60 protein-coding genes, 1 tRNA gene and 1 pseudogene (1 of these 62 cut by a window edge) are annotated in these 57062 nt (G+C 49.9%); 28 read left to right on the top strand and 34 right to left on the bottom strand.

Going from position 1 to position 57062, the window contains the following annotated elements; all coding sequences use genetic code 11:
* Positions 1–21 carry the start of a mannitol dehydrogenase family protein gene (locus EOS98_RS03955; protein WP_023242890.1) on the bottom strand. It extends 1452 nt beyond the left edge of the window, so only the first 21 of its 1473 coding nucleotides appear in the window; its start codon is at positions 19–21; its stop codon lies beyond the left edge, outside the window.
* Between the two features lie 810 nt (positions 22–831).
* Between EOS98_RS03955 and EOS98_RS25075 the strand changes: the two genes are divergently transcribed.
* Positions 832–939: a hypothetical protein gene (locus EOS98_RS25075; protein WP_410960436.1), complete on the top strand. Its 108-nt coding sequence runs from the start codon at positions 832–834 to the stop codon at positions 937–939.
* 314 nt (positions 940–1253) lie between these two features.
* On the opposite strand, the gene EOS98_RS03945 is transcribed toward EOS98_RS25075, so the two are convergent.
* From EOS98_RS03945 to EOS98_RS03920, 6 genes are all read right to left on the bottom strand, one after another.
* Positions 1254–2054, bottom strand: coding sequence for a FadR/GntR family transcriptional regulator (locus EOS98_RS03945; protein ID WP_001576357.1), 801 nt, complete (start codon positions 2052–2054; stop codon positions 1254–1256).
* Between the two features lie 153 nt (positions 2055–2207).
* Entirely contained in the window at positions 2208–2939 is a 732-nt protein-coding gene (locus tag EOS98_RS03940; RefSeq protein ID WP_000032796.1) for a hypothetical protein, read from the bottom strand.
* Positions 2940–3083: 144 nt separating this feature from the next.
* Positions 3084–5060 (bottom strand): biosynthetic arginine decarboxylase, encoded by a 1977-nt coding sequence (speA, locus tag EOS98_RS03935; protein ID WP_001278580.1) that lies wholly within the window; start codon positions 5058–5060, stop codon positions 3084–3086.
* 8 nt (positions 5061–5068) lie between these two features.
* The gene (gene yqgB, locus EOS98_RS03930; protein WP_000729109.1) at positions 5069–5200 is read right to left on the bottom strand and encodes an acid stress response protein YqgB; all 132 of its coding nucleotides are present in this window, start codon (positions 5198–5200) and stop codon (positions 5069–5071) included.
* A gap of 85 nt (positions 5201–5285) precedes the next feature.
* Positions 5286–5435: a hypothetical protein gene (locus EOS98_RS25035; RefSeq protein WP_001751809.1), complete on the bottom strand. Its 150-nt coding sequence runs from the start codon at positions 5433–5435 to the stop codon at positions 5286–5288.
* A gap of 59 nt (positions 5436–5494) precedes the next feature.
* The gene (locus EOS98_RS03920; protein WP_126523840.1) at positions 5495–5794 is read right to left on the bottom strand and encodes a hypothetical protein; all 300 of its coding nucleotides are present in this window, start codon (positions 5792–5794) and stop codon (positions 5495–5497) included.
* A gap of 55 nt (positions 5795–5849) precedes the next feature.
* Here EOS98_RS03920 and metK point away from each other — a divergent pair, with 55 nt between their 5' ends.
* From metK to ruvX, 8 genes are all read left to right on the top strand, one after another.
* Positions 5850–7004: a methionine adenosyltransferase gene (gene metK / locus EOS98_RS03915; protein WP_001062140.1), complete on the top strand. Its 1155-nt coding sequence runs from the start codon at positions 5850–5852 to the stop codon at positions 7002–7004.
* Positions 7005–7496: 492 nt separating this feature from the next.
* Positions 7497–8891 (top strand): galactose/proton symporter, encoded by a 1395-nt coding sequence (galP, locus tag EOS98_RS03910; protein ID WP_001113171.1) that lies wholly within the window; start codon positions 7497–7499, stop codon positions 8889–8891.
* 78 nt (positions 8892–8969) lie between these two features.
* Positions 8970–9467, top strand: a complete 498-nt coding sequence (locus EOS98_RS03905; RefSeq protein WP_000856775.1) for a SprT family zinc-dependent metalloprotease — start codon at positions 8970–8972, stop codon at positions 9465–9467.
* A 95-nt stretch (positions 9468–9562) separates the two neighbouring features.
* Positions 9563–10270, top strand: coding sequence for a deoxyribonuclease I (gene endA / locus EOS98_RS03900; RefSeq protein WP_000286123.1), 708 nt, complete (start codon positions 9563–9565; stop codon positions 10268–10270).
* A 76-nt stretch (positions 10271–10346) separates the two neighbouring features.
* A complete protein-coding gene (rsmE, locus tag EOS98_RS03895) occupies positions 10347–11078 on the top strand; it encodes a 16S rRNA (uracil(1498)-N(3))-methyltransferase (RefSeq protein ID WP_001222488.1) in 732 nt (243 codons plus the stop codon).
* Positions 11079–11097: 19 nt separating this feature from the next.
* On the top strand, positions 11098–12045 hold the full coding sequence (gshB, locus tag EOS98_RS03890) for a glutathione synthase (protein ID WP_079841140.1): 948 nt from the start codon (positions 11098–11100) through the stop codon (positions 12043–12045).
* Positions 12046–12260: 215 nt separating this feature from the next.
* The gene (locus EOS98_RS03885) at positions 12261–12824 is read left to right on the top strand and encodes a YqgE/AlgH family protein (protein ID WP_001053171.1); all 564 of its coding nucleotides are present in this window, start codon (positions 12261–12263) and stop codon (positions 12822–12824) included.
* On the top strand, positions 12824–13240 hold the full coding sequence (gene ruvX, locus EOS98_RS03880) for a Holliday junction resolvase RuvX (RefSeq protein WP_000017096.1): 417 nt from the start codon (positions 12824–12826) through the stop codon (positions 13238–13240). The genes EOS98_RS03885 and ruvX overlap by 1 nt, the downstream gene beginning before the upstream one ends.
* A 46-nt stretch (positions 13241–13286) precedes the next feature.
* On the opposite strand, the gene EOS98_RS03875 is transcribed toward ruvX, so the two are convergent.
* Positions 13287–13973 carry an IclR family transcriptional regulator gene (locus EOS98_RS03875; RefSeq protein ID WP_023993945.1) on the bottom strand — a complete coding sequence of 229 codons (687 nt, stop codon included), beginning with the start codon at positions 13971–13973 and terminating at the stop codon, positions 13287–13289.
* Between the two features lie 131 nt (positions 13974–14104).
* The gene (locus EOS98_RS03870) at positions 14105–15085 is read right to left on the bottom strand and encodes a type IV pilus twitching motility protein PilT (RefSeq protein ID WP_001055642.1); all 981 of its coding nucleotides are present in this window, start codon (positions 15083–15085) and stop codon (positions 14105–14107) included.
* Between the two features lie 17 nt (positions 15086–15102).
* Between EOS98_RS03870 and EOS98_RS03865 the strand changes: the two genes are divergently transcribed.
* From EOS98_RS03865 to hemW, 5 genes are read left to right on the top strand one after another with little or no spacing between them, the layout of a single operon-like run.
* Complete coding sequence (locus tag EOS98_RS03865; protein ID WP_000997790.1) at positions 15103–15807, top strand: YggS family pyridoxal phosphate-dependent enzyme; 705 nt, start codon at positions 15103–15105, stop codon at positions 15805–15807.
* 18 nt (positions 15808–15825) lie between these two features.
* Complete coding sequence (locus EOS98_RS03860; RefSeq protein ID WP_001094848.1) at positions 15826–16392, top strand: YggT family protein; 567 nt, start codon at positions 15826–15828, stop codon at positions 16390–16392.
* Positions 16389–16679: a DUF167 family protein YggU gene (gene yggU, locus EOS98_RS03855; protein WP_001277204.1), complete on the top strand. Its 291-nt coding sequence runs from the start codon at positions 16389–16391 to the stop codon at positions 16677–16679. Before EOS98_RS03860 ends, yggU begins: the two co-directional genes overlap by 4 nt.
* 7 nt (positions 16680–16686) lie before the next feature.
* Complete coding sequence (locus EOS98_RS03850) at positions 16687–17280, top strand: XTP/dITP diphosphatase (protein ID WP_001174769.1); 594 nt, start codon at positions 16687–16689, stop codon at positions 17278–17280.
* Positions 17273–18409 (top strand): radical SAM family heme chaperone HemW, encoded by a 1137-nt coding sequence (hemW, locus tag EOS98_RS03845; protein ID WP_001096521.1) that lies wholly within the window; start codon positions 17273–17275, stop codon positions 18407–18409. Before EOS98_RS03850 ends, hemW begins: the two co-directional genes overlap by 8 nt.
* Before the next feature lie 91 nt (positions 18410–18500).
* Here the strand turns inward: hemW and EOS98_RS03840 are convergent, their stop codons facing one another.
* The 5 genes from EOS98_RS03840 to trmB all read right to left on the bottom strand — a co-directional run bounded on the left by EOS98_RS03840 (position 18501) and on the right by trmB (position 22690).
* The gene (locus EOS98_RS03840; RefSeq protein ID WP_126523839.1) at positions 18501–19508 is read right to left on the bottom strand and encodes a DUF1202 domain-containing protein; all 1008 of its coding nucleotides are present in this window, start codon (positions 19506–19508) and stop codon (positions 18501–18503) included.
* A 132-nt stretch (positions 19509–19640) separates the two neighbouring features.
* Positions 19641–20687: an L-asparaginase 2 gene (gene ansB / locus EOS98_RS03835; protein ID WP_000394188.1), complete on the bottom strand. Its 1047-nt coding sequence runs from the start codon at positions 20685–20687 to the stop codon at positions 19641–19643.
* Between the two features lie 188 nt (positions 20688–20875).
* Positions 20876–21595, bottom strand: a complete 720-nt coding sequence (locus tag EOS98_RS03830; protein ID WP_000984827.1) for a DUF2884 domain-containing protein — start codon at positions 21593–21595, stop codon at positions 20876–20878.
* Positions 21596–21644: 49 nt separating this feature from the next.
* Complete coding sequence (locus EOS98_RS03825; protein WP_001107574.1) at positions 21645–21971, bottom strand: YggL family protein; 327 nt, start codon at positions 21969–21971, stop codon at positions 21645–21647.
* Positions 21971–22690 carry a tRNA (guanosine(46)-N7)-methyltransferase TrmB gene (gene trmB, locus EOS98_RS03820; protein ID WP_000786893.1) on the bottom strand — a complete coding sequence of 240 codons (720 nt, stop codon included), beginning with the start codon at positions 22688–22690 and terminating at the stop codon, positions 21971–21973. The genes EOS98_RS03825 and trmB overlap by 1 nt, the downstream gene beginning before the upstream one ends.
* A 154-nt stretch (positions 22691–22844) precedes the next feature.
* On the opposite strand from trmB, the gene mutY reads away from it, so the two are divergent.
* From mutY to EOS98_RS03800, 4 genes are all read left to right on the top strand, one after another.
* Positions 22845–23897: an A/G-specific adenine glycosylase gene (gene mutY, locus EOS98_RS03815; protein WP_001148959.1), complete on the top strand. Its 1053-nt coding sequence runs from the start codon at positions 22845–22847 to the stop codon at positions 23895–23897.
* A 27-nt stretch (positions 23898–23924) separates the two neighbouring features.
* The gene (locus tag EOS98_RS03810) at positions 23925–24200 is read left to right on the top strand and encodes an oxidative damage protection protein (RefSeq protein ID WP_000091706.1); all 276 of its coding nucleotides are present in this window, start codon (positions 23925–23927) and stop codon (positions 24198–24200) included.
* Positions 24201–24312: 112 nt separating this feature from the next.
* On the top strand, positions 24313–25398 hold the full coding sequence (gene mltC, locus EOS98_RS03805) for a membrane-bound lytic murein transglycosylase MltC (RefSeq protein ID WP_000976289.1): 1086 nt from the start codon (positions 24313–24315) through the stop codon (positions 25396–25398).
* A 216-nt stretch (positions 25399–25614) separates the two neighbouring features.
* On the top strand, positions 25615–26871 hold the full coding sequence (locus EOS98_RS03800) for a nucleoside permease (protein ID WP_001049803.1): 1257 nt from the start codon (positions 25615–25617) through the stop codon (positions 26869–26871).
* A 61-nt stretch (positions 26872–26932) separates the two neighbouring features.
* On the opposite strand, the gene EOS98_RS03795 is transcribed toward EOS98_RS03800, so the two are convergent.
* On the bottom strand, positions 26933–29068 hold the full coding sequence (locus tag EOS98_RS03795; protein ID WP_000839737.1) for an ornithine decarboxylase: 2136 nt from the start codon (positions 29066–29068) through the stop codon (positions 26933–26935).
* A 424-nt stretch (positions 29069–29492) separates the two neighbouring features.
* Between EOS98_RS03795 and EOS98_RS03790 the strand changes: the two genes are divergently transcribed.
* The 3 genes and pseudogenes from EOS98_RS03790 to EOS98_RS24770 all read left to right on the top strand — a co-directional run.
* Complete coding sequence (locus tag EOS98_RS03790) at positions 29493–30200, top strand: DUF554 domain-containing protein (RefSeq protein WP_000234466.1); 708 nt, start codon at positions 29493–29495, stop codon at positions 30198–30200.
* A gap of 105 nt (positions 30201–30305) precedes the next feature.
* Positions 30306–30381 (top strand) — tRNA-Phe (locus tag EOS98_RS03785).
* A 158-nt stretch (positions 30382–30539) separates the two neighbouring features.
* Positions 30540–30701: pseudogene (locus EOS98_RS24770) on the top strand (Arm DNA-binding domain-containing protein); the annotation flags it as partial.
* Between the two features lie 214 nt (positions 30702–30915).
* On the opposite strand, the gene EOS98_RS03780 reads toward EOS98_RS24770, so the two are convergent.
* Positions 30916–31830 (bottom strand): LysR family transcriptional regulator, encoded by a 915-nt coding sequence (locus tag EOS98_RS03780; protein ID WP_126523838.1) that lies wholly within the window; start codon positions 31828–31830, stop codon positions 30916–30918.
* A gap of 100 nt (positions 31831–31930) precedes the next feature.
* Between EOS98_RS03780 and EOS98_RS03775 the strand changes: the two genes are divergently transcribed.
* The 3 genes from EOS98_RS03775 (at position 31931) to EOS98_RS03765 (ending at position 34238) form a co-directional block, all read left to right on the top strand.
* On the top strand, positions 31931–32554 hold the full coding sequence (locus EOS98_RS03775; protein WP_000697438.1) for an FMN-dependent NADH-azoreductase: 624 nt from the start codon (positions 31931–31933) through the stop codon (positions 32552–32554).
* A gap of 25 nt (positions 32555–32579) precedes the next feature.
* Entirely contained in the window at positions 32580–32843 is a 264-nt protein-coding gene (locus EOS98_RS03770) for a YdgH/BhsA/McbA-like domain containing protein (protein WP_001027081.1), read from the top strand.
* A gap of 231 nt (positions 32844–33074) precedes the next feature.
* Positions 33075–34238, top strand: coding sequence for a ferric reductase-like transmembrane domain-containing protein (locus EOS98_RS03765; protein WP_233946518.1), 1164 nt, complete (start codon positions 33075–33077; stop codon positions 34236–34238).
* Between the two features lie 272 nt (positions 34239–34510).
* Here the strand turns inward: EOS98_RS03765 and EOS98_RS03760 are convergent, their stop codons facing one another.
* Both EOS98_RS03760 and EOS98_RS03755 read right to left on the bottom strand, forming a co-directional pair.
* A complete protein-coding gene (locus EOS98_RS03760) occupies positions 34511–34822 on the bottom strand; it encodes a conjugal transfer nickase/helicase domain-containing protein (RefSeq protein WP_237121938.1) in 312 nt (103 codons plus the stop codon).
* Positions 34812–35177: a hypothetical protein gene (locus EOS98_RS03755; protein ID WP_126523837.1), complete on the bottom strand. Its 366-nt coding sequence runs from the start codon at positions 35175–35177 to the stop codon at positions 34812–34814. The genes EOS98_RS03760 and EOS98_RS03755 overlap by 11 nt, the downstream gene beginning before the upstream one ends.
* Before the next feature lie 91 nt (positions 35178–35268).
* On the opposite strand from EOS98_RS03755, the gene EOS98_RS03750 reads away from it, so the two are divergent.
* Complete coding sequence (locus tag EOS98_RS03750; protein ID WP_024134177.1) at positions 35269–35613, top strand: N-6 DNA methylase; 345 nt, start codon at positions 35269–35271, stop codon at positions 35611–35613.
* A 274-nt stretch (positions 35614–35887) separates the two neighbouring features.
* Here EOS98_RS03750 and EOS98_RS03745 read toward each other — a convergent pair whose 3' ends face one another.
* The 5 genes from EOS98_RS03745 to ripC form a co-directional block, all read right to left on the bottom strand.
* Positions 35888–37030 carry a Fic family protein gene (locus EOS98_RS03745; protein ID WP_094964677.1) on the bottom strand — a complete coding sequence of 381 codons (1143 nt, stop codon included), beginning with the start codon at positions 37028–37030 and terminating at the stop codon, positions 35888–35890.
* Between the two features lie 615 nt (positions 37031–37645).
* Positions 37646–38026, bottom strand: a complete 381-nt coding sequence (locus EOS98_RS03735; protein WP_140902128.1) for a VOC family protein — start codon at positions 38024–38026, stop codon at positions 37646–37648.
* Between the two features lie 64 nt (positions 38027–38090).
* A complete protein-coding gene (gene ripA / locus EOS98_RS03730; protein ID WP_126523835.1) occupies positions 38091–39416 on the bottom strand; it encodes an itaconate CoA-transferase RipA/Ict in 1326 nt (441 codons plus the stop codon).
* Between the two features lie 24 nt (positions 39417–39440).
* Complete coding sequence (gene ripB, locus EOS98_RS03725) at positions 39441–39968, bottom strand: (R)-specific enoyl-CoA hydratase RipB/Ich (RefSeq protein WP_001094310.1); 528 nt, start codon at positions 39966–39968, stop codon at positions 39441–39443.
* A 22-nt stretch (positions 39969–39990) separates the two neighbouring features.
* Positions 39991–40833: an itaconate degradation C-C-lyase RipC gene (gene ripC, locus EOS98_RS03720; protein ID WP_024797632.1), complete on the bottom strand. Its 843-nt coding sequence runs from the start codon at positions 40831–40833 to the stop codon at positions 39991–39993.
* Positions 40834–40924: 91 nt separating this feature from the next.
* On the opposite strand from ripC, the gene ripR reads away from it, so the two are divergent.
* Positions 40925–41803, top strand: coding sequence for an itaconate degradation transcriptional regulator RipR (gene ripR, locus EOS98_RS03715; RefSeq protein ID WP_094897524.1), 879 nt, complete (start codon positions 40925–40927; stop codon positions 41801–41803).
* 47 nt (positions 41804–41850) lie between these two features.
* Here ripR and EOS98_RS03710 read toward each other — a convergent pair whose 3' ends face one another.
* Both EOS98_RS03710 and EOS98_RS03705 read right to left on the bottom strand, forming a co-directional pair.
* Positions 41851–43590 (bottom strand): arylsulfatase, encoded by a 1740-nt coding sequence (locus tag EOS98_RS03710; protein WP_094897525.1) that lies wholly within the window; start codon positions 43588–43590, stop codon positions 41851–41853.
* A gap of 68 nt (positions 43591–43658) precedes the next feature.
* Positions 43659–44843: an anaerobic sulfatase maturase gene (locus EOS98_RS03705; protein ID WP_126523834.1), complete on the bottom strand. Its 1185-nt coding sequence runs from the start codon at positions 44841–44843 to the stop codon at positions 43659–43661.
* A 511-nt stretch (positions 44844–45354) separates the two neighbouring features.
* On the opposite strand from EOS98_RS03705, the gene EOS98_RS03700 reads away from it, so the two are divergent.
* Entirely contained in the window at positions 45355–46038 is a 684-nt protein-coding gene (locus EOS98_RS03700; protein ID WP_001275358.1) for a helix-turn-helix transcriptional regulator, read from the top strand.
* Positions 46039–46142: 104 nt separating this feature from the next.
* Here EOS98_RS03700 and EOS98_RS03695 read toward each other — a convergent pair whose 3' ends face one another.
* The 4 genes from EOS98_RS03695 to EOS98_RS03680 all read right to left on the bottom strand — a co-directional run bounded on the left by EOS98_RS03695 (position 46143) and on the right by EOS98_RS03680 (position 50076).
* The gene (locus EOS98_RS03695) at positions 46143–46700 is read right to left on the bottom strand and encodes a DUF3156 family protein (RefSeq protein WP_000100101.1); all 558 of its coding nucleotides are present in this window, start codon (positions 46698–46700) and stop codon (positions 46143–46145) included.
* Positions 46678–48177, bottom strand: coding sequence for an APC family permease (locus tag EOS98_RS03690; RefSeq protein ID WP_000475960.1), 1500 nt, complete (start codon positions 48175–48177; stop codon positions 46678–46680). Before EOS98_RS03690 ends, EOS98_RS03695 begins: the two co-directional genes overlap by 23 nt.
* A 208-nt stretch (positions 48178–48385) precedes the next feature.
* Entirely contained in the window at positions 48386–48760 is a 375-nt protein-coding gene (locus EOS98_RS03685) for a cupin domain-containing protein (protein WP_000542984.1), read from the bottom strand.
* 14 nt (positions 48761–48774) lie between these two features.
* Entirely contained in the window at positions 48775–50076 is a 1302-nt protein-coding gene (locus EOS98_RS03680) for an NAD(P)/FAD-dependent oxidoreductase (protein WP_001092814.1), read from the bottom strand.
* Positions 50077–50237: 161 nt separating this feature from the next.
* Here EOS98_RS03680 and EOS98_RS03675 point away from each other — a divergent pair, with 161 nt between their 5' ends.
* Positions 50238–51722, top strand: coding sequence for an NAD-dependent phenylacetaldehyde dehydrogenase (locus EOS98_RS03675; protein WP_001286407.1), 1485 nt, complete (start codon positions 50238–50240; stop codon positions 51720–51722).
* A gap of 134 nt (positions 51723–51856) precedes the next feature.
* Here the strand turns inward: EOS98_RS03675 and iraD are convergent, their stop codons facing one another.
* The 5 genes from iraD to EOS98_RS03650 all read right to left on the bottom strand — a co-directional run bounded on the left by iraD (position 51857) and on the right by EOS98_RS03650 (position 56988).
* Positions 51857–52237: an anti-adapter protein IraD gene (gene iraD / locus EOS98_RS03670; RefSeq protein ID WP_023205443.1), complete on the bottom strand. Its 381-nt coding sequence runs from the start codon at positions 52235–52237 to the stop codon at positions 51857–51859.
* A complete protein-coding gene (locus tag EOS98_RS03665) occupies positions 52237–52722 on the bottom strand; it encodes an Hcp family type VI secretion system effector (RefSeq protein WP_000338753.1) in 486 nt (161 codons plus the stop codon). The genes iraD and EOS98_RS03665 overlap by 1 nt, the downstream gene beginning before the upstream one ends.
* A gap of 725 nt (positions 52723–53447) precedes the next feature.
* A complete protein-coding gene (locus EOS98_RS03660; RefSeq protein ID WP_126523833.1) occupies positions 53448–54371 on the bottom strand; it encodes a polysaccharide deacetylase family protein in 924 nt (307 codons plus the stop codon).
* A 38-nt stretch (positions 54372–54409) separates the two neighbouring features.
* Positions 54410–55288 (bottom strand): carbon-nitrogen hydrolase family protein, encoded by an 879-nt coding sequence (locus tag EOS98_RS03655; protein ID WP_126523832.1) that lies wholly within the window; start codon positions 55286–55288, stop codon positions 54410–54412.
* 395 nt (positions 55289–55683) lie between these two features.
* Positions 55684–56988 carry an MFS transporter gene (locus tag EOS98_RS03650; RefSeq protein ID WP_000784371.1) on the bottom strand — a complete coding sequence of 435 codons (1305 nt, stop codon included), beginning with the start codon at positions 56986–56988 and terminating at the stop codon, positions 55684–55686.
* Positions 56989–57062: the final 74 nt, after the last annotated feature.

The raw sequence follows: 57062 nt of genomic DNA, 5'->3' as shown, positions 1-57062 counted from the left end.
CTGACGAGCTATGGTGTCCATAAATTTTTCCCACTCCTTTTTTGTTTACCAATTCTGCTTAAACACCATACCAAAATCCGTGAATATGATCACACTCACGGCACCATATTCTTTACACTGGTATGCTGACTAATAGACAATGAATAAAAATAACTTATTTATCAATTAGTTATAAAATGCGCTTGTCAGGATAAATTTTACGATTCACAAAAGCGTGAGTTTGATTAGAAAAATCGGCCACGAATTGGCATACCACCCATACAACCAGCAATCATTAAACACCATGAAAAACAATATTTTATTGAATAACACGCCCGCTGCGAGCGTATATGTCACGCATGATTGGTTCAATAATTACCCGAAATACAGCAAACCAAATCTGATAGTTTGTCTAGTGAATTAATGAACTCAATTTATTATCAGCATCAACGTTAACCTAAGAACATCAGTTACGGTTTTGATCATCCGGGTCGCTGCTAAAGCGATGGGGAGTGAGCCGCCTTTAGACGTAATTGGCAAATTAATCCATTGATTAAAAACAGGAAAAAATTAATGAAGACGCAGATTAGGCACGTTGAAACAAAGCTTTCAAAGCCCCTCTGGCCGAGGTCTTAGTTGACGCGAAACATGGCATAATAGCCATTTCGAACTGGTAACCACGACGATTACGCTGGAAGACGGTTCAACTGGCACCGGATATTCCTATACCGGCGGAAAGGGAGGGTATGCAATTAAAGCGATGATCGATCACGATCTTGCCCCGGTACTGTCAGGGAAAGAGGCGCTGCGATTGACGATATCTATGACTTTATGGAATAGCATATTCACTATATGGGTTGCGGAGGCATCGCGTCGTTTGCGATGTCTGCGGTGGATATCGCCCTTTGGGATTTGAAAGGCAAACGTGAAAAACAGCCGCTGTGGAAAATGGCTGGTTGAAGGCGGCGCGTCTGTCGACGAATAGCGGTCGTTTGGTATGCTCGCTCGGTATGCAGGAATTACACGTCAGACTGGTTTCCGCATTCGAGACTGGCTGACTGGAGGTTCACAGTTTCCCGATCGAGCAATATACCAAACATCCGCTGGTGGTCGACAATTATCGCGCCGTGGCACCGGACACCTACGGCATTGGCGTAGAGTTTGACTGGGATAAGCTGAGAGTTTACGAAGCCTGATTCCCTCTCTCCGGGCTTGTTTTTGGCGGCAGGCCCGGTTAATCGCTGACAAAAATGTCATCCGCCTGAAAATAGCCGTCAGGTGGCGAAGAAAAAATCATCAAAATCTTCCAGCGAATCATCCTGTTGGAAGATTTTTACCAGCTCATTTTTACTGTTTTCAAGATGGGTCCACGAGGCCTGTCTGGCCTGCTCAGCATCGCGTTTTTGCAATGCAAGGAAGATACTACGGTGATCTTCCACCCATTTCATTCTTAACTCTTTCTTATGTAAATACTTATAGTTTAACTGCTTCCAGCGCGGATTTTCGGTCCTGACAGCCCGCCACAGCTCTGCAGATTGTTTCATTAATACACGATTTTGCGTGGATTCCGCGATGATATTGTGGAACTGGCGATCCAGTTCTTCAAATTTGTCGCTGTCGCCGCCAATCTGCTTTTCCTGCTGCTCAATAATACGTTTAAGCTGCTTAAGTTCATTAAATCTTATTTGCGTAGCGGCAAAACCGGTGATGTTGCTTTCGATGACCTGCCGGGCCTGTAGCAATTCAAAGGGGCCAATGTCTGAGTAAGGCAAGAGCGCTTTTTGATTGATTTTCTCCAGACTATCAATAAAGTAAGTGCCTGCGCCTTGCTTAACCTCTACCACTCCCTTCAGCTCAAGCATAATAATCGCCTCACGAATCGTCGTGCGGCTGGTTTGAAAACGCTCGCTGAGTTCTCTCTCCGCCGGAAGTCGCTCGCCAGCTTTAAATACCCCTGAATAGAGTAGTTCTTCTATTTGCAGCCCTATATCAAAATAGCGCCGCTTGGTTAAAATTTGTTCCATGCACATACCTATGTAGACAGCAATTGCTCCACTTGAGGGTAGTGTAAACAAATCCTAATGTTTATGGTAAACAATTTCCCTGCCAGAGAGTGGTCGTTTCTTTCCCGCAACCTACGGCTATGCGCGTCACACAGTCCTTCCCCACCAGACTCGGCAGGAAAGGCGCTGATTCCCATAACGCATATTTGACGTTTGATGCCGGGTTTATTTGCGGCAGGGCGGCGGCGCATACCCGTTGTTGTCCGCCGGGAAAGCCTGCGAGGAACAAGGCGGTAGCGTATTTGTTGCTTTACCCTGCAATGCAAAAGCGGCAAAGCCAATGACGCCGATGTTGCGTACGTCGCCCTGCGCGGAGTGGGCCGCATAAGCGTCAGCTACGTCGGCGAACTGGAATGCCGCCTCAGTGTGTTTATCTTTGCGAAACCCTTTAATCGCCAGTGAATCGCCGGCGTTAACAATATAGCCATGATGATTCAGCGAGCCAGCTTTTCCGTTCAACACGTCCAGGCCATCAACCGTTGCGACGATTTCGTAATTGGTATCATGACTGTAATTACGGATATATAACTGATAGTTCATCCCTGATCTTGCAGGAATACTATATTGCCATTGTCCCATTGATGCGTTGTAACGACGAGTAATTGGAATCGAATTAAAATTAGCGTCGCGCACAGCATATTCAAGATCGCTGATACGTATACTATAAACTTTATCGTAACCTGACGGATATTGAGTGGAGTAATTTATTACCACCATTTCGGCAGGTTCTCGATCGGCACGTTCTACCGAAACGCTTTGTACCGATGAATGCACGTCGCCGCCCCAGGCGGTGCCGACGTCGGATGAAGAGCCATTATTAGATTGCATTCCGCTGGAACAGCCGCCTAACAGCAAAAACAAGCCAACAATGACGGCATTAAATTTAAATTTGCTCATACTCACACCCCTTTTTAATTATTAGGGGGATTGTAGGCCCATAAAATCACATAGAGAAGCGGCACCGCTGATAATTAAGAATTTATAAAATATAAAAGGGTCGACTTAAATAATTAAATCGACCCACAAGCGGAATACTCTTAATTACTCATCTTCAAGATAAGTATAACCGTACAGTCCCGCTTCAAATTCCTCAAGGAACTGCTGCTGCAACGCATCGTCCAGATCCGTCTGTTTTACCTGGTCGCGGAAATGCGTTAACAGCGTTTTCGGGTCCAGTTGTACATATTGCAGCATATCCGCAACGGTATCGCCTTCGTCCGACAGCTCAACCTCGACGCTACCATCCGGGAAGACAAACACGTCAACCGCTTCAGTATCGCCAAACAGGTTGTGCATGTTACCGAGGATCTCCTGATAGGCGCCGACCATAAAGAAGCCGAGCATCGGCGGATTCTCTGGATCGTATTCCGGCATCGGCATCGTCGTGGCGATACCGTCGCCATCGATATAGTGGTCGATAGCGCCATCGGAATCACAGGTTATATCCAATAGCACGGCACGACGTTCCGGTACCTGATCTAACCCTTCCAGCGGCAGTACCGGAAAGAGCTGATCGATTCCCCACGCGTCCGGCATCGACTGGAACAGCGAGAAGTTGACGTACATTTTGTCCGCCATCCGCTCTTGCAGTTCGTCGATAATCGGACGATGCGCACGGTTTTGCGGATCCAGTTGCTTCTGCACTTCATGGCACATGCTGAGATAAAGTTGCTCCGCCCAGGCGCGCTCCTGCAAACTAAACGCGCCGGAAGAGTAGCCGATATGAATATCGTGCAGATCCATTTGGCTATCATGCAGCCATTCACGCAGCGAGCGGCGGGTGCCTGGCTTATGCATTTCCTGCCAGGTTTCCCACAGATTTTGCAGCGCGCGCGGCGCATCTTCAGCAGGGGCAGTCGGATCCGTGTATTCGTTACGCTCCACGCCGATAATGTTAGAGACCAGTACCGTATGGTGCGCAGTGACGGCGCGCCCAGACTCGGTAATCACCGTCGGATGCGGTAAACCATGCTCTTCGCAGGCATCGCCAATCGCCCAGATGATGTTATTGGCATATTCGTTCAGGCCATAGTTCACCGAACAGTCGGACTGCGAACGGGTACCTTCATAATCCACGCCCAGACCGCCGCCCACGTCGAAGCACTGGATATTAACGCCCAGCTTATGCAGCTCAACATAGAAACGCGCGGACTCGCGCACGCCGGTCGCGATATCGCGAATGTTCGCCATCTGCGATCCCAGGTGGAAGTGCAACAGTTGCAGACTGTCCAGACGCCCGGCGTCACGCAGGGTCTCCACCAGTTGCAGCACCTGCGTCGCCGCCAGGCCGAATTTTGATTTTTCGCCGCCGGAGGATTGCCACTTACCGGACCCCTGAGAGGCCAGACGCGCACGCACGCCCAGGCGAGGAACCACGTTCAGGCGCTCGGCCTCTTCCAGCACAATCGCGATTTCAGACATCTTTTCGATGACCAGATAAACCTTATGGCCCATCTTCTCGCCAATCAACGCCAGCCGAATGTATTCACGGTCTTTATAACCATTACAGACGATCACGCTACGGGTCATGCCGGCATGCGCCAGCACCGCCATCAATTCCGCTTTTGACCCCGCTTCCAGCCCCAACGGTTCACCGGAATGGATAAGGGACTCGATCACGCGGCGATGCTGATTGACCTTAATCGGGTAAACGAGGAAGTAGTCGCCGTTATAACCGTAAGATTCACGCGCACGCTTAAACGCCGCGTTAATTGAACGCAAACGGTGTTGCAGGATCTGCGGGAAGCAGAACAGCGCCGGCAGACGCTGACCTTGCGCTTCGCGCGCTTTCACCAGTTTGGCAAGATCGACACGCGCTTCCGGTACGTCGGGATCGGGGCATACGCTAATATGGCCCAGCTCGTTGACGTCGTAGTAGTTATTGCCCCACCAGGCAATATTGTAAGTGCGCAGCATCTTGCTGGCTTCCTGGGAGCTCATTGCAACCTCCTGCATGGAGCGTAGTACACCCTGTTCGCCTGCTGACGAAGGCGACCCCATAGACATGTCGTCAGACATAGCGAACCTCAATTTTTATTAGCAAGTGTAAAACAGTTGACTACTATCGCAATCCGAAGACGCGATAACAACCCATAGACAAGCGGATTTTCCAGCAGATAGCGCTGATGCTCCGCCTGCGCGACCGGTTTCTTTTTCATATCATTGTAAACACGTAACCGAACTCACAGATAACGGTTCGGCGAAACCACGAGAAAACTCTTGCGTTAACAAGAGCGCCCTTGTTCAGTCTTCAGCGCCATTGCCGGCTCTGGAATCCTGAGAAGCGCCGAGATGGGTATAACATCGGCAGGTATGCAAAGCAGAGATGCAGATTGCGGGGGACATGCGCGCACCAGAACGATGCGACAGATTCAGCAGAATACAACGGTTCATTATCTCGTATCACCTCCACGGCCGCCTCGTAAGACGAACCCACAAGCCAAAGCAACGTTTTAACCCGGCTGGAAGTGGCGACACGAAGAAAACGTCGTGTGCTTTTGTATGAGCCGCGCGTCGCGTTTTATACCCAGAACGCAGAAAAAAAGCAAAGCATAAATGCGCATAATGTCAGCATTATCAGAAACGTTTACCGCCTGATTTTGACCGACATTGCGACGGCCTTCAAAAAAAACTGGAAATTGGGCGAAGAAGTGACCTAAAATAGCCGTCCAGATGTTAATCCATCCATACTGATTAACACTCAGACTGCCAGTGTCAGTAACCTTCAGACTCATGGTAGAATCTTCTGTCATGACTATTCCGCACAACAGTTTGAGCTAACTAAATTCTCCTTAGGTGAAATTAAATATGGCAAAACACCTTTTTACGTCTGAGTCCGTATCAGAAGGGCATCCTGACAAAATCGCAGACCAAATCTCTGATGCCGTGTTGGACGCTATCCTGCAACAGGATCCGAAAGCACGCGTCGCCTGTGAAACCTACGTTAAAACCGGCATGGTTTTAGTTGGCGGTGAGATCACCACCAGCGCCTGGGTCGATATCGAAGAGATTACCCGTAATACGGTGCGCGAAATTGGCTATGTGCATTCCGACATGGGCTTTGACGCCAACTCTTGCGCGGTACTGAGCGCAATTGGCAAACAGTCTCCGGATATCAACCAGGGCGTTGACCGCGCAGACCCGCTGGAACAAGGCGCGGGCGACCAGGGCCTGATGTTTGGCTACGCGACAAATGAAACCGACGTACTGATGCCTGCGCCAATCACCTACGCGCACCGTCTGGTACAGCGTCAGGCTGAAGTGCGTAAAAATGGCACCCTGCCATGGTTGCGTCCGGATGCAAAAAGCCAGGTCACTTTCCAGTATGACGACGGCAAAATCGTCGGTATCGACGCCGTGGTTCTCTCTACGCAGCACGCAGAAGATATCGACCAAAAATCGCTGCAAGAAGCGGTGATGGAAGAGATCATCAAACCCATTCTGCCGTCTGAATGGTTAAATACGTCCACTAAGTTTTTTATCAACCCAACCGGGCGTTTTGTTATCGGCGGCCCGATGGGCGATTGCGGTCTGACCGGTCGTAAGATCATCGTTGATACCTACGGCGGTATGGCGCGTCACGGCGGCGGCGCCTTCTCCGGTAAAGATCCGTCTAAAGTTGACCGTTCTGCAGCTTACGCTGCGCGTTATGTCGCGAAAAACATCGTGGCGGCAGGTCTGGCGGATCGCTGTGAAATCCAGGTCTCCTACGCTATCGGCGTAGCGGAGCCGACGTCCATCATGGTGGAAACGTTCGGTACTGAAAAAGTGCCTGCTGAACAGTTGATTCTGCTGGTACGCGAATTCTTCGACCTGCGCCCGTACGGCTTGATTCAGATGCTGGATCTGCTGCACCCGATCTACAAAGAAACTGCGGCTTACGGCCACTTCGGTCGCGAAAACTTCCCATGGGAAAAAACCGACAAAGCGCAACTGCTGCGCGATGCTGCCGGTCTGAAATAATCGCCCGCGCCTGACGCTGTTTTTCAGTCAGGGAAACCATACCGTACTTATCAAGGCCAGCGCTCTGCTGGCCTTTATCATTGCTGATACACGCAACGTTATCAGATATTCCAGCGTGAATTTATACTGACCTTTTTGTGATGCGCAGCACAATCCACTCTCCCCTTTCGTTTCTTCGACTACACTTTTTATCATTCAGTTTCAGTCATCATGAAAGCGGTTACATTCATTTTCATTAAGAACTGACTACATCACTATCGGTATGCTAATTCTGCGATGAAAATATTACATAATTTTTCAACTTTGTCTGAATACCAGGCGATTGATATGGTTATAAGATTATTAAAACTATTATTTTTCAGATAATTAAATAATCACCTGGATAAATAGTAGTGTAAACGATTACACCATTGTGATTAGCCTCACATCTTTTTACGGCGTACTCACCTACTCTTAACATCGATAAAATTGCTAACCCAACCGGAGGGCATAATGCCTGACAATAAAAAACAAGGGCGTTCCAACAAGGCCATGACATTTTTTGTCTGCTTTCTTGCAGCCCTGGCAGGATTACTTTTTGGCCTGGATATCGGCGTTATCGCCGGTGCTTTACCCTTCATTACCGACGAGTTTCAGATTACCGCACACACTCAGGAATGGGTGGTCAGCTCCATGATGTTTGGCGCTGCCGTCGGCGCTGTCGGCAGCGGCTGGCTCTCCTTTAAGCTGGGTCGTAAAAAAAGCCTGATGATCGGCGCTATCCTGTTCGTCGCCGGTTCGCTGTTCTCCGCTGCGGCGCCTAACGTTGAAGTCCTGATTATTTCTCGCGTGCTGCTGGGTCTGGCCGTCGGCGTCGCTTCCTACACTGCACCGTTGTACCTGTCCGAGATCGCGCCGGAAAAAATTCGCGGCAGTATGATCTCAATGTACCAACTCATGATCACCATCGGGATTCTGGGCGCTTATCTGTCCGATACCGCATTCAGCTACAGCGGCGCATGGCGCTGGATGCTCGGCGTGATCATCATCCCGGCCATTCTGCTGCTGATCGGCGTCTTCTTCCTGCCGGACAGCCCGCGCTGGTTTGCGGCGAAACGCCGTTTCCATGATGCTGAACGCGTCCTGTTGCGCCTGCGTGACACCAGTGCGGAAGCAAAACGTGAGCTCGATGAAATTCGCGAAAGTTTGCAGGTTAAACAGAGCGGTTGGGCGCTGTTCAAAGAGAACAGCAACTTCCGCCGCGCCGTGTTTCTTGGCATTTTGTTGCAGGTCATGCAGCAATTTACCGGGATGAACGTCATCATGTATTACGCGCCGAAAATCTTCGAACTGGCGGGGTACACGAATACCACGGAGCAGATGTGGGGCACCGTTATTGTTGGTCTGACTAACGTACTGGCAACCTTCATCGCTATCGGCCTGGTTGACCGCTGGGGCCGCAAGCCGACCCTGACGCTGGGCTTCCTGGTCATGGCGATTGGTATGGGGATTCTGGGTACGATGATGCACATCGGCATCCATTCGCCGTCTGCGCAATACTTCGCTATCGCTATGCTGCTGATGTTCATCATTGGATTTGCGATGAGCGCTGGTCCGCTGATTTGGGTACTGTGCTCCGAAATCCAGCCGCTGAAAGGCCGCGATTTCGGCATCACCTGCTCCACCGCGACCAACTGGATCGCCAATATGATCGTCGGCGCAACGTTCCTGACCATGCTGAACAATCTGGGTAACGCCAACACCTTCTGGGTCTACGCTGGCCTGAACGTACTGTTTATCCTGCTGACCCTGTGGCTGGTGCCGGAAACCAAACACGTTTCGCTGGAACACATTGAACGTAACCTGATGAAAGGTCGTAAACTGCGCGAAATCGGCGCCCACGACTAATCCCTCCACGCTTCCTCCTGCCACAGGAGGAAGCGTTTTTCTTGCAGTCCCTCTTCCGTCGCACTATTCTCTGCCGCTATGAAAACCCCTCGTCTCCCTATCGCTATCCAGCAGGCCGTGATGCGCCGTCTGCGGGAAAATCTCGCCCAGGCGAACCTCAAGCTCGATAGACATTATCCGGAGCCGAAACTGGTGTATACGCAACGCGGCACCTCGGCTGGCACCGCCTGGCTGGAGAGCTACGAAATCCGCCTCAACCCGGTGTTACTGCTGGAAAACATCGACACCTTTATTGCAGAGGTCGTGCCGCATGAACTGGCGCATCTGTTGGTGTGGAAGCACTTCGGACGCAAGGCTCCGCATGGCAAGGAATGGAAGTGGATGATGGAAAGCGTGCTGGGCGTTCCGGCCAGACGTACTCATCAATTTGCGCTGCAATCCGTACGGCGCAATACCTTTCCCTACCATTGCCAATGCCAGCAACATCAACTCACCGTCCGCCGTCATAATCGGGTAGTACGCGGCGAAGCGGTTTATCGTTGCGTTCACTGCGGCGAACCACTGGTCGCCGGGTAGTTTCCCGAAACGTCCGGGAACTTTCCTGAGCGGACTGATTGCATACAGACACAACTTTCGTTACGTTGCGGGCTCGTTTTGCTATGGAGTGTGCAATGTACCGTAATTTTTCTTTTGCCGCTGCGTTGCTGGCCGCAGCGTTTTCAGGCCAGGCCCTGGCCGATGGCATTAACAATTTTTCTCAGGCCAAAGCGGCGAGCGTCAAAGTCAATGCCGACGCGCCCGGCAGCTTTTACTGCGGGTGCCAAATCCGCTGGCAGGGTAAAAAAGGCGTCGTAGACCTGGAGTCCTGCGGCTATAAGGTGCGTAAAAACGAGAATCGCGCCAGACGCATTGAGTGGGAGCACGTTGTCCCCGCCTGGCAATTCGGTCATCAGCGCCAGTGCTGGCAGGACGGCGGGCGAAAAAACTGCGCTAAAGACCCGGTCTACCGCAAAATGGAAAGCGATATGCATAACCTGCAACCCGCGATTGGCGAAGTGAATGGCGATCGCGGCAACTTTATGTATAGCCAGTGGAACGGCGGCGAAGGTCAGTACGGGCAATGCGCCATGAAAGTGGATTTTAAAGCGAAAATCGCCGAGCCGCCTGCCCGCGCCCGTGGCGCAATCGCCCGCACTTATTTTTATATGCGCGACCAATACCAACTGAAACTTTCCCGCCAACAAACGCAGCTTTTTAACGTCTGGGATAAGCAGTACCCCGTTACCGCCTGGGAGTGCGAGCGCGATGCGCGTATCGCGAAGGTCCAGGGTAATCATAATCCCTATGTGCAACGCGCTTGCCAGGCGCGAAAGAGCTAACCTACACTAGCGGGATTCTTGTTAACCCATGCCCTGGATAGCCAAACGCCGGGGCCATGACGCGGATTTTTTTATTATGCGTATTCCCCGCATTTATCACCCTGAATTGTTGACGTCCGGTACGCAGATTTCGTTATGCGAAGATGCGGCCAACCATATTGGTCGTGTACTGCGCATGGGACCGGGACAAGCGTTACAGCTGTTTGACGGCAGTAATCAGGTATTCGATGCTGAAATCATTAGCGCCAGTAAGAAAAGCGTTGAAGTGCAAGTGATGAAAGGCGAAATCGACGATCGTGAATCGCCGCTACATATCCATCTGGGCCAGGTGATGTCGCGCGGTGAAAAAATGGAATTTACTATCCAGAAATCGATCGAACTAGGTGTAAGCCTCATTACGCCACTGTTCTCTGAGCGCTGCGGCGTTAAACTGGATAATGAACGTCTGAACAAAAAGCGCCAGCAGTGGCAAAAGATCGCCATCGCCGCCTGCGAACAATGCGGGCGTAACCGGGTGCCGGAAATTCGCCCGCCGATGGCTCTGGAAGCCTGGTGCGCCGAGCAAGATTCCGGGCTGAAGCTCAATCTTCATCCGCGCGCCCATGCCAGCATCAACACTCTGCCGCTGCCGGTTGAACGCGTCCGACTGCTGATCGGCCCGGAAGGCGGGCTGTCGGCGGACGAAATCGCGATGACCGCGCGCTATCAGTTTACTGATATTCTGTTAGGACCTCGCGTTCTGCGTACTGAGACAACCGCGCTCACCGCCATTACCGCGCTACAGGTGCGTTTTGGCGACTTAGGATGAAGCGTTAACGGAGAAAATAATGATCAAGCTCGGCATCGTGATGGACCCCATCGCACACATCAACATCAAGAAAGACACCAGTTTCGCTATGCTGCTGGAAGCCCAACGTCGTGGTTATGAACTTCATTATATGGAGATGGCCGACCTTTATCTGATTAACGGCGAAGCCCGCGCCCGCACGCGAACGTTGAGCGTGGAGCAAAATTACGATAAATGGTACGAGTTCGGCAGCGAGCAGGAGATTAAACTTGCCGACCTCGACGTTATCCTGATGCGTAAAGATCCGCCGTTTGATACCGAGTTTATTTATGCGACCTATATTCTGGAACGCGCTGAAGAGGAAGGGACGCTGATCGTCAACAAACCGCAAAGCCTGCGCGACTGTAATGAAAAACTGTATACCGCCTGGTTTGCCGACCTGACGCCGGAAACGCTGGTAACGCGCAATAAAGCGCAGCTCAAAGCGTTTTGGGAAAAGCACGGCGATATCATTATGAAACCGCTGGACGGTATGGGCGGCGCGTCCATTTTCCGCGTTAAGAAAGGCGATCCTAACATAGGCGTTATTGCCGAAACGCTGACCGAGCTGGGCAACCGCTACTGCATGGCGCAGAACTATCTGCCCGCGATCAAAGATGGCGATAAGCGCGTACTGGTCGTCGACGGCGAGCCGGTGCCTTACTGCCTGGCGCGTATTCCGCAGGGCGGCGAAACCCGCGGCAACCTGGCGGCTGGTGGTCGCGGCGAACCCCGTCCGTTGAGCGAAAGCGATTGGGAAATCGCCCGCCGCGTTGGGCCAACGCTTAAAGCCAAAGGGCTTATTTTCGTCGGTCTGGATATTATCGGCGACCGCTTAACGGAAATTAACGTGACCAGCCCAACCTGCGTGCGTGAAATCGAAGCGGAATACCCGATCTCTATCACCGGGATGTTGATGGACGCCATCGAAGCGCGTCTGGCGAAGTAAACGTTTATAGCCCGGTGGCGTGCGCTTACCGGGCCTGAGCAATCACGCCGCCCCGGTCGGATAAGGCGGCGCATCAGCATCGCCATCCGGCAATCTATTGCCCGATAAGGCCGCCGTCCTTTGGCAAAAGACGGCTTATATGAGTGACAACCGTCCGCTTTCCCCACATACTGAACACTGTCGTTTTTTTGAACCAGGAAACAGAACCTCTGACAATGAATTTACAGCATCACTTTCTTATTGCCATGCCTGCGCTCCAGGACCCGATTTTCCGCCGTTCCGTGGTGTATATTTGCGAACACAACCAGGACGGCGCTATGGGGATTATTGTTAATAAGCCTTTGGAAAATCTGCAAATTGAAGGGATTCTGGAAAAATTAAAAATTACGCCGGAACCGCGCGATTCGGCAATTCGTCTTGATAAAGCCGTGATGCTCGGCGGCCCGCTGGCGGAAGATCGCGGATTTATTCTCCATACTCCGCCGTCACGTTTCGCCTCCAGCATTCGTATCTCAGACAATACCGTGATTACCACCTCCCGCGATGTGCTGGAAACGTTAGGTACCCAACAACAGCCTTCCGATGTACTGGTCGCGCTGGGCTACGCCTCCTGGGATAAAGGCCAGCTTGAACAAGAGTTGCTTGATAACGCCTGGCTTACCGCGCCCGCCGATCTCAATATTTTGTTCAAAACGCCCATTGCCGAGCGCTGGCGCGAAGCGGCAAAACTTATTGGCATTGATATTCTGACCATGCCTGGCGTTGCGGGGCACGCCTGATGAGCGGCACCTTACTGGCCTTTGACTTCGGCACAAAAAGCATCGGCGTTGCAATAGGACAACGCATTACCGGCACCGCCCGTCCGCTTCCGGCAATCAAAGCACAGGACGGCACGCCCGACTGGACGCTCATTGAACGTTTGCTGAAAGAGTGGCAGCCAGACGAAATTATTGTCGGGCTACCGCTCAATATGGATGGCACTGAACAGCCGCTGACGGCGCGCGCACGTAAATTCGCCAACCGTATTCATGGGCGTTTCGGGGTAACTGTCACGCTGCACGATGAACGACTCAGCACCGTTGAAGCACGCTCCGGTCTGTTTGAACGAGGTGGGTATCGCGCGCTGAACAAAGGCAAAGTGGACTCGGCCTCCGCCGTGATTATCCTCGAAAGCTATTTTGAACAGGGGTATTAAAGCCGTTTTTGTCAGCAGGCGGATAACGCGGTCACGGTTGCCAGGCTTACAGGGCAATACGCTGGTTTAATGCCTTCAACGCCTGTAAACGCGCAGCCGCCTCCGCCTCATCAATCCGCCACATTCCCGCAAAGGCCAGCGCTGCGGCGTGCTTGTCTAGCGGTTGCGCCATAGAAACTTCACCATCAGCGTGATGCCACAGCACGTATCCCCGCTGGCGCTGCTGCGCCACATGCGGCGCCAGATTACGCCACTGCTCCGGAGTAAAACGCTGCATTAGCGCCTCGTCGCTTTCTGCCGCCAGTAACGCCACTCCTGTTACCGACTGCCAGGCCGGGCACATGCGAAACCCCGCCAGCGCCTGACTTCCCTGCGAACCCGGCCTGGAGTGATAAATATAGATAATCTGGTCCTCCCATAGCACGCCTAATGCCACCACGATGTCTCTGGGCGCATGGCGCTCAAGGATAGGCAACGCATGGGAGAACAGCGCTGAACCGCGAATCGCCTGCGCCGCCAAAGCATGAATGCCTGGCCCGGGTAAATAGCGTCGGTGCTCATCCTGCATCGTGAGTCCAATAGAGGCCATCGTCATTAACAGGCGATTAACGCGCGTGGTATTAATATCCATCAACCGGGCAAGCTCGCGACATCCGATAGCACGGTCGCTGGAGACCAGATATTGCAGACAGCGAATGCCATCTATCAGGCTTTGATTCGGTTGTGATGACATCGTTAAATGGCTTCGCTGTGGTTTTAACAAAGCTGCGATTTTAACGCCGGTTCGCCAGGATACAAGCCTGTATGTCGTTCAATCCACCGCGCCAGTCAACACTTTCCTCCCCCCCTACGCCGCCATCTTCGCTACAGTCGTCCCTGCGCCTGACGCCATTGCGCGCTCTGGGCGAATGTCATCATCCCCTGCTGCTGCCCGGTTTGTATCACGTGGGCCAACTGATGGAGTTTGCCTTCACGGATCAAATTCCCTGTGGCTGGCGTATTAATCAGTAATTCAAACAACGCCACGCGCCCATCCTGTCTGTCGACCTCCAGTTTTTGTGATAGTACGGCGCGCAGACTACCCGCCAGTTGGCTGCGTACCGGTTCTTTTTCCTGCGCCGGAAAACTATCCACTAATCTTTCCACCGCCTGCGCCGCACCGCGAGTATGCAGGGTTGCCAGTACCAGATGCCCCGTTTCCGCCGCCGTCAGCGCCAGGCGAATGGTCTCGCTGTCACGCAGCTCCCCCAGCAAAATGACATCGGGATCTTCACGTAACGCCGCGCGCAGCCCGGCGGCAAAAGTGGCGCAATGCTGGCCGATTTCCCGCTGCTGTATCAGGCAACGCTTGCTGGTGTAACGGTACTCAATAGGATCTTCCAGCGTCAGGATATGTTTATCGGCATGTTGATTAAGATGTCCCACCATTGCCGCCAACGTGGTGGATTTCCCGCAGCCAGTAGCGCCAGTGACCAGAATCAGTCCGTTCTCGCTGGCAAGCAGTGCGGGTACTATCGGCGGCGTCTGGATTTCCGCCAGATCAGGACAACGCTCGGGCAATAGCCGTAGCGCCAGCGACGTTCCCTGTTGATGTGTGAACGCACTGGCGCGCAGGCGCCGCGTGCCAGACAGCGAGACGGCGAAATCAAGCTGGCCGTGCGTTCGCCACTGATATTGTTGCGCATCATTAAGCCAATCAAGCAGAAGCCTGTCGACATCAGGCGCGGTAAAAGGCGCGTTCTCCATGCGTCCTTGTTTGCGCCATCGCGCAGGCCAGGCGTTACACAGGTGTAGATCCGAGACGTTATGCTTTACACTAAGCGTCACAATTTCTTCCATATTCATATAAACATCCTCGGAAAATGAACGATATCGCGCATAACCTGGCACACATCCGGGACAAAATCTCCGCTGCGGCGACGCGTTGCGGCCGCTCTTCAGAAGAAGTTACGTTGCTTGCAGTGAGTAAAACCAAACCTGCGAGCGACATCGCAGAAGCCATTGCCGCCGGACAACGGGCATTTGGTGAAAATTATGTACAAGAGGGGGTGGAAAAAATCCGCCACTTTCAGGAAGCGAAAGTGGAAGGCCTGCACTGGCACTTTATTGGCCCTTTACAGTCCAACAAAAGTCGGCTGGTGGCCGAGCATTTTGACTGGTGTCATACCATCGATCGCCTGCGTATCGCCTCGCGTCTGAGCGAACAGCGCCCGGATAATCTGCCGGCGCTAAATGTTCTGATCCAAATTAATATCAGCGATGAAAACAGCAAATCAGGCATTCCGCTGGCGGAACTGGATGAGCTGGCCGCTGCGGTGGCTACACTGCCGCGTCTGCGGCTTCGCGGACTGATGGCGATCCCGGCGCCAGAGTCAGATTATGTAAGGCAGTTTGAAGTCGCACGTCAAATGGCTGTAGCATTTGCCGGGCTGAAAGCGCGCTACCCTGACGTTGATACCTTATCTCTGGGTATGAGCGACGATATGGAAGCCGCGATTGCGGCAGGTAGCACAATGGTGCGCATCGGCACCGCTATCTTTGGTGCTCGTGATTACACAAAAAATTAAGGAAAACTGAGGAACGCCATGAATACGTTGACCTTCCTGCTCTCAACGGTAATTGAGCTGTATACCATGGTGCTATTATTGCGCGTGTGGATGCAGTGGGCCCGCTGTGACTTTTACAACCCTTTCTCCCAGTTCGTGGTGAAAATTACGCAGCCCATCATCGGACCGCTGCGTCGTATTATCCCGCCAATGGGGCCGATTGACAGCGCTTCCCTGCTGGTGGCGTTTATTCTTAGCGTTATTAAGGCGATAGTGCTGTTTAAGGTAATTACGTTTCAGGCGATTATCTGGATTGCCGCGGTGCTTATCTTACTTAAAACAATCGGCCTGCTGATCTTCTGGGTGCTGCTGGTCATGGCTATCATGAGCTGGGTGAGCCAGGGTCGTAGCCCGATTGAATATGTATTGATTCAGCTTGCCGAGCCGCTGCTCAGCCCGATTCGCCGTATACTGCCTGCGATGGGCGGCATCGACTTCTCGCCGATGGTTCTGGTGCTGCTGCTGTATGTCGTTAATATGGGGATCGCTGAAGTCTTACAAGCGACAGGCAACATGTTGCTGCCGGGGCTGTGGATGGCGTTATGAGTGCTGTGACTCGCTGCGAAGACGGTCTGGTGTTACGGCTTTATATTCAGCCGAAAGCCAGCCGCGACAGTATTGTGGGCTTACATGGCGACGAGGTGAAAGTCGCCATTACCGCCCCGCCGGTTGACGGCCAGGCAAACAGCCATCTGATCAAGTTTCTCGGTAAACAGTTTCGCGTGGCGAAAAGTCAGATCGTCATCGAAAAAGGCGAGCTGGGCCGTCACAAACAGGTAAAAATTATTCACCCGCAACAGATCCCGCCGGAAATTACGGCGTTAACTGAGTAGGTATTCCATGCAAAAAGTTGTTCTCGCAACCGGCAACGCCGGTAAAGTGCGCGAGCTCGCGTCGCTGTTAAGCGATTTTGGGCTTGATGTGGTAGCGCAAACGGAACTGGGCGTTGACTCCGCGGAAGAAACCGGCCTGACGTTTATTGAAAACGCGATTCTCAAAGCGCGCCATGCCGCTAAAATGACCGGTCTGCCCGCCATTGCCGATGACTCCGGTCTGGCCGTTGACGTTTTAGGCGGCGCGCCGGGTATCTATTCCGCGCGCTATTCTGGCGAAAACGCGACAGATCAGCAAAATCTGGAAAAACTGCTGCATACTCTACGAGATGTTCCGGACGACAAACGCCAGGCGCGATTCCATTGTGTGCTGGTTTATTTGCGTCATGCCGAAGATCCCACACCGATAGTCTGTCACGGTAGCTGGCCAGGCGTCATTACTCGCCAGGCGGCCGGAAATGGCGGATTTGGCTATGATCCCATTTTCTTCGTACCGTCTGAAGGCAAAACCGCCGCAGAACTGACCCGTGAAGAAAAAAGCGCGATTTCCCATCGTGGACAAGCGCTCAAGCTGCTGCTGGATGCGTTACGCAATGGCTAAACTACCGCCGCTCAGTCTTTATATTCATATTCCCTGGTGTGTACAAAAATGTCCATATTGCGACTTCAATTCCCATGCGTTGAAGGGCGAGGTGCCGCATGACGACTACGTCCAGCATCTGTTAAACGATCTGGACGCCGATGTCGCCTGGGCGCAAGGGCGTGAAGTAAAGACCATTTTTATTGGCGGCGGTACGCCAAGCCTGCTTTCCGGGCCGGCGATGCAAACGCTGCTGGACGGCGTGCGTGCGCGCCTGAATCTGGCGGCGGATGCGGAAATTACCATGGAAGCGAACCCCGGCACGGTCGAAGCCGACCGCTTCATCGACTATCAGCGCGCCGGCGTAAACCGGATCTCCATTGGCGTGCAGAGCTTTAGTGAGCCTAAGCTGAAACGTCTTGGCCGTATTCACGGTCCACAAGAGGCGATGCGGGCAGCAAGACTGGCAAATGGGCTTGGGCTACGCAGCTTTAACCTCGACTTGATGCATGGATTGCCGGACCAAACGCTGGAAGAGGCGCTGAACGATTTGCGACAGGCAATTGCGCTTAATCCGCCGCATCTCTCATGGTATCAATTGACGATTGAACCCAACACTCTGTTCGGTTCGCGTCCGCCGGTTTTACCGGACGATGACGCACTGTGGGATATCTTTGAGCAGGGCCACCAGTTATTAACCGCTGCTGGCTATCAGCAATACGAAACGTCGGCCTATGCCAAACCCGGTTATCAGTGCCAGCATAATCTGAACTACTGGCGCTTTGGCGACTATCTGGGTATTGGCTGCGGCGCCCACGGTAAAGTCACCTTCCCGGGCGGCAGGATCCTGCGCACCACCAAAACCCGTCACCCACGCGGTTATATGCAGGGACGTTACCTGGAAAGCCAGCGTGACGTGAGTGATGACGATAAACCCTTTGAGTTCTTTATGAACCGTTTTCGGTTGCTGGAGCGCGCGCCTCGCGCCGAATTTGTCGACTACACCGGGCTTACGGAAGCGGTTATTCGTCAGCCAATCGACGAGGCTATTGCCCAGGGCTACCTGACCGAATGCGAGCAATACTGGCAGATTACCCGTCACGGTAAACTATTTTTAAACTCTCTTCTTGAGTTGTTTCTCGCGGAATAACAAGGAATAAGCCTGTCGCGCCAGCGGGTAAAATACCTGATGGCGCGACGCTTACCGACCTGTGGCGGTTAATGCGCCGCCGGCAAGCGCATTATTTAATAACCCCTTTACGACGCAAATCGTCCGTATCTTTTTTCCAGCGCTCGTAACCGTCATTAATATCCATAATTTTCACACGGATATCACTCTGTTGCATCTGAAGTTTCTGTACCGCTATATTCAGCGGATATTGTCCTTTCTCTAACGTTATCCAGTCATTCTGCGCTTTTCGACGCAGCTCTTCTGATTTCAAAAATACCTGCCGCCGTTGCTCGTGTATGTCTAAATCTCTTTTCTGCTGAATAGCCGCTTCATTGCACGGCTCACTCTGCTTACGACACGCGTCTAATGCCGGTTGATAGACCTCTTTTTCGTATTTCTCGGCATATATGCTGCTATCGTTGGCTTTTACATAATCATCGCGCTCTTTTAACGTCTTTTTAAACGCCTCGGCGCGGGTCAACGGTTTCCCATCAGCGCCTTTTCCCCAATACGCGTCCGCTTCTTTTTTAGCTACCGCTATTTTCTTATCCAGGGCAGAGAGTTGTTCTTCAAGACCGGGGATCGACGCTTTCTGCGCACGCCAGGAGGCTTCAATGTTGCCAAACCGATAGTTAAAGTCATCACTGTTGACGATCAGGTATTTATCATTCGTTTTAATGTCGTCAATAGCCCGGCCCTGATCGCTGGCTGCCATTTGTAATGAGTAATAGCTCACCGTCCAGCCAGAGGCTGGCGTCCCTTTACTGGTTAACATGGCAGAAAATTTAACGGGACGATCTTTGGTCCAGGTTTTTTCAACAAAATAATAATCCGCCGCCATACCAACGCCGGTATACATATCTTCACGGGAAGAAATATCCCCTTCGGCAGACCAGGTGGCCTGATTGCCCGTCGAATCAAGATTTTTTAAGGTAATGGAATCCAGTTTAAGTATGCCGTGGTACTGCTTACTAAACTGTTCTTTTAAGATGTTATCGGAGGGTTGAGCAACCTCTGCCCAACTATAGCCTGAAATCAGGGCAAACAGCGCTGCGCCAGCAATCCATTGTCGAACCACTTGTGGACCTCCCGTCCAGAGACATGACGCCCACGATTATCATAACCAGGATGATAATTAGCAAGATAATAGTGTTGGTTGTGCGAGAGGTCTTCCAAAGATAGCCCCGGCCTTCCGACCGGGGCATTATCTTTAATACTGATTGAACATCGACTGGATCTGTTTTGGATCTTTAGTCTGGGTTAACGCCAGTTGCAGTAAGACACGCGCTTTTTGCGGGTTCAGCGTGCCGGAAGCGACAAAGCCGTATTTTGCATCGTCAACTTCCGCATCCTGCGTGGTTGCGCCAGTCGGCACACGTGAAGAACGCACCACTACCGTACCGTTGTGCGCGGCGGTCGCCAGGGTATCAAAGACCGTTTTATACAGGTTGCCGTTACCCACGCCTGCGCTCACGATCCCGTCATAACCCGCGTCTACCAGCGCTTTTGCCGGCAGATCGGACGCATTCGCATAGTTATAAACGATACCGACTTTCGGCAACGCGGTCAGCTTCGACACGTCGAACGGGGTGGAGGTGGTATGTTTACGCTCTGGCGTACGCTGGTAGTCAATTTTACCGTTGTGGATATAACCCAGCGGGCCGTAATTAACCGCTTTAAACGTCGCCACGTCAGTCGTATTGGTCTTAGTGACGTCGCGTCCGTCCATGACGGTATCATTCATTACCACCAGCACGCCGCGGTTGGCAGACTGTTTATCAGCCGCTGTTACTACCGCATTATAGAGGTTGAACGGGCCATCTGCGCTCATTGACGTGGAAGGACGCATCGCGCCGACCAGTACCACCGGTTTATTGCATTTCACGGTCAGATCGAGGAAATAAGCGGTCTCTTCCATCGTATCAGTACCGTGGGTGATCACGAAACCGTCGGTGCTGTCGCACTCGGTATTGATTTTTTTCGCCAGCGTGAGCCAGACTTCATCGTTCATATCCTGCGAGCCAATGTTAACGACCTGCTCGCCTTTCACTACCGCAATGTCCTTCAATTGAGGAACGGCATCCACCAGATTTTCGACGCCGACTTTACCTGCCGTATAATTTGATTTTGTTGCTGAATCACCGCCGCCAGCGATCGTTCCGCCGGTCGCTAAGATGGTGATATTCGGTAAAGCGAACGCTGCGCCGCTGAAACCCATTACCAGAGCAGCTAATGCCGTTTTCCTGAAAAACTCCATGTTATATCTCCAGTTATGTCAACTGGTCGCATTATCTCTATATTGCAGACGAATAATGTGACGCCATACGATTAACCAGCGATATATATCCGACAGAGAGTATTTTTTAGAGATGGATAACAAAATGCAGGAAAAAACAGAATAAAAAGGCGCAGATACGATCTGCGCCATTGTTTAAAAAGAAAAGATTACTTCAGGCTGCCAACCAGCGCTTTGCGGCTATCTTCTAAGGTCACTACGCGGCTACAGACATCTTTGCCAAACTGCTGGAAATCTTTCTCCTGGTTTTTCCATTCGTTCTGGATAGCGGTTTGCAAACCACCGAGGCTGCCCATCACACCCTGTAAAGGATTACCGCCGCCTTTAAGCACCGCTTTGGCGCCCATTTCGTTAATGCTGTCCTGCAAAATACCGCCCATCGCCTGATTCACCAACTGCTGACCGTCGGCACGCACCTGGTCGATAGCCTTATAGTGGAACGTCAGGCCGTCCGTACGATGTTCGATAATGCGGTTCATTTGCGCTTTTAATTGCGCATCAAGCTTCGTCAGACGGCTACGCATGTTGCTGCTTTCGCCCACCTCTTTAGCGATGATTTTATCCAGCGCCACGCGGCCTTTTTCGACGCGCGATCGGGCGCCCTCATCAATCCACGGCAGCGCGCTTCGCAGTTCCGCCTGGTAATCTTTCGCTTGCTCGCGCTGCGCGGCGCTAAGGGTGTACTGCTTACCGTTGTACATCACATTGCCGTCCGGCGTGATCACCAGGTTGCCATTTTCACCTTTCACCTGCACCGTTTGTGGACTCAGGATCACATCGTCACGCGGCGTGACGCTGCATTTGTAATCTGCATGAGCGGCCATCGCCGTAAACGTTAGCACTGCCGCCAGCAGCGTTTTGCGCATCATAACTTTCCCTCAAGACAAAGCGGGCCGGCATTTGCCGACCCTGTACTCATTAGTCCCACCAAACGTCGAAAAGTTCGCTGGTTCGGACTTCTTCAAGGTTGCGCGCTTCCAGCCACTTACGCACAATCGCCTGATGTTCTTCGGTACATTTACCGATTTCCTGCATACAAATCAGCCCTTCCCAGGCCAGGTAGCCGCTGCCGTCAAACGCCAGTTTATTAGGCTCAATAACATCATTAATAAAGTCATCGACAGTCTTATCGACCTGCTCTTCAGATGTACCTTCCGGAAAACGCCATGCCACCGAAAATCCTAATTCCTGGAATTCGTCAATGTGCATTTTTTTACGCAGACGACGACTACGGTTCTTTGCCATTATTTCACCCTCTCGAACATTAAGTCCCATACGCCATGACCAAGACGATGGCCACGTTGTTCAAATTTCGTTACCGGGCGCGATTCCGGGCGCGGTACATAATCATTGCTCTCTGACAGATTTTTGTACCCGTCGATAGAAGACATGACTTCAAGCATGTGTTCCGCATACGCTTCCCAGTCGGTCGCCATATGGAAAACGCCGCCCAATTTCAGCTTGCTCAATACCAGTTCAGCAAACGGCACCTGAACGATACGGCGTTTATTATGACGCGCTTTATGCCACGGGTCAGGGAAAAAGAGCTGAACCATCGATAAAGAATTGTCAGGAATCATTGTATGCAACACTTCTACCGCGTCGTGGCACATGACGCGCAGGTTTTCAACGCCCTCTTCATGAGCGGACGCCAGACACGCGCCGACACCGGGTGAATGCACTTCAATGCCGAGGAAATTCTGCTCCGGGCGCGCTTTCGCCATCGCCACAAGAGACGCCCCCATGCCAAAACCAATCTCCAGCGTCACCGGCGCTTCGCGACCAAACAACGTGGCGAAATCTACCGGCGCTTCGCTGAACTCGACGCCCATCACCGGCCAGTAGTTTTCCAGCGCGTGCTCTTGCCCCTTTGTCAGTCGCCCCTGGCGACGAACAAAACTACGAATACGGCGCAGCGGGCGACCGTTTTCATCAAATTCCGGTGAAATGACGTCGTTTTTCATAAAAGTGTAGTCTGCTGTGTTTGAGTTCTGAAAACGGGCATTATCCAAAGTTAGTTGCCGGATGCAAGCATGAAGCGCACTGCGGAAAGTTCCGGTTTACACCCTGCGGCCTCTGTGCTGCAATCTTGCCCCCGGCAATAATGAATGAGTTTCCATGCAAGCGTCTCAATTTTCAGCCCAGGTTCTGGACTGGTACGACAAATACGGGCGGAAAACGCTGCCCTGGCAAATTAACAAGACGCCTTACAAAGTATGGCTCTCGGAAGTCATGTTGCAACAAACGCAGGTGACAACGGTGATTCCTTACTTTGAGCGATTTATGGCGCGCTTTCCCACGGTAACGGATTTAGCGAATGCGCCGCTGGATGAAGTGCTCCATTTATGGACCGGGCTCGGCTATTACGCCCGCGCGCGTAATTTGCATAAAGCGGCGCAACAGGTGGCGACGCTTCACGGTGGAGAATTCCCGCAAACTTTTGCCGAAATCGCCGCGCTACCCGGCGTCGGACGTTCAACCGCCGGCGCAATTCTCTCCCTCGCGTTAGGTAAACATTATCCGATTCTTGATGGAAACGTTAAACGTGTGCTGGCTCGCTGTTATGCTGTTAGCGGCTGGCCTGGAAAAAAAGAGGTGGAGAATACGCTGTGGACGTTGAGCGAGCAAGTGACGCCCGCACGCGGCGTGGAGCGTTTTAATCAGGCGATGATGGATCTGGGCGCGATGGTTTGTACGCGTTCAAAGCCAAAGTGCACCCTGTGTCCGCTGCAAAACGGTTGTATCGCCGCTGCGCATGAAAGCTGGTCACGCTATCCGGGCAAGAAACCGAAACAGACGTTGCCGGAGCGGACGGGTTACTTTTTATTGTTACAGCATAATCAGGAGATTTTCCTGGCGCAGCGCCCTCCCAGCGGTTTATGGGGCGGACTCTACTGCTTTCCGCAGTTCGCCAGCGAAGATGAATTACGTGAATGGCTGGCGCAACGGCATGTTAACGCTGATAATTTGACCCAGCTTAACGCGTTTCGCCACACATTTAGCCATTTCCACCTGGATATTGTGCCTATGTGGCTTCCCGTGTCGTCACTGGACGCCTGCATGGATGAAGGCAGCGCGCTCTGGTATAACTTAGCGCAACCGCCGTCAGTCGGACTGGCGGCCCCCGTGGAGCGCTTGTTACAGCAGTTACGTACCGGAGCGCCAGTTTAACGCCCCGGTCGATGAAGAGGATGACTTATGAGCAGAACGATTTTTTGTACTTACCTGCAACGCGACGCTGAAGGGCAAGATTTTCAGCTCTACCCTGGCGAACTGGGAAAACGTATCTATAACGAGATCTCTAAGGACGCGTGGGCGCAGTGGCAGCATAAGCAGACCATGTTGATTAACGAGAAAAAGCTCAACATGATGAACGCCGAGCACCGTAAGCTGCTGGAACAGGAGATGGTGAGCTTCCTGTTCGAAGGCAAAGACGTTCATATCGAAGGTTATACGCCGGAAGATAAAAAATAGGCCCGTTGCTGAATGACGCTGCGCTTATTCGGCCTGTGAGTTATGCCGGATAAGCCCTTAGCGCCGCTGCCCGGCAACATGGCATAACGACAACACAACATGCACTCCCGGAATGATGAAAAAATTACTCGCGCTTGCTGTTATTGCGCCGTTGCTCATCTCCTGCTCCAGTTCGACCAAAAAAGGCGAGACGTATAATGAAGCCTGGGTCAAGGATACCAACGGCTTTGATATTTTGATGGGGCAATTTGCCAACAATATTGAAAATCTGTGGGGATATAAGGAAGTCCTGATCGCCGGGCCGAAAGACTACGTCAAATATACCGATCAGTTCCAGACCCGTAGCCACATCAACTTTGATGATGGGACCATTACCGTTGAAACCATCGCCGGGACGGAACCTACCGCACATCTGCGCCGGGCCATTATTAAAACGTTGCTCATGGGTGACGACCCAACCTCCGTCGATCTTTACTCCGATGTCGATGACATAAAAATTTCTAAAGAACCCTTTCTGTATGGTCAGGTCCTCGACAATACCGGCCAGCCTATTCGCTGGGAAGGCCGCGCCACGACATTCGCGGATTACTTGCTGAAAACGCGGCTCAAAAGCCGCAGTAACGGCCTGCGTATTATTTACAGCGTCACCATTAATCTGGTGCCGAACCACCTTGATAAACGCGCGCATAAATACATTGGCATGGTACGCCAGGCCTCCCGTAAATACGGCGTTGACGAGTCGCTGATTCTGGCGATTATGCAAACGGAGTCCTCGTTTAACCCGTATGCGGTCAGCCACGCGGATGCGCTGGGCCTGATGCAGGTGGTGCAACACAGCGCCGGGAAAGATGTTTTCCGTTCTCAGGGTAAGTCCGGCACGCCAAGCCGTAACTTCCTGTTCGACCCCGCCAGCAATATCGATACCGGCACAGCGTATCTGGCGATGTTGAATAATGTCTATCTGAGCGGTATTGAGAATCCGACGTCGCGGCGCTATGCGGTCATTACCGCCTACAATGGCGGCGCAGGCAGCGTATTACGCGTATTCTCGAACGATAAGATTCAGGCCGCGAATATGATTAACCGCATGTCGCCGGGGGATGTGTACCAGATATTAACCACCCGACATCCATCTGCGGAGTCGCGCCGCTATCTGTATAAGGTGAATTCCGCCCAGCGATCGTATCGCCGCCGATAAACCATCGCATCCCGCCTCTGGCTGGCAAATGACAGAGGCGGGAAAGGTAAAAGTGTTAACTTCGTCACCCTTTTGCTTTGCAATCAGAAATTGTTTGCAAATATTTGTCACAGGTAACAAAAAAAGCCCGCCTCTCATTGATAGAATCACACCAAATCACAACGGCAAATGTGCCTTTTAAAACATTCATCCGCTCTCAGGTGTGAGGAAATTAACATGAATCTTAAGCTGCAGCTTAAAATACTCTCTTTTCTGCAGTTCTGTCTGTGGGGAAGCTGGCTCACTACCCTGGGCTCGTATATGTTCGTCACCTTAAAATTTGACGGCGCATCTATTGGCGCAGTTTATAGTTCACTGGGGATTGCCGCCGTCTTTATGCCGACCTTGTTAGGCATTGTGGCTGACAAATGGCTGAGCGCGAAATGGGTCTATGCCCTGTGTCATGTCGTCGGCGCCATCACGCTATTCATGGCCGCGGAAGTCACTACGCCTGGGGCGATGTTCTTTGTGATCCTGCTTAACTCGTTGGCCTATATGCCGACGTTGGGCTTGATCAATACCATATCGTATTACCGCCTGCAGTCTGCCGGCATGGATATTGTGACTGACTTTCCGCCTATCCGTATCTGGGGCACCATTGGCTTTATTCTGGCGATGTGGGGCGTGAGTTTCTCCGGTTTCGAGCTGAGCCATATGCAGCTTTATATCGGCGCGACGCTTTCCGTTCTGCTGGTACTGTTTACTTTTACCCTGCCGCACATTCCGGTGGCGAACCAACAGAAAAACCAGAGCTGGACATCAATGCTGGGCCTTGACGCTTTTGCGCTGTTTAAAAATAAGCGGATGGCGATTTTCTTCATCTTTTCCATGATGCTGGGCGCGGAACTGCAGATCACTAACATGTTTGGCAACACCTTCCTGCATAGCTTTGATAAAGATCCGCTATTCGCCAGTAGCTTTATCGTGCAGCACGCCTCGGTGATGATGTCGATTTCGCAGATTTCTGAGACGTTATTCATCCTGACCATTCCGTTCTTCCTGAGCCGTTATGGTATTAAGAACGTTATGCTTATTAGTATTGTGGCGTGGATGCTGCGTTTCGGCCTGTTCGCTTATGGCGACCCGACGCCGTTCGGTACCGTTCTGCTGGTATTGTCGATGATTGTGTACGGCTGCGCCTTCGACTTCTTCAACATTTCTGGCTCGGTGTTTGTCGAAAAAGAAGTACGCCCGGAAATCCGCGCCAGCGCGCAGGGGATGTTCCTGATGATGACCAATGGCTTCGGCTGTATCCTGGGCGGCATTGTGAGCGGTAAAGTGGTGGAGTATTACACTCAAAACGGCATTACCGACTGGCAGACCGTGTGGCTCATCTTCGCAGGCTACTCGCTGGTGCTGGCCTTTGCGTTCGTAGCCTTGTTCAAATACAAACACGTTCGCGTTCCGGCAGGTTCGCAACCCGTTGCACATTAATTCTTGCCCTGTTTCGCAGGCCGGATAAGGCGTAAATGCCTTATCCGGCCTGCAGGCAACGTTACTTTAAAACATATCCGTACAAGCGTTGAATTCCATCGGCATCGGTCTCGCTATATACCCCCTGCAATTCCGGCGAAAAACCAGGCAATAGATTGATGCCCTCTTCCAGCGCCAAAAAATAACGCTGCGCCGCGCCGCCCCAAATCTCCCCCGGCACCACGCACAGTACGCCCGGCGGGTATGGCAATGCCCCCTCGGCAGCAATACGCCCGCCCGCCTCGCTGATACGCACCAGCTCTACATCGCCGCGAATAAAGGCGCTGTTGGCATCCTGTGGGTTCATCGCCACATGCGGCAGGCTTTCTTTGCGGAACATCGCTTTTTGCAGATCCTTAACGTCAAAGCTAACGTACAGGTTGTGCATCTCCTGACATAGCTCACGCAGGGTGTAATCGCGGTAGCGCACCGGGTATTTCTGAAAAACCGTCGGCAATACATCCGCAAGCGGCGTATCGTCTTCAATGTGTCGTTCAAATTGCGCTAGCATCGCGACCAGTCGCGCCAGTTTCTCTTCGCTCTCGGCAGGTGTCAGCAAGAACAGAATCGAGTTGAGATCGCACTTCTCAGGCACAATACCGTTCTCACGCAGATAGTGGGCGAGAATGGTCGCCGGGATGCCGAATTCGGTGTACCGCCCACTATCGGCATCAATACCTGGCGTGGTCAGTAACAGTTTACAGGGGTCGACAAAATACTGGTCATCCGCATAACCCTCAAAGCCATGCCATTTCGCCCCGGGCTCAAAACTGAAGAAACGACGATTGCTGGCAATGGTCTCCGTCGGATATGCCTGCCACGGCTTGCCGTCAACCACCAGTGGGATAAAGGGCTGAAGCAGTTTGCAACGGGCGAGAATGGCTTTACGCGCGTCAATGCCCAGCGCAACGCACTCCGCCCACAGGCGGCGACCGCTCTCCCCTTCGTGGATTTTGGCATTGATATCCAGCGCCGCAAACAGCGGGTAGAACGGGCTGGTCGAGGCGTGCAACATGAAGGCGTTGTTCAGGCGTTTGTGCGGACAAAAACGCGCCTGGCCGCGAATATGGTTATCTTTTTTGTGGATCTGCGAGGTTTGTGAGAACCCCGCCTGTTGCTTATGTACCGATTGGGTCACAAAGATCCCTGGGTCGTTTTCATTAAGCTCCAGCCGCAACGGCGAGGTATCTGCCATCATATTGATAAACTGCTCATAGCCTACCCACGCGGAGTCAAACAGAATGTAATCGCAGAGATGCCCGATTTTATCCACTACCTGACGGGCGTTGTAAATAGTGCCGTCATAGGTACCCAGCTGAATGATCGCCAGGCGGAACGGACGCGACGCATCGGCGCTTTCCGGCATCACGTCACGAATCTGGTCGCGCAGGTACGTTTCATCAAAACAGTGCGCATCAATGCCACCGATAAAACCAAACGGGTTACGCGCCGCTTCAAGATAGACTGGCGTCGCCCCGGCCTGAATCAGGGCGCCGTGGTGGTTGGATTTGTGATTATTACGATCAAACAGCACCAGATCGCCGCGCGTCAGCAAGGCGTTGGTGACCACTTTATTCGCCGCCGAAGTTCCATTCAGCACAAAGTAGGTTTTATCCGCATTAAACACTTTTGCCGCAAATTTCTGCGCGTGTTTGGCAGAACCTTCATGTATTAGCAGATCGCCAAGTTTCACATCGGCGTTACACATATCCGCACGAAACAGGTTTTCACCAAAAAAGTCATAAAAATGGCGGCCTGCGGGATGTTTTCTAAAAAACTCGCCATGCTGGTGCCCCGGGCAAGCAAAGGTACTATTCCCCATGTCGACATACTGGGTCAGGGTGCCATAAAAGGGCGGCAGAAGTTCCGCTTCGTAGCGACAGGCAGCGTTTTCCAGCTCCAGCCATTCCTGCGCGTTCCCGACTATTACCGCCGTAACGCCGACAGGCGCGCTGACGGGTTCATCCGCAAGCATAAACACCGGCAGGTGAAAACCGGTGCGTTTAAGCAACGCCAGAATACCGCTACGGCTGTCGGCAGTGGTAATGACGACTGCGGCCACATCGGTAAAGTCGGTACTGTCCAGCGCCACTACGTTTCGGTGGGTGGAGAGACGGGGGATGAGTTCACCGCTGGCGGCAATATTCATTGATTTCATAAGCGCAAATACCCGTTTCGGGAGTAGAGTAACCCCGGACAAGGCCGATGCCTTGCCCAACGAGATGCCGGGTCAAACTGGATACCAGCTCCGACCGCCAGACATCAGTAAAAACAGACTGTTTCTGATTTTACTGTTGTCCTGCAGTGAGCGTGCGCTGCCCTCACCGCATAGCGGGGATGACAAAAAAAAGGAAAGAAAGGGGCAAACCTCGCGCAGTCAGGCGACAGTGAAGACAATATAAAGGCGCTATGTTCATCCCGGCGAGCCCCATGCTGGCAGGAGAAATTTCGCGCAATCATGGCACCTTTAACCAGACGGCGCAAGGTAAAATCAGCGCTCTATACGTCACAGATAGTCAAGCTATTAACAGCTTAATCGCGTGATAATAAGGCAATTTGAAAGACAAATAACAGGAGTCATTGTGGTAATTGGACCTTTTATTAACGCTGGCGCAATTTTATTCGGCGGCGTTATTGGCGCGCTGTTAAGTCAGCGTCTGCCAGAACGGATTCGCGTCTCAATGACGTCTATTTTTGGTCTGTGCTCTCTGGGTATTGGCATTCTGCTGGTGATGAAGTGCGCTAATCTTCCGGTGATGGTGCTGGCGACGCTGGTCGGCGCGCTTATCGGCGAGTTTTGTTTGCTGGAAAAAGGCATTAATGGCGCAGTCGCGAAAATCCAACAATTATTTATGGCATCGGGTAAGAAGCCAACACACGACTCATTTATTCAAAGTTACGTCGCTATCATTGTACTTTTTTGCGCCAGCGGCACCGGTATTTTCGGCGCGATGCATGAAGGGATGACCGGCGATCCAAACATTTTGATCGCTAAATCTTTTCTGGATTTTTTCACTGCCATTATTTTCGCCTGTTCGCTTGGCATCGCCGTTTCGGCGATTTGCGCGCCGATGTTGATTATCCAGTTAACGCTTGCCGCCTGCGCCACTCTCATTCTTCCGCTGACCACGCCGGCAATGATGGGCGACTTTAGCGCTGTGGGCGGACTGCTGCTGGTGGCAACCGGCTTGCGTGTATGTGGAATCAAAATGTTTCCGGTAGTGAATATGCTCCCGGCGCTGTTGCTGGCGATGCCGATTTCCGCCGCATGGGCGATGTTTTTTGCCTGATTCTGCGTGCAATAACAACAAAGTGGTGATAGATTGTGCAGTCTACGTTGATTTGAAGAAATTTCGTTGACGAAGCGAGGCGATTACGGTTTAATGCGCCTCGTTGCCCGGATAGCTCAGTCGGTAGAGCAGGGGATTGAAAATCCCCGTGTCCTTGGTTCGATTCCGAGTCCGGGCACCACCTTTCCTTTTTATGCTTCCTGATAAATCCCCATGTGTTTTTAATTCAATGAGTTAGCGTGAAGATCTTTTCAGGTGCGTTTTGATTTATCCCTACGTATCCGGAAAATTGTGGGTCAGATTAAGGGTTCATTCAGTTCGATGAACGGAGAGACCCTCATGTTAACTGATAGCAAGATCTGCGCCGCGCCCCTCGAAAAACCCTACAAAAATCACCGATTCACAAATTCTGTACCTGACGGCTCTAAGCTATGGTATTTCCGCTATCGCTTCGGCGGTAAAGAAAATCGTCTGACTTTCGGCCCCTATCCGCAGGTTAGTACATGGAGGCGCGTATGGAGATGATGCAGTGGGGGTCAGATTATCTGGACGTGAGCCGCGAGGGGGACGTTGCGCCCTATATTTATGCCCGGCAACATAGCGTATATTTAAGACTTATGAACTGATTGCAGAATATCTAAGCCGGGATTATCTGCCACAATCATGTCTGGTCATTTGTTACAACAACACGGCGACAGTTTCCTGCCGCTATGAATTAACCTTTTTGATGTCCTGAATTTAGTTTCTCCTGCCGCATGGTTAACTCGTCCATAAAATAGCGTGCAACTGCGGGCATTCCTTTGTTCGCTGGGAATAGTGCATAAATCTGTCTTGGCTGGCCAGACCACTCGGGGAAAAGTTGTACCAATCCCCCGTTTTGCAATTCTTCCTTGCAGGCCGGAAACGGTAATAAAGCCACACCATTGCCGCCAGCGACTGCCTGTAACAGAACCCGCAGATTATTGGAATACAAACGGGGGGAAAGTGACAGGGTGATTTCCTGACTCCCATTGATTAAATGCCACGATTGCATACGACCGTCGGCCAGTCTCACCATTGCCGGAGCCCTGTGAAGATCTCCAATGGTCTTTAAATCAGGATATTGCTCGACCCACTGGGGGCTGGCAACCAGAATATCGTATAGCGTATTGATTTTTTTATAGTGCAACGAAGAATCAGGCAATGCCCCTGAACTTACTGATAGCGCAATATCAATACCTTCTGCAATCATATCCACCGGGCGATTGACAGCAAGGAGCTGCACATTTGCCAGCGGCCAACGGGCAATAAATTCGTTGATGAGTGCTCCCAGCCACGTTTCTGCCATGAATACCGGCGCACTGATCCGTAATGTCCCCTGTGGATACTCCTGTACCGCCTGAACAACAGCGCGGGCTCGCTCACTTTGATTTACCAGCGTCTGACACTCCTGCGCAAATTGCTCGCCGACTTTGGTCAGCGCAAGGCGTCGGGTTGTCCGCTGAATCAGATGTACACCAAGCTGTTCCTCTAATGCCGACATCCGCCGACTTAGCACCGATTTGGACACTTTCGCACGTATTGCCGCCCGGCTGTAGCTTCCTTCTTCTGCAATCAGGGCAAAATACCAGTAATCATTCCAGTCAATCATGATTGTTCTTTTATCGCAACAATGAAGTTCAATTTCGTCTATTTAAACATCATTTTAAGAACGGTTAAACTAGCCACACGTTTTAAATGAGACGAACACCATGAAGATCCTCCACATTGACAGCAGCCCTATGCTCTGCAACTCCAGCTCACGAAAGCTGAGCCTGGCGCTGACAAAAGCTATCTGCCAGCGCTTTCCGAATGCCAGCGTGACATACCGCGATCTCGGACGGACACCGCCACCCCACTTACGCGAAGAGACATTTCTGGTGCTTGGGGGAAAGTTAATGTCTACAGACGCACAAACGCAAAGTGAAGTGGAGGGTATCAGAAACGCGATCGCGGAGTTGAGCCTCTGCGATATATTAGTAATAGGTGCACCGATGATTAACCACTCTGTCTCTTCGGGTCTGAAAACCTGGATAGATCAGGTTTGCCAGGCTGGTCTGACATTTCGTTTTACCTCTACGGGTGCAACGGGGTTACTGGCCGACAGGCCAGCATTTATTGTCTCCACGCGTGGTGGAATTTATTCAGATACCAGGCATCGGGAATTGGATCATCAGGAAAGCTATCTGCGGTCAACGTTAAATTTGATGGGGATCACTAACGTCCATATATTGCCCACCGAAGGAGTGGATAAAACCGTACCAGGCAGATCTCTGGCAGAAAAAAACTCACTGGCGCAAATTCCCTGTATGCTGGCTCATGCTTTTAATCGATAAGTTTATTAATATGAAAGGAATTCTTATGAATATCAGTAAAAAAATTGTCACCTCTTTTTTCTTACTCTCTTTATTTGGGCAGACATCCATTGCTGCAACAGAAATTAGTCATCCAGAAACAGACATGAAAGAAGTTGCTCATGTTAGTGTATCATCCATAAATACAAATCCTGAAAGCATCATACAACTCCTTCAGAATAAAACTGAAGCGTCAGGTGCTCATTATTATCGAATCACTTCATTTCATATCGATAATCAATCACACGCCACCGCTATTCTTTATAAATAATCACAATTACAATCAATCGTAATTATTATCCAGGACACGGGTAATTGCCCGTGCCTGCTAAAAAAACAGGCCATTATGAAAATAACGTATTTTGTGAGTAGCTTAACATTACTCACAGCAAGTCTTATTTTTGTCTTATCAGGTGAAATATTCCACGCCGAAACATCTAAAATATTTTGGCTGTTTCGGCAAAACTTTCTCTTTTTTAGTGGGTGCGTCGCATGGTGTTTTATGACATTAGCTATGTGTCTGATTTTGCGTTCACCCTGGTTGAATCGAATTCTGAAAGGTCTGGATAAATCGTGGGGTTTACACAAACAAGCTGGTATTATCGCAACAGTCTTTACGCTGGCGCACTGGCTGGACGAAAAAATACCTCACTGGCTGGTGCAAAATGGCTGGCTTGCTCATCCAGGATCACTGGGAAGTGTTCAGATAAGCTCATGGCAATCTCAACTGATCTATGCAGGATTGTTAGCTGCTGAATGGTCTACATACCTGATGATAGGGTTGGTGCTGGTTTCTCTTGTAAAAAAAATCCCTTATAACATTTTCCATTTTATACATCGTCTGTTTCCTGTTTTTTACCTGGCTACTGCTTTCCATATTTTTACCGTTCTATTTAAAACATATTGGTGGAATTCACCTGCGGGCATTCTGCTGGTAATAGTGAGTATCCCCGGTATTTATGCTGCCGGCCTTTCACTATTTAATATGATTGCTTATAAAAACAAACGCGTTGCGATCATCACAAACATCGACTATTACCCAAATGATATTATAGAAATAACTCTACATACTGACACCCCTCTATTGCATACACCAGGGCAGTTTTCATTTTTAACATTTCAACATGATGCAGAGGCACACCCATTCACTATAGCCTCTTATTACCAGGATAAAAAACACTTGCGTTTTGCCATTAAAGCATTAGGGGATCATACACATTCACTAAAGAAAGAATTAAAAATTGGACAGGACGTGATTGTTGAGGGCCCCTGGGGTTATTTAGACTTTAATATTCAATCTGAGCGTCAGGTCTGGGTTGCGGGAGGGATCGGTATCACTCCTTTTATATCTCAGCTGGAATATTTAAAAAACTCAGACCACCAACTCTGCCCTATTGATTTATGGTATTGCGTTGGTCAGCATGATGATTTGCAGTACCCTGTAAATCTCGATTTATTATGTACAGCGGCAGGTGTGACTTTACACCGTATCGATGCCGGGATGAAACTGGAAGCCAAACATATTATGATGGAAAGCGATAATAGCCAAAACGTTCACGTCTGGTTTTGCGGACCCGCAGGCTTTGCGAAAAGTCTATTATCCGGACTACAAAAGTACGGGATATCAGAGAAAGCCTTCCATTATGATCGTTTTAATATGCGTTAATTATTGATGAGAAAATTCATATACATATTTTTCGCAGGCCACCTCGGCATTGGTTTTACAGAAAACCGAAGAAACTGAATCTCAGAAATAGCCCTGTAATTCATTTTCCGGACTACTGGCACAATGCGATCCGGATGCTGAGATAAGTAAAGAAGCTCATGAGTGGGTTAATACTCCTCTGGTCAGAAAAGGGATTATGTAAATAATTAATGGACGCCACTACGGCGTCCCTTAGATATGAAAAAGAGGTGCGCCCCTCCACACCGTTTCCATTACTGGGTCATGATGGTTAAATAGGGATTATCTTCCGATACATTGCTACTAAATATATCCTCCGGCTTATCCAGAAGATAGCCTTTTACCTGACAAGTTTTACGTGGCCCTTTGACCTCACAGTTAAAAATATTAATCCCGTCGTCGCCCCGTATATGCAGACCCAGCCGCTGAAAGCTCAGCTGTACTTTTTTCCACTCCGTCCCAGTCTCACCCGTAACCGACTGAACATATAGCTGAAAAATACCAGGCGATACCAGAAACACTTTTCCCTGAACCATATGCACGCGAGCCATCACGTCATTCGTCACAATTTTTCGTGCCTGCACCACCTGACACAACCAGTCGTAAAAATGTTGCCCGGAGTGTTATTTTGCTGTCTGCCTGCGATACTACCGGACGGGACGGTGGAGGCGATGGATAATCGGGACTATCAATATCACCGGATAATGCCGCAGCCGCTTTTTCCGGTACAGCGGCAGGCAAAACAGGACGGTTATCTTCACAGGGTATTTCCGGCTGGAAAGTATGGGCTGCTGGCGCGGCAGTTTCCTGTGGGGCAAACAGCGAAAAAGCCAGATCGGTTAATTCTTTTTCTGGTGCAGGTAATGACGGTACAGATTGCTCACTGCCCACATTAAGCATCTCTGATGGATTATTCGTCACAGGCACCACGCTTCCTGTAAACGGTGCTGGGCGTTCTCCTGCGGTACTCCAGAACCGTGATGGTGATCATTTTCTTGCCCCGGAAGGTACGATGGCGATCGTCCTGCCGCACGGCGTTCTGTTTCGCGGCGGCGCGGAAGAGCGTATTCGTCGTAAGCGGCTCGAAGACGGCAATATCGATACCGTCATTGGCCTGCCCGCCAACCTGTTTTTCTCAACCGGTATTCCGGTGTGTATTCTGGTATTGAAAAAGTGCAAAAAGCCGGATGACGTGCTGTTTATTAACGCCAGTGAATACTTCGAGAAAGGTAAGCGGCAGAACCGTCTGAATAAAGAGCACATCAGCAAGATTGTCGATACTTACCAGTTCCGCAAAGAGGAAGATCGCTATTCCCGCCGCGTACCGCTGGAGGAAATCAAGGCTAACGAAATCTGAATATTTCCCGCTATATCAGCACCGCCGTGCCGGAGGAGAAAATCGATCTGGCAGCAGTCAATAGCCAGCTAGTCGAGTTAGAGCAGGAAATAGCGAAAGCGCGAGATACGCATAACGCCTTTCTTAAAGAGCTTGGTCTGCCGCCACTGCCCTGAATCACACTTATAAATCTGCCCCTGCGCTAACAGGGGCGGTTTGCTCTAATGGTTTATTTTTTATCGCTAAAGTCGATTTAAAAACGACATGAATACCAAAAGATAAACCAGATTGAGGATCACAAATCAGGAATAAACCCTTCTTCCCGCAGCACCTTAATCACCCCACGTATCAGATACGAGTTAGAAAACTTCGCCGTATAGGTACGCGCCCCCTCTTCTACTGGTTGAAGCAATCCCCGCTCAATCAACTTACCAAGCTGATAAGTCACCTGCGTCGGTTTCAGATCAGGCAAAACGGTACGTAGATCGCCCGCTTTGATCGTCCCCAACTCGACGGCGCGTTTCAGTACCTTCGATTCCAGCGGATTTATCAACCCTCGCTCCGACGAAAAATCGATAGCCGGATACAGGATCTTTTCGCTCAGAAAAGCGTGGCTTGTCAGTTGATCGACTTTCTTCAGCTCAGAGGAGATCCCCGAAAGCACATATAAGCACCATTCTTCCAGCCCCTGCTCCGTGCCTTTATCGGCTAACGAAAGCATGGCGTAATAGCGCTCACGATCATTACAGAATACCGCAGTCGGATTGAGAACCCGCCCACCAGCCTGAACATTAAAACCATACTTGATAAGCAACGCATAGGTCAGCAGTCTGACCGTTCGGCCATTACCGTTGCCAAAGGGATGTATCCAGCCAAAGCGGTGGTGCACCAGCGCAATCTTCATCAGATCGTACTTTGGCTTATCGGCACGGTTAATAAAGGCGGTTAGTTCCGCCATATAATCAGCAACGCGAATGTGGTCCGGCGGCAAATGGTCAGACTGAGCAATGCTGACATTATGTTGTCGATATGCGTCGGGCGTTCTGTCGCCTTCCTGTTGCAGCCCGGCTACCGCCAGACTATGCAACTCGCGGATAAAATATTCCGTTATCTCATCACCATCGCTCAGGTATTCGTCGATGTACTCCATCGCGGCTTCAATATTGTTGATTTCTTTGAGCTGATCCGTCGAACTCTGCGTTCCTTCAACCTTGCTTTCAACATAGTCGGCAAGCGTGGTGTGATTTCCCTCAATTCTTGCAGAGCCAAAACTCTCCAGCATGTGGAAAACGGCCTTCAACTGCGCAAATAGGATAGGGTGAACATCGGTTTCCAGCCGCAGGTGCCGGAATAACTCCAGCTCCGTCAGCGCATCGACCAAAGGGGAGTCAAAGCTGGGGTTCAGAAGCGAGAGTTCAAAGTGATTAAATTGAGCCATGATGTTTAGTTATCTCAACTGGTGCATGAAGGCATCTCAAAAGTATAGAAAAAACACTAATAGAATCTATAAATTAGAAAACACACCAATTTTTATTATCTCAAAAACCTTTGTTCCAACATATCAAATGTAAGTTTGAAAGATGTTCAATGCGAAGAGGGATGAAGTTTTGCCTGCGTAATGCAGCATGGATTTTTTAGCGCCGCTATGTGTGGACCCCGAACCATTATGTGTGGAATTCCATCTGCTATATGTGGACCTCAGACCGTTATGTGTAGACCTGACTCCACACATAACAAAGCCCCACTCGCAAAACAACGATTTTTCGTGATAACCATCACAAAAATAAAGTGATTTTTTATGGGGGCTTTAGTGGGGGCGCTATTTACGAGAAATACCAACAAAAACAATAACAAACAGCATGTTAATCCTAGATATGATTCCGAGTCCGGCACCACCTTTCCTTTTTTACGCTTTCTTATGAATTCCTCGATGTCTTCAAGTCAATAAGTTTGAACATAGACTCTTTCCAGAAATTATTGCCATATGATCTCCATTAGACCAATATAAACGGATGCGTGATCATAATAAAGGCAGTAATAGTAAGTTTTAACATTAAACATACTGCGAAATTTCAATTAAGTTTCCATCAGGGTCCCTGATGTAGATAGACATTATCTCGCCTGTGGCTCCAGTTCTCTCAACCGGGCCTTCAACAATGGGAATGCCTGCCTGTAAGATCTCAGACACAACATCATTTATCGGTGTCGATGTAATAAAACATAAATCGGCAGATCCCGGCGTTGGTCTACTCGCTTTTGGTTCGAACTCCATTTTTTGCTGATGGAGGTTAATTTTTTGCGCTCCAAATATTAACGCTTTTCTGTTTTGTTTAAATGTTACCGCAGAAAAACCAAGTACCTCTTCGTAGAATCTTATTGTGGTTGATATATCAGATACCGTTAATACAAGGTGATCAATTCTGTCAATTATCATTTGAATAGACTCATGATGTTTATATTTTGGGGATGCTACATTAAAAAATAGCATTAACCTACTTTTAAATCAGATGCATTTTTTTTGCATCTACTCTAAGTTGCTGCCGAAAATTGGGATGCGCCAATTCAATGATCCTGAGCGCACGCTCGGTTGAAGAGAGCCCCTTCAGGTTTACGGAGCCAAATTCAGTGACTATCCAGTGCGTATCCGTTCGTGGGGTTGTTACAGGCCCCTCAAGGCGGGGAACAATACGAGAAATCGTATCATTCGCGGCCGTTGAGCGTGTCGTAATAATGGAACGACCTCCTTTAGATGCATATGCGCCTCTGACAAAATCCAATTGCCCTCCTGAAGCGCTGTACTGGTGTCCAAGCAAATGTTCAGAGTTACAGGCACCAGTGAGATCGATTTGTAAGGTAGCGTTAATGGAGACAACATTCTCATTTTGCGCAATGATCCCCGGATCGTTAACATAATCGACAGGCCGACTAAAAAAAGAGGGGTTGTCGTTGAGATAGTCATACATATCCTTTTGTCCCATAGCAAAAGTAAATACAGACATTCCCCGGTCGATATTTTTACGCTGGTTGGTAACGACGCCTTGTTGAATCAAACTTACCAACCCCGGATTCAGCGCCTCTGTATGGACCCCCAGATCATTATGTTCCTTGAGCGCATTACAGATGAGCTCCGGTAATGCGCCGATCCCCATCTGGAGACAAGCGCCATCTGGCACAAGAGAGGCGATAATCTGACTGATAGCAATATCTTCAGCTACGGCAGTACGTATTGGTAATTCAATTAAAGGGACATGGTTTTCAACAATGGCGTCAATTTCTGAAATATGGATTGCAGCACCTTCTCCATGAACGCGCGGCATATATTTGTTAACTTCGACAATAAGCTTTTTAGCTGTCCTCGCAATCCGGGTGGAATAATCGTTTCCAGTTCCAAAATTAAAATAACCATACTTATCCATAGGGGACACGGTGTGAATAAAAGTATCAATACCAATATCATCAGCCAGTAATCGCGTCGCCTGATGAAAATTTGAAGGAACATAGTTAACTATTTTTCGCCCGGAACTCTCAATCCCCTGACGTATTAAAGCCCGTTCAATACCGGTAATAAACATACTGTAGAGATGAATATAGTCACTTAGCTCATAACGGAAAATAGTGTTCCCGGCAATGCTGGCTGTTTCATAACAGTAAACCCGCAGATCGTTGATTTCTCCCCTTTTCGCTCGCTTTGCCAGCGCATTCAGCAAAACTGGAGGCTCTGCTGCAAACATTCCCATAGAGAGGTGACTGCCGGAGGTAATTAAAGTAACCGCCTCGTCAGGCGTCACGCATTTTTCGGCATACGCTGCATTAACATTCATCATGACTCTAAACCTCAGGGCGATTTCTCAATAAGCGGCGTCTTCTTCAGGCGAACATCCACAGCAATAAACTAACATTGTTCGTTCGAAGCGCATGACCTCTACACCATTCTGGTTAATACCACATGTCCGAACGGTAACGATGCCTTGTCCCGGGCGACTATTTGACAGGCGTTTGCTAAGTACAGTGCTTTCAGCATAAAGTGTATCCCCTGCGAAAACCGGGTGGACGGCTTGTACCTTATCCCAGCCAAGATTGGCCACGACCCTGGCGCTGACAGTACGCACGCTCATACCGGTTAAAAGCGCCAGAGTGAACGTTGAATCAACCAGTAACTTTTTCCATTCCGTTTTGCTGGCGTAAGCCGAATCGAAATGGACCGGCTGCACATTGAGAGTGAGCAGGGTAAACCACACATTATCGGCGTCCAGAACCGTCCGGCCGGGACGATGTTCAAAAACATCACCGGGATAAAAATCCTCCCAGTAAAGACCCGAAATTTCTCGGTAGCGCCCCTCGCTAATGGTTTTATAAGCGGGTAATAACGTGTTCATAATCAATTCCTCTGTTATAAAATCAGGAAAAGATCCCTGCCCGGGCGAGTAATCTCCGGGCCTGACGGGCAACGGCTGCATCTATCATCATGCCGCTAACGATCCCGACGCCTTTGGCATTCTCTGTCAGTACTGCACGAGCATGATTAATTTCTGCCGTTGTAGGAGTAAATGCGGTGTTGATTACACTAATCTGAGCGGGGTGAATAGCCGATTTTGCAGAAAAACCAAAACTGAGCGCCTGCAGCGTTTCCTCTTTCAGACCTGAAAAATCGCCTATATCAAAGAAGGGAGCATCTATTGCAAGAAGCCCTTTCATAGCGCAGGCAGCCACTATTCTGGCCCGCGCCAGCGCAAGAGGCTCCCAGGCGGGTGTGGCGCCAATGTCAGCCGCCATATCTGCGGCGCCAAACATCAACCCGCAGAGTCTGGGGGTGGCGTCCACAATAGACTCTACGGCATTAAGCCCGACAACTGACTCAATAATGCCAATAAGGCGAGTATCAGAACCAGCCATCATGATAAGACTATCCACGATTTGCAGGTGCGCGGCTGACTCTGTTTTCGGAAGAATAATGTAATCAGGAAAAAAACGGCATTCCAGTAACATATGCAGGTCTTCAATGCCAGCATGAGTATTCATTCCATTAATTCTTAATGCTATTTTCAGCGATGAGTTTGGTCGGGATGAAAGGAACTGCATCGCAATTTTCCGGGCCTGCGCCTTGTCATTCGGGGTGACGGAATCTTCAAGATCGATAATAGAAATGTCCGCCGCACTTTCAACTGCTTTTATGAAACGTTCTGGTTGAATTGCTGGAGTAAAAAGCCAGCTACGTGTCGGTGTATGAGAAATATCGGGCATATTGCACCTCCTGTTAACCTCACTATGCGCTCGCCGGTTTCATTCTTCCAATATATGATGGTGCCATTCTTAATTGCTTTTGGAGATGAGGATGGAACTGCGCCATATTCGCTATTTTCTCGCCGTCGCTGAAGAGCGGCATTTCACGCGGGCTGCGACAAAATTAGGCATAGGTCAGCCGCCGCTAAGCCAACAGATTAAGGATCTGGAAAGAGAGCTGGGAGCGCAGCTATTCCGGAGAGTGCCTCATGGCGCGGAATTAACCGAGGCTGGAAAAGCATTTTATGATGTTGTTAAAGGGATGCCTGCTACCGCGACAAGAGCCGTGCTGGCGGCGCAGCGTGTCGCCAGGGGGGAGTCGGGCGTGTTAAGGGTGGGTTTTACTGCCTCTGCGGCATTTAACAGTGTGGTGCCCGGCGCAATCCGTACTTTCAAGCGGGCTTATCCTGACGTTCATTTGCAGCTTGAGGAAGGAAATACAACCCAACTGGCTGATGAATTGAATGAAGGATCGCTGGATGTTGCCTTTCTGAGACCCGGTTTTACAGGCAATGAACGGTTCCAGCTTAGGTTACTGTCTGAAGAGCCGATGGTTATTGTGCTGGCAGAAACGCATCCTGCTGCGGCGTGTAAACAGATTGCACTCTCGACTCTCAAAGATGAGTTTTTTTTACTCTTCCCACGTGAAATCGGCCTGTCGCTTTATGACGCAGTGATCGAGGCCTGCGGTAAAGCGGGCTTTGAACCGAAAATTGGTCAACTCGTGCCGCAAATTTCGTCAGTCATTAACCTTGTGTCGGCAGAGATGGGTGTGTCGATGGTTCCAGATTCAATGAGACAGGTTAATGTCAAGGGAGTAGTATACCGCCCCGTTGCAGACCAGATGCCCGTCGCAAAGCTGGCTCTGGCATACCGGCGCGGCGATACATCGCCAACGCTGAGAAACTTCATCCTGAAAGTCACTGGCTGAATGCGGTTATGTGAGCGTTGAATAATCATTTGAAACGTAACCAATAATTATTGGTCCGATTTTGTGTCTAAAGGAATCGCTAACGGAGCAGGAACTGGCTGCAATGTCTGTGGATCGACAGCCAGATAACGCCCGGTTTTACTGTCGATACCCACATAATCGATAAGCTTGCCTTTGGCATAAAGCACCATTGTCTGTTTTGCAAATGCCTCATATGCACTGCTCAGTATTTTCACTTTATCCACATAATCTGCTGCGAGATTATGCGTTTCCAGGGGGTCACGTTGCAGGTTGAATAATTCCCATGGCGCATTACCCGCCTGTGGGAATACTGTGACAAGACGACGCAATTTCCATTCCCCATCTATCCAGGCCGCCTGATTATGGAGTTCAACACCATATTGTGTGCGAGGCGCGTGCAGACTTTCACCGGTCAGATAACGTTTAAAACTCACGCCGATCATTGGCAGTGTCTGTCTTTCAGATAATGATTTACTGGCATCAATACCTGCAAATTCATAGAGCGTGGGCGCGACATCATACGCCGCCATTGTGGCGTTATCTATGGCGCCATTATGGATGATACCAGGACCGGAAATCATAAAACTGGTATTAATTCCCCCCTGACCGCTGGTCGTTTTGTGATAGCGACCATAAGGCGCATTGCTGACATCAGCCCAGTGGGGACCATAAGAGATAAATGAATTTTTACGACCAATATTTTCGTAACGATTATCGAATTGCTTCCAAAAATCCGGTTCAGATTCATAGTGAAAGCCCTCTGCCGGATTCACCCCATTATCACTTAAGAAGACCAGAATCGTGTTTTTATCGCGCCCGGTCTTTTTTAACGTCTCAATAACGGTACCAATCTGTGCATCCATATTGGCGATCATAGCAGCGTAAACCTGCATCACCTTCGCCGTATATTTCTGCTGTTCCGAGGTCATCGCCTGCCATTCTTTATCAAGTTCCAGTCCTGGCAGAGGTATGTCATCACGCAGGAAACCCAGTTTCTTCAAACGAGCAATACGCTGACGATAGACGTCTGCATAGCCCTGTTCATACTGACTTTTAAAACGACTAATCCATTCATCCGGCGCCTGCAGAGGATCATGTGGCGCAGTAAAGGCCAACCACGCGAAGATAGGTTGTTCCCGTGGCGTCTCGCTGATCCAGCGATTAATCTGGCTGGCATAGGCTTCGCTGGAGTAAAAACTGGAGGGCAGTGAAATGCGCTGATTGTCACGGGTATAATAGGTATGAAATATCTCCACGGTTCCCAGCGGCACGGCATCATCAAAGTGACTGGCGCCTCCCCCCATCAAGGCGAAAGAATGACGAAAGCCCCGATCTTTTGGCGTCGAGCCTGGCGTAAAACCAAGATGCCATTTACCCGCCATCAGCGTATTGTAACCAGCATCTTTAAAGCGTTCAGCCATGGTCGTCACCCGATCAGTCAGGCGCAATTCATAGCCTTCCTTACCTATGGTATTTTCATACCACCACATACCGCCTATACCCGCTTGCTGACTGGTGTTCCCGGTTAATAGCATCGCACGGGCGGGAGCAGACATGGGAGACGTGTAATATTGACTCATCCGCACGCCGTTCTCAGCCATCGCCTGCAAATTAGGCGTTGGGATTTCCCCACCGAAGGGAGTGATATCAGAATATCCCATATCATCAGCGATAATCACGATAATATCAGGACGTTCGTTTTGCGTACTGTGCGCCGTACCGGAGAAGATAATGCTGAGTGTGGCAAGTGTTACTTGTTTTTTCACGGCTTATTCCCCATTTCAGACTACGGATGTTGTACAAGAGCGGCGAGCAAATGCGGCAAGAGGGACCATCAGCCCGAAAATCTACCCATAACGTCAGCACGCCAGGCTTTCAGTCCATTCAGATTCCGGGGCCAGGCGCGTAGCGGAGCCAGAATCTCCGTGAAAAAAGAGTAATAGCCGCTACAAAGTCGGTTGTAGCCGGCACTGTTGATATGTGCGGGGCAGCCTCCCTGGCAGACTATTTTCATAGAACACCGTTGACACTCCCGGCGCTGGCTTTTCTTAATACCAAAGGGAAGCCGGGTTGCGGAATCTACGGCTGGCGCTAACGTATTATTAGCAAGCTGTCCCAGGTAATGCTGGCTATTAATCAGATGATCGCAGGCATAGAGTTTGCCGTCCGGCTCCATGACCAGATTCGTGCCGCAGCGGGCGGAGTGGACACAGGTGGCGCTGATATGCGTAAAATATTGTGCCCATGCCTGTTCAATGTTGATCACAAAAACCCGTCCCATATCGCCGCGTTTGCGCCATTGACGCCAGATATCAATCATGAAACGTCCCCAGTTATCCGCACTCAATTGGTAACGTTGCTGTAGGGCGTTGCCTTCGTTCATCAGTGGCTGAAATTGCAGATAACGAGCGCCAAGGCTAACAACATGATCGTAGATGGCTGCCGCATGGCGAGCCATGTCATCATGCACGACAATCAGTACGTTAAAATCGACTCGATAGTGTTGTAACAATGTGATTCCCCGCAACACCGCCGGATAACTGGACTCGCCGCGTTTGCCCGGACGATGGTAATTTTGCAAGTCTTCACTGCCCTCAAGACTGATGCCAATAGTAAAATTATTGTCGCGAAACAGACGACACCAGGCATCGTTTAACAACGTCGCGTTCGTTTGCAGACTATTACTGATCGTCACGCCGTCAGGCGCATATCGTTGTTGAAGCGCTATTACCTTTTTATAAAAACCGATTCCGGCTAAAAGCGGTTCACCGCCTTGCCAGACAAAATTAATTTCACGCGCACTGGCAGGTTGCGCCGCAATATAGCGACAAATAAAAACCTCCAGCGTTGATTCATTCATTTTTTCTACGGGCGTTTCGCCCTGTGGGTAATAACAATAGCGGCAGGCCAGATTACACGCAGGGCCTATGGGTTTTGCCAGAATATGAAAGGGTATCTGCGCGCGATATTCAGTCATTACGGGGATTTGTTGTTGCCGTAATGTGTTGAGATTCAACATTATTCTGTCCTGTAATTATCATTTCTGATGCGGAGACATGACTCACATTTCGCAATAGCGTTCGTCTGGCGCTGCGGGCAGAATGCCGAAAGCAAGCTTTATCTATTGATACGCCGGTTTTCTGCATAGCGCATGACGCTATTGAAACGTTATTTAGCAAATCCTGTCTGAACCAGAAATTAAGTCTCTGTTAACCTGCGCTATTACAGAAAATCATAGAACAGTCATCTCAAAAGAATATCGTCCTGAAGGACGAGAACCCACGGCATTTTCAGGAGATGAGTCAACCGCGACAGAAAAAAATTATATTAATAATTTTTAATTATTTTTTAGAAAGCCAGACAAGATTTAAATTAAAAACATTTATTTTCAATCGGTTATAAAAAATATCGCAACACACGTCACATTATTAACATGTGAATGATTGTGTTAACCGAATGTAAATTGTATGTTTCAACATACCACTATTTTACTGCGTCCCGACGCGCTCATCCGGATGGAAGGAGATAACATGTCAGCCTTATCAACTACTGGCCATAATGACGGGATCACTCTCCATTGCTTACAGAGCATTGCGCAACTCATTCCTCTGTCGTCGGCGGTTTTTTATCGTGTTAATGCTTATTTAAAGCCGGAAGCTTATGTTTTACATAACATTTCTAATAGCACACACCAACAATATCTGGAGCATTTTCAACCATTAGACCCGCTATCGCCTTCCCGGTTCGGCCAGCAGGTTATTACCGTAGCGACGATGACGCCCGGTATCTGTGCCCGACATCGCCATTATTATCATGAATTTATGCTACCTAATCATGTGTGCGACATGATTGAGATCTTTATTCGTCGGGGCCATCGTATTATCGCGGGCATTTCATTAATGCGCGATATACCTTTTTCCAGCGAAGAGCGTTTGCGAGCCCAGGCAGTACAACCATTGCTGGGACTGGCGATTCATGATTCTCTTCAGGAAGACAACAATCTGACGTCAATATTGACCGCCAAAGAGCGTGAAATTGTGGGAATGGTCTGCGAAGGAGCCAGCAACAAATTGATTGCCCGTCAGTTGAATATTTCTCTCTCAACAGTGAAAACGCATTTACGCAATATTTTTGCTAAAACTGAAGTGATAAATCGCACGGAACTGGTTTCCCGAACCAGAATGTCCTCGGTACAACATTCACAGCATATGTGAAAGCGTTCTTTTTCACCCGCGTCAATTGCGGGTCTTTTCCCCCTGTGTCATATATGCCTGAATTAATACCACTCTCTGATCTGATGCCGCAATAAAATGTCATATTATCTGGCGTCGGTATCCTGTTGCAGCCATTGATTCATGGCCTGATTGATCATATTTATCACACTAAGCAGAAGAACACGCTGGTGCCGCTCAAGCCGCAGATAACGGCGCAGCGGCGGCATTTTACAAACCACTTCGCTAGCAGCCCATAGCTCAATGCTGCAATACCATTCCTTATGATGTAAAACCAGCGTAAACCGACGATAATCCAGTTCACTCAGTGCCTGTTGTAAATTGGGGAAACAATTAAGATAGTTAATCAGCCCGGCGGTACTTTTGCTGCCAGTAAAAATGACGGGATAACGTTTCAGCCATCCGGGCTGATGAACGCGAATTTTGCCCTGCAAAGGATAATTGATTGTGCCTTTCACCCTGAATTCACAACTGTGAATACTGGCCATGAATAACCGTTTTTGCTGAACATGGCAGATAACCTGGGTAAATGCATTCAGATGCAGCACGGCGCTATGTTCGGTCAATTTTTCACAACGCCAGCCGCTCAAATCACGTAACACCATATTCATTAATGCGTTCTTAAACCAGGGGACGGAGGACATCTGGCGTCATCTCTTCATTGTTTCGCTTTTCATAATTGCCCATCGCCCGTTCCACGACCTCTTCTACCGGAAGCGGGAGGAAAGGATTAACCCGTTGCACACATAATGTCCAGAATAAGGCATAGGCGGCAGTCAATCCAAGCATAATACCGAATGGTATAAGTACATCCCGACTGTTCATTCCTGGAGGTGCAATATTAATAATGGCGATAATAATACCCACGCTCGAAATAATCTGAGGTAAGGGAAACCAGGGGGCCCGGTAAGCGCGTGGCAAATCGGGGCGCCGAATACGTAAGATAACGACCGATAACGTTACCAGCAGATAAGCTACCCCCCAGGCGCAGACCGCAGCGAGGATCAGCGGAACAATGTGGTCGATATCACCGTTCAGATACCAGGCATGTAAACAGGGGATCGCAACACCGAAAGCGATGGCGATGACCGGTGTTTTAAAGCGGGGATGCAACCAGGTCAGAAACCGCGGCAAAGCGCCGTCCAGCGCCATGCCGTATATAATACGCGGTACTGCCGCCATCAGCGTATTAATCGTCGCACATCCCGCTAACAACAACCCCACGCCTAGCCAGTATTGCCCGACATGTCCCATGACACGATTGGCAAAGGCGGGAATAGCCATCGGCGTATCCAGTAAAAAGATATGGTTTGCCGCATCGACAACCACATTATTTACCTGCCGGTTAATCGCAGCGCCATAGAGGAACATACAACCTGCCACCGCTAAAAGGCCAAGCGCCATCGCTCTGGGAATCGTACGATGCGCTTTTTTAATTTCCGGCGCCATTGGCGTGACCAGTTCACAACCGACGAACATAAACATCGCCATGCCAATATAACCAAACAGACCAGAAAGATTACTGACATCAAGCGGTGCGCCAAACCACCCGGAATGATGAGTGACCGGGGATAACAGGATCCCGCATAAACCGAAGATGGTCAGGGTAGTCCACATACCGAATGTAAGAAACACTTCCACCTTGCCAAATACTTCAACACCAATGGCATTCAATAACCCGAAAACCACTACCATGCCGACGCCAACCATCCAGGTATTGTGCTGCATGGCCACGTGTTCGCTAACAGACTCAAAGTTCACCAGCGCCATGACGCCAGCGAGAATCGTTTCTGCCGTGCCGGCAAAAATGTGTACGATCAGGTAAGCGCAAAGCGCACCGGTGATAGCGAAAAAACGCCCCATCCCGCAGGAGATATAGTCGTAGACGGAGCCAGTCGTGGGAATGAGCGTTGCCGCTTCGGCAAAGGTGGTAATCTGCGCTTGCATCATAATAAATGCCAGTAATACCGCAAGAGCAAAGGTATCTCCCCCTGAGCCAAAACCACTGGTCACGGTCAGGATCACCGGGCTTGCCATAATCAGCCCGACGGAGCTGGCAAGCGTCGTGGGGAAACCAATAACGCCACGTTCAAGATGGCTGGCAAGTCTGTTTTTAAACATGGTCAACCTCTTCACTATTATTACAACAATAAATTACCGCTCCGGAATAACGCTTATTTATGGCAGGCAGCGCATCTAACAGGTATCGTCCTGAAGAGGGATAACGGTAAATAACGTTGTGACGCCGTCCCCGCATGCGCTAATAGCAAGTGGGGAGCGCGTTATTCTCCCCAGTGATGCCAACGCTACTGACGAACAATTAAAGGATTCAACCCTGTTTATGGCTTTCAACGTTTGCCAGATAATGTTTTACAAAACGGGGCGTTAAAACTTTCCATGCCACTTCGGTTCCCTGTTCAACAAACCAACTATCGCCCGGTGAAAAACGTATCGGTTCCTGACCCGCGACAGTGAGTTCCACTTCCCCTTCCAGCACGGTTGCGTGCTCGGTAAAGGGATAAATCATCGTGAAACCGCCGCGGGTCGATGAAAACAGTCCACAGGTAAATACGTCCTCAGGTTTACCGTAAATCATCGCAACGGCGACCTGGGGATCGCCTTCTGTTGGCAACGCCCCTAACAGGCTGACACTCCCGACTGGCTGTAATTCAGGAACAGGTTGATTGAGTTTAAAAGCGTGCATTAATGTTCTCCTGGTTAATTCCGGCCTTTCCAGAAACCGGCTGTTTGATGTATCAGTTTTCCCGCACTGACCAGCAATAGACGTAGACTGTCGCGACCATAAATTGTCGCGTGGGGAATGCTACTCATCAGACGATACCGCTCGGAACCGCCATTTATTCCTTCGGCCAGGATTTTGCATACAATATGGGAAGGCGTGACGCCAAATCCGGAATAACCCTGAACATAAAAAACATTATTGTGTTCACGAAGCGTGCCAATCTGCGGAAACAGATTCGCGCTACAGGCCATCGGTCCGCCCCAGGCAAAATCGATTTTAACGTCTTTCAAATAAGGGAAGACCTCCGTCAACAGAGTGCGGTTCCAGGCAGCAAAATCGTGCGGGGTATATTCAAGAAACCTTGTGGCGCTGCCAAACAGCAGACGGTTTTCTTTTGTGAGACGGTAGTAATTTATCACCGGGCGGATATCGCTAAAAGCCCCGCGCAAGGGACTGATCCGCTCAACAAGCTCGCTGGAGAGAGGTTCTGTAGAGACCTGATAAGAATAAGTAACCAGCGTTTTCTTATAAATTTCTGGTTCCAGATTATTGAGAAAGCTATCACAGGCCCACAGCAATTTGGCCGCTTTTACGCTGCCCATCGCAGTACGTACCCGCACAGTTTTACCGTAACTGACCTCAACCACAGGTGAATATTCGAATATCTTCACCCCCAGCGAATTCGCAGCCTGAGCGGAGCCCAGCAATAAATTCAGCGAGTGGACATGCCCTCCCCCCATATGCTTGAGAACACCGCAGTAGACGTCGGAACCAATAACCTGCTGCACGTCTTTACCGGTATAGAGTTCAATATCGTCTTCCGGCGTAGCGGCTTTGAATTCTTTTTCCCATTGTTGCAGCGTTTTTAACTGCCGCTGGTTGTAGGCCAGATAACCATATCCGGGGACAAAATCAGCATCAATATGGTATTTACGAATTCGCTCCCGAATAATACCCGCGCCGAGGTTCGAGATTTTAAACAGCGTCTCCATTCCCGCTGCGCCTACATATTTTTTAACGGCTTCGATGTCGTGACCTATACCGGCCATCACCTGACCGCCGTTTCGCCCGGTGCCGCCATACCCAAGATGGCGGGCTTCCAGAACGACAACATTAGTGATCCCCTGCTCCGCCAGTTCCAGCGCGGTATTGATGCCTGAAAAGCCACCGCCAATGATCACCACATCGGCATCAATATCGTCTTGCAGAGCAGGAAAATGCAACGGGTATTTTTTCGTCGCGCCGTAGTAATTCAACGCATCGATTTTTGTATTCATCGCGTTACCTTGTCATCACGCTTGACTAAGACCGCTATCACAGCACGGTAACGTTTTACAAAATATCGTCCGGAAGAATGACGTTCTTTGGAACGATATTCAGTTCCAGGCAAGTATGTTGAGATGGAAAAACGTACATTCCTGACCTACAGGCACTTCTGATGAGCGACGTGACATTACTTGCCGAAGTAACGACTTTTTTACGCCAACGACACGGACAATTTATTGCAGGTGAACGTCAGGCCGGAAACGGCACGAACTTCTCGGTCACTAACCCAGCCACCGGCAAAATCATCGCCGACGTTGTGTCGGCAACCCCTGCGCAGGCAGAACAGGCCATGCAGAGCGCCAGACGGGCGTTTGATGTCTGGCGTAAAATGCCAACGTTACAACGCGGCGCATTACTGCTGAAACTGGCTGATACTCTTGCCGCTCATCGTGAAGAGTTAGCTCAACTGGAAAGCGTCTGTTCAGGTAAAACGATTATGCTGTCGCGCGGTCTTGAACTCGATCAGTCAGTGGCCTTCCTGCGTTACTTTGCCGGTTGGGCAGGAAAAATAACCGGTGAAACGCTGAATGTCTCCCTGCCATCAATGGGAGAAGAGAGATACACAGCGTTTACCCAACGCCAACCCATTGGGGTGGTCGTCGGTATTGTGCCGTGGAATTTCTCAATTATGATTGCTATCTGGAAGCTGGCCGCAGCGCTGGTATGTGGCTGCACCATCGTCATTAAACCAAGTGAATATACCCCGCTGACACTGCTGCGAGTCGCTGAGCTGGCTAAAGAGGCAGGTTTCCCTGATGGCGTAATTAACGTGGTAAACGGTGCTGGCGGTGAGATAGCGCAACAGCTGATCGCGCATCCAGATTGCGCCAAAGTGAGTTTCACCGGGTCAGTTGCGACAGGTGAGAAAGTCCGGCGTTCGGCAACATCGTCAGGAAAACGCGTTACCCTCGAACTGGGAGGGAAAAATGCGGCGCTGTTTCTCAATGATCTCACGGCACAAGCCATGGTCAACGGTATTCTTGAAGCCGGTTATCTGAATCAAGGACAGATTTGTGCTGCCGCAGAGCGTTTTTATCTGCCCCAGGAAAAACTGGATACGGTCATGACGCTCCTCAGGCAACGGTTATCGGAGATCGTGCCCGGCTCCCCTTTAGATGAAAAAACGGTGATGGGCCCGCTGGCGAATCAGGTTCAGCTTGAAAAAGTGCTGCGTCTGATTCAACGCGCACGGGAAGAAGGGGATACCATTGTTTACGGCGGTGAAACTTTACCCGGCGAAGGGTACTTTTTACAGCCGACGGCGGTAAAAGTGCGTAGTAAAAACAGTACGCTGATGCACGAGGAGACCTTTGGCCCTGTCTGTAGCTTTATCGGTTATCAGAATGAAAAAGAGGCGCTTTCGCATATCAACGCTTCGCCATTTGGCCTTGCTGCAAGTGTGTGGTCGGAAAATATGTCTAAGGCATTACGCTACGCTGAAGATATTGATGCTGGCATGGTGTGGGTCAATATGCATACCTTCCTCGATCCCGCGGTACCCTTTGGAGGGATGAAAGGATCGGGCATTGGTCGTGAATTTGGCAGCGCGTTTATTGATGACTATACCGAACTTAAATCTGTCATGGTCCGTTATTAACCATCCTGAAAATGATGCAGGCAGATCAACCATACCGAAAGGTGGACTGTCTGCCTGATTATCAGGTTCGTTCGCTGCGTTTTATTGCTTGTGGGTAATGTTAAACGCCCGGCCCGGCGTTCCTTCCTGCATTACTAGCGCCATCTACCGTTAGAGTAGGCTATCTCCAGTCTTAACGGTTCAGACTCATCCTGTAACATCGCTTCCAAAGACAACGCCAGCGTCTGATGATAGGCATCTTTTACACTGACTTTCAGCATGTTGATGCTCGGTTCATAACGTAAAATAGCAGCGCGAAGCTCACGGCAAAACCAGTTGAGAACCCGTTTGTCACCCACATTCACCTCGTGCCATTCCGGCATACCCCGAGTGAGCAGCGGCGGTAATGTCTCGCCACCTGGCACGGCGCAAGAGTTGAATAAACACATTAACTTGCGTCGTACCAATTCATGTGGGCTTATCCCCTCAACCAAGAGCCTGTCGAATAGCGCGACCGGAATGGTTGGCGTCATCATCATTTCCCTATCTGGTCCATCGCCAGATCCCATACTGACGTTCTGGACTCCTGCTGAGCGCCGTCTGATTTCTCGGCAGTGATTTGCCATTCGATTTTCGTGAAGTTCAGCGACATCGTTTCCACCGGCTTACCGCCGGCGCCGCCGCTAACACTGAGTTGTGATATCAGCACGTTTGTCAGGGTATAAACGATAAGCGACCGCATTTTGCCGTCGTCATTGCGGCACAACGTCAGCACCGCGGTTCTAATTAGCCTCCCGCTACAGCAGTACTCATTGAGCACAGGCGTGGCGAGGTCGACAAATTTGGTGAGCGACATTTCACCAACATGCGCGCGCCCGGAAGTCCGCTCAGTGAGGCTAACATCGTTATTTACCTGCATTGCCACATTGTGGCTATAAGACATGATCTCTATCTGATCTTCAAAGCCTTCAACCTGGCTTTCGCCTTTGATATTGTCGAGCTTTAAAAAAATCGCATCCATGATTTATCTCCTTGTTGATCAGGTGGCAGTTCAGCAGCCAGACGAATACCGGCGGCCAGCGCTTGTGACTCTTATTAAAAGCGCAACGACCAAAAAACACAGCGTGAAAAGCGCCAGGTTTGCAGGGATTTTGCCGACGTTTACCCACGTCTGATGAACGTTATTCCGCTGGTTGCAAAGCAATAGAGGGTTTTGGCCCGCTGTGGCCAAATACAATTGAGGTTATACTGAACGCTCTCTGCCATATTCAATCCCTTTTATCGCAAAGTATCCCTGGTGCCGGTATCACAGCGTCGTTATTCAAAAATTGACATTTCAGAATAATAATCAGCTATATATAAAAAACACATCAAAAAGCAAATATCAACTTAATTTTTACTTATTTAATAAAAAAATCCAAATTGATTTACATCAATTAACACATACAAAAACATTAAAAATCAAAGCGTTAAATAAAAATTAATCACTATGGAAATTTTATTTTTCTTAATACTCACATTATAAATGCTATTTGCTTATTTTCCTGTGAACACTAAAAAATGATTTAAATCAAAAAACAAACTATTCTCGTTGATTAACGTTTTGACCGAAATAAAAAAGATTTTATACGTCCCGGGATAGTCTCCCTTTCTGATGGATAATATGCATTAACGAGCGGGCAAACAGGTAACTTCTGCCCGGGTAATCCGTTACCCGACTGATATTAACATTGTCATGAGGTGATATCATTTGCCTGGCCAGCCATAATCATCCGGAACCGGCGCTACGCCACGAACATCAGGACGGAGCATTTTTTGTCGATCCTCTTCGTCATCCACCCAGACACTGGCTATCTCTTCACAGGTTGCAAACCATACGCCATCATGCCCTTTAATATGTTCAATCAAACGTGACAACATCATCATATGATGCCCATGACCGATTATCTGCGGATGAAGGGCCATCGCATATAAACCGTTTTCCTGATGGTTATAAGCATAGGTAAAAATATCCTTCCAGCGTCGCAGAACACCGTCAGTATCGCTCATCCCCTCCTGGTTGCCGGTATACGCCAGTGCGGGAAAATCATCCAGATACCAGCTAACAGGAATTTCCAGAATCGCGCTGACCGGGCCTGCGATATTTCCCGTTTCCCAATTCACCTGCCAACGTTGAGGATGGTAAGGCACAAGATCTCTCGCCATCAGGCTACTGTCATAGAGAAAACCGGCTTCCTCCAGAAGATCCAGCGTATTCTCGCTATAATCCCAATAGGGAGAACGGTATCCCACAGGGCGTATGCCGAAATGTCTTTTATAACAGGCGAACGCCAGATCCATAAGTCGGCGTTCTGTATCACGATTCACCAGCGTCGGATTTTCATGATAGTAGCCATGGTGAGCGATTTCATGCCCGGCATCAAAAATCGCTTTACTGATTTCCGGGAAGGTGTCTACAGTGTGTCCGGGAATAAAAAAGGTGGTTTTGATATTATTTTCTTTGAACAATTTCAGAAGCCTTGGTACGCCAACTTGTGCACCAAACTCTCCTCGTGACATAAAGGATGGCGACGGTCGATTAAATCCGCCCAGCCATAAAGACTGAGCATCTACATCGACACCAAGATTGACCGCAATCCTTTTACCCTCAGGTAATTTTAAATATCCCATAACGACCTCCAGCTAATACATAGAAGGGACACATTCTGTTATTTAATGTGTGATGGCCAGATATTATATATGCCTGCTTTTCTGCGTCTGTCCTTGAACGTTGTTGCTGCCCCCCCAAGTCTATTTTCATATAGAACATCGAGGTTAATTTCTCCTGAAATGACATCCTCTTGATTGACGTGCGCCTCTGCGATAATACCTTGTGGATTTTTCCACACGACATCACAGGGGCTTAAAATTGAACTTCGGGCCCAGCAGCCTGGCAGTGGCCCGCCCGGGTTTCCGCCCAGGCAACAGTGAACAAGATAAATTTGATTTTCAATACAACGTGCGTGGCAACAATGCCTGACTCGCCAAAATCCCTGTTCAGTAAACGTAGCGGAAGGCGTTAAAATTAACTCAGCACCCTGTTCCGCCAGCGTCGCAGCACACTCCGGTATTTCTGCTTCATAACAAATATTAAAACCCACCTTTGCAAATGGCAGTTGAAAAACAGCCATTTTATCGCCTTCCTGAGTATACCAACCCCGTTCAGCCGGGAAGATATGCGTCTTACTGTGAGCATAATGTTCGCCATCGGGTCCCCATATATGCGCAACATTCTCATAGCGATCTGCTCCAGTCTGCTCCAGATGAGAGCCAGCAATAATGAACTGTCCTCTTTCTTTCGCTTCCTGTTGAAAAAGCTGCTTATAGGCATCCGTAAACTGATCAATTAAAGTTAGGTGTGAAATGGGTCTTTCTTGCCATTTTTTCAATAATGTAAATAACTCAATGGTAAATAGCTCCGGGAAGATAACGACATCAGCCCCCTGACTTTTATTAAGAAGCATCCTTACCTTTGTTATGAAATCTTCAAAAGTGTTTATTTCAGTAACAATATACTGACAAACTGAAACAGTAAAATTACGTGACATCGTGATATCCCCGGCATGAAATTTAAACTTAAATTAACGTATAGCGCATGGAGAATATTAGGGAGCAGACATTACGACATCAGGTTATTTTTTGTGAAGCTGCGCAAAATATATGGAGAAAAGAGTAGAAGCATTGAACCTTTATTTACATAAAGGGGACTTTATCGATGATCGCAGCGAGACAGAGAGTCGATAAAAATCCAGGCGAAAAACAATAACCCTTACCACAATATTATTTTCAGCATCTGAAAATAATCAGGCAAACTAAATGATAACGCGCTGGTATAAAACCAACGCGTATTTTTACCGATAAGGGTAATGAAGACGGCCACCCGAAGGTGGCCGTTAGAACCCGGTAGCGCTTCGCTTATCAGGCCAGTGAAACCGAGACAGCTTTAGCGGTGAGACGCCAGCGGCTGTTCCGTCATTGGCGGGTGGTGCTTTTCTGGATCTTTAATCAGTACCCACAGGATGATGGCGCCGATAATATCGAACAGACTGAGTGCAATGAAGAACGGGCCGTAACCGATAATAGCGACCAATGCCCCCATAAACAGGTTGAAGCTTAACTGTCCCATCCATGCCGCAGATCCTGCCAGACCGGCAACCGTCGCGACCTCATTTTTCTTGAACAGGTCAGCGCTCATGGTAATCACGACGGTAGACAGCGTCTGGTGCGCAAAACCGCCAATACTCATCAATGCAATGGCGACATACGGGTTAGTCGTAATGCTAACAAAACCGATCGAAATCATCAAAACAGCGCCGATGGTAAAGCTACAACGACGCGCATTGATCGTGGTCATGTGCATCTTTTCCATGAAGAACTTCGCCAGGAAACCGCCTGCAACGCAGCCAAAGTCCGCCGCCAGGAATGGCAGCCAGGCAAACATGGCGATCTCTTTTAACGGCAGATGCATCACGTTAATCAGATACAGCGGCATCCAGAAACTCAGCGTTCCCCATGCCGGGTCAGCCAGAAAACGGGTAATCGCCAACGCCCAGAAGTTACGCTTTTTAACGATCTCTTTAACGGCCGGTTTTTTATTATCGTCCTGGAGATAGCTTTCCTGGCCGTCTTCGATATAACGCAGCTCTTTGTGGGTGATCCACGGGTGTTTATTTGGCGAGTTATAAATCAGGAACCAGGTGATGGCGAACAGCACGCCGATCCCACCGGTAATCACAAACGCCATTTCAGTACCGATGCCGCTATCAGCAAAGGTCAGCATCGCCCAGACCACCAGCGGCGGCGCCAGCATCGCACCAATCGAAGTACCGATATTAAACAGACCCCCCGCAATACCGCGTTCTTTCGTCGGGAACCATTCGGCGCTGGCTTTAATCCCGGCCGGAATCGCTGACGCTTCGGTTAGCCCCATCAGACCACGCAGAAATGCCAGGCTTATCCAGCCGCCGGCCAGCGCGTGCGCCATGTTGATCAGCGACCATAACAAGGCAAAGATAAAGAAGCCGATTTTCAGTCCGATGACATCCATCAAATAGCCGGTGATCGGCTGCGCAATGGTGTAACAAAGCTGGAAGGCGCTCACCACCCAGGAATATTGTTGCTCATCAAAATGGAGTTCTTTCATCATCGCTGGCGCCGCAACGCTAAGCGAGCTACGGGACAGGTAGTTTACGATGGTCCCTACGCAGACCAGGCCGATAATCCACCATCTTAATTTTGTCATCTTCATGATAAAGCCTCGTTAAAAAACATTAGCTCCGCGCCGTCTGACCTGTAGCGGGAAAACTGAAATCACAAAAATTG

It is taken from the genome of Salmonella sp. SSDFZ69, from assembly GCF_004010755.1.
GTDB lineage: Bacteria > Pseudomonadota > Gammaproteobacteria > Enterobacterales > Enterobacteriaceae > Salmonella > Salmonella enterica.
The sequence above is the reverse complement of the archived record's forward strand: the minus strand, read 5'-3'. Positions and strand labels throughout refer to the sequence as shown.

Bases quoted from the DNA above. Each gene is read 5' to 3' on its own strand.
- EOS98_RS03685 (WP_000542984.1), bottom strand. From the start codon at position 48,760: ATGCACGCTTTTAAACTCAATCAACCTGTTCCTGAATTACAGCCAGTC.
- EOS98_RS03770 (WP_001027081.1), top strand. From the start codon at position 32,580: ATGAATATCAGTAAAAAAATTGTCACCTCTTTTTTCTTACTCTCTTTA.
- EOS98_RS03795 (WP_000839737.1), bottom strand. From the start codon at position 29,068: ATGAAATCAATGAATATTGCCGCCAGCGGTGAACTCATCCCCCGTCTC.
- EOS98_RS03680 (WP_001092814.1), bottom strand. From the start codon at position 50,076: ATGAATACAAAAATCGATGCGTTGAATTACTACGGCGCGACGAAAAAA.
- mutY (WP_001148959.1), top strand. From the start codon at position 22,845: ATGCAAGCGTCTCAATTTTCAGCCCAGGTTCTGGACTGGTACGACAAA.
- speA (WP_001278580.1), bottom strand. From the start codon at position 5,060: ATGTCTGACGACATGTCTATGGGGTCGCCTTCGTCAGCAGGCGAACAG.
- EOS98_RS03860 (WP_001094848.1), top strand. From the start codon at position 15,826: ATGAATACGTTGACCTTCCTGCTCTCAACGGTAATTGAGCTGTATACC.
- ripB (WP_001094310.1), bottom strand. From the start codon at position 39,968: ATGAACACGTTATTACCCGCTTATAAAACCATTAGCGAGGGGCGCTAC.
- EOS98_RS25035 (WP_001751809.1), bottom strand. From the start codon at position 5,435: ATGAACCGTTGTATTCTGCTGAATCTGTCGCATCGTTCTGGTGCGCGC.
- EOS98_RS03920 (WP_126523840.1), bottom strand. From the start codon at position 5,794: ATGACAGAAGATTCTACCATGAGTCTGAAGGTTACTGACACTGGCAGT.
- EOS98_RS03905 (WP_000856775.1), top strand. From the start codon at position 8,970: ATGAAAACCCCTCGTCTCCCTATCGCTATCCAGCAGGCCGTGATGCGC.
- ripC (WP_024797632.1), bottom strand. From the start codon at position 40,833: ATGCCCGATATTTCTCATACACCGACACGTAGCTGGCTTTTTACTCCA.
- metK (WP_001062140.1), top strand. From the start codon at position 5,850: ATGGCAAAACACCTTTTTACGTCTGAGTCCGTATCAGAAGGGCATCCT.
- EOS98_RS03665 (WP_000338753.1), bottom strand. From the start codon at position 52,722: ATGGATGCGATTTTTTTAAAGCTCGACAATATCAAAGGCGAAAGCCAG.
- hemW (WP_001096521.1), top strand. From the start codon at position 17,273: ATGGCTAAACTACCGCCGCTCAGTCTTTATATTCATATTCCCTGGTGT.
- EOS98_RS03940 (WP_000032796.1), bottom strand. From the start codon at position 2,939: ATGAGCAAATTTAAATTTAATGCCGTCATTGTTGGCTTGTTTTTGCTG.
- yqgB (WP_000729109.1), bottom strand. From the start codon at position 5,200: ATGAAAAAGAAACCGGTCGCGCAGGCGGAGCATCAGCGCTATCTGCTG.
- EOS98_RS03735 (WP_140902128.1), bottom strand. From the start codon at position 38,026: ATGATAATTGACAGAATTGATCACCTTGTATTAACGGTATCTGATATA.
- ruvX (WP_000017096.1), top strand. From the start codon at position 12,824: ATGAGCGGCACCTTACTGGCCTTTGACTTCGGCACAAAAAGCATCGGC.
- EOS98_RS03700 (WP_001275358.1), top strand. From the start codon at position 45,355: ATGTCAGCCTTATCAACTACTGGCCATAATGACGGGATCACTCTCCAT.
- EOS98_RS03690 (WP_000475960.1), bottom strand. From the start codon at position 48,177: ATGTTTAAAAACAGACTTGCCAGCCATCTTGAACGTGGCGTTATTGGT.
- EOS98_RS03830 (WP_000984827.1), bottom strand. From the start codon at position 21,595: ATGATGCGCAAAACGCTGCTGGCGGCAGTGCTAACGTTTACGGCGATG.
- yggU (WP_001277204.1), top strand. From the start codon at position 16,389: ATGAGTGCTGTGACTCGCTGCGAAGACGGTCTGGTGTTACGGCTTTAT.
- gshB (WP_079841140.1), top strand. From the start codon at position 11,098: ATGATCAAGCTCGGCATCGTGATGGACCCCATCGCACACATCAACATC.
- EOS98_RS03810 (WP_000091706.1), top strand. From the start codon at position 23,925: ATGAGCAGAACGATTTTTTGTACTTACCTGCAACGCGACGCTGAAGGG.
- mltC (WP_000976289.1), top strand. From the start codon at position 24,313: ATGATGAAAAAATTACTCGCGCTTGCTGTTATTGCGCCGTTGCTCATC.
- EOS98_RS03745 (WP_094964677.1), bottom strand. From the start codon at position 37,030: ATGGCTCAATTTAATCACTTTGAACTCTCGCTTCTGAACCCCAGCTTT.
- endA (WP_000286123.1), top strand. From the start codon at position 9,563: ATGTACCGTAATTTTTCTTTTGCCGCTGCGTTGCTGGCCGCAGCGTTT.
- ripA (WP_126523835.1), bottom strand. From the start codon at position 39,416: ATGATGAATGTTAATGCAGCGTATGCCGAAAAATGCGTGACGCCTGAC.
- EOS98_RS03765 (WP_233946518.1), top strand. From the start codon at position 33,075: ATGACATTAGCTATGTGTCTGATTTTGCGTTCACCCTGGTTGAATCGA.
- trmB (WP_000786893.1), bottom strand. From the start codon at position 22,690: ATGAAAAACGACGTCATTTCACCGGAATTTGATGAAAACGGTCGCCCG.
- EOS98_RS03775 (WP_000697438.1), top strand. From the start codon at position 31,931: ATGAAGATCCTCCACATTGACAGCAGCCCTATGCTCTGCAACTCCAGC.
- EOS98_RS03750 (WP_024134177.1), top strand. From the start codon at position 35,269: ATGGCGATCGTCCTGCCGCACGGCGTTCTGTTTCGCGGCGGCGCGGAA.
- EOS98_RS03705 (WP_126523834.1), bottom strand. From the start codon at position 44,843: ATGTTGAATCTCAACACATTACGGCAACAACAAATCCCCGTAATGACT.
- EOS98_RS03660 (WP_126523833.1), bottom strand. From the start codon at position 54,371: ATGGGATATTTAAAATTACCTGAGGGTAAAAGGATTGCGGTCAATCTT.
- EOS98_RS03675 (WP_001286407.1), top strand. From the start codon at position 50,238: ATGAGCGACGTGACATTACTTGCCGAAGTAACGACTTTTTTACGCCAA.
- EOS98_RS03850 (WP_001174769.1), top strand. From the start codon at position 16,687: ATGCAAAAAGTTGTTCTCGCAACCGGCAACGCCGGTAAAGTGCGCGAG.
- EOS98_RS03875 (WP_023993945.1), bottom strand. From the start codon at position 13,973: ATGTCATCACAACCGAATCAAAGCCTGATAGATGGCATTCGCTGTCTG.
- EOS98_RS03780 (WP_126523838.1), bottom strand. From the start codon at position 31,830: ATGATTGACTGGAATGATTACTGGTATTTTGCCCTGATTGCAGAAGAA.
- EOS98_RS25075 (WP_410960436.1), top strand. From the start codon at position 832: ATGGGTTGCGGAGGCATCGCGTCGTTTGCGATGTCTGCGGTGGATATC.
- EOS98_RS03870 (WP_001055642.1), bottom strand. From the start codon at position 15,085: ATGAATATGGAAGAAATTGTGACGCTTAGTGTAAAGCATAACGTCTCG.
- EOS98_RS03825 (WP_001107574.1), bottom strand. From the start codon at position 21,971: ATGGCAAAGAACCGTAGTCGTCGTCTGCGTAAAAAAATGCACATTGAC.
- galP (WP_001113171.1), top strand. From the start codon at position 7,497: ATGCCTGACAATAAAAAACAAGGGCGTTCCAACAAGGCCATGACATTT.
- EOS98_RS03800 (WP_001049803.1), top strand. From the start codon at position 25,615: ATGAATCTTAAGCTGCAGCTTAAAATACTCTCTTTTCTGCAGTTCTGT.
- EOS98_RS03885 (WP_001053171.1), top strand. From the start codon at position 12,261: ATGAATTTACAGCATCACTTTCTTATTGCCATGCCTGCGCTCCAGGAC.
- EOS98_RS03865 (WP_000997790.1), top strand. From the start codon at position 15,103: ATGAACGATATCGCGCATAACCTGGCACACATCCGGGACAAAATCTCC.
- EOS98_RS03695 (WP_000100101.1), bottom strand. From the start codon at position 46,700: ATGTCCTCCGTCCCCTGGTTTAAGAACGCATTAATGAATATGGTGTTA.
- rsmE (WP_001222488.1), top strand. From the start codon at position 10,347: ATGCGTATTCCCCGCATTTATCACCCTGAATTGTTGACGTCCGGTACG.
- EOS98_RS03650 (WP_000784371.1), bottom strand. From the start codon at position 56,988: ATGAAGATGACAAAATTAAGATGGTGGATTATCGGCCTGGTCTGCGTA.
- EOS98_RS03655 (WP_126523832.1), bottom strand. From the start codon at position 55,288: ATGTCACGTAATTTTACTGTTTCAGTTTGTCAGTATATTGTTACTGAA.
- ripR (WP_094897524.1), top strand. From the start codon at position 40,925: ATGGAACTGCGCCATATTCGCTATTTTCTCGCCGTCGCTGAAGAGCGG.
- iraD (WP_023205443.1), bottom strand. From the start codon at position 52,237: ATGATGACGCCAACCATTCCGGTCGCGCTATTCGACAGGCTCTTGGTT.
- ansB (WP_000394188.1), bottom strand. From the start codon at position 20,687: ATGGAGTTTTTCAGGAAAACGGCATTAGCTGCTCTGGTAATGGGTTTC.